General features: G+C 72.7%; 56 protein-coding genes (1 of these 56 cut by a window edge). 31 read left to right on the plus strand and 25 right to left on the minus strand.

The genetic code is table 11. The features are described 5' to 3' along the window. Positions 1–446 precede the first annotated feature (446 nt). Complete coding sequence (locus AB0J24_RS24775) at positions 447–1,097, plus strand: hypothetical protein (RefSeq protein ID WP_358685445.1); 651 nt, start codon at positions 447–449, stop codon at positions 1,095–1,097. A gap of 285 nt (positions 1,098–1,382) precedes the next feature. On the opposite strand, the gene AB0J24_RS24780 is transcribed toward AB0J24_RS24775, so the two are convergent. Next, positions 1,383–2,402 (minus strand): hypothetical protein, encoded by a 1,020-nt coding sequence (locus AB0J24_RS24780; RefSeq protein WP_358685447.1) that lies wholly within the window; start codon positions 2,400–2,402, stop codon positions 1,383–1,385. 68 nt (positions 2,403–2,470) lie between these two features. Here AB0J24_RS24780 and AB0J24_RS24785 point away from each other — a divergent pair, with 68 nt between their 5' ends. Further along, entirely contained in the window at positions 2,471–2,968 is a 498-nt protein-coding gene (locus AB0J24_RS24785; protein ID WP_358685449.1) for a hypothetical protein, read from the plus strand. A 251-nt stretch (positions 2,969–3,219) separates the two neighbouring features. Beyond that, a complete protein-coding gene (locus AB0J24_RS24790; RefSeq protein WP_358685451.1) occupies positions 3,220–3,966 on the plus strand; it encodes an aminoglycoside phosphotransferase family protein in 747 nt (248 codons plus the stop codon). A gap of 683 nt (positions 3,967–4,649) precedes the next feature. Here AB0J24_RS24790 and AB0J24_RS24795 read toward each other — a convergent pair. Then, complete coding sequence (locus AB0J24_RS24795; protein ID WP_358685453.1) at positions 4,650–4,940, minus strand: hypothetical protein; 291 nt, start codon at positions 4,938–4,940, stop codon at positions 4,650–4,652. A 296-nt stretch (positions 4,941–5,236) separates the two neighbouring features. Further along, on the minus strand, positions 5,237–5,797 hold the full coding sequence (locus AB0J24_RS24800) for a hypothetical protein (protein WP_358685455.1): 561 nt from the start codon (positions 5,795–5,797) through the stop codon (positions 5,237–5,239). A 349-nt stretch (positions 5,798–6,146) separates the two neighbouring features. On the opposite strand from AB0J24_RS24800, the gene AB0J24_RS24805 reads away from it, so the two are divergent. The 4 genes from AB0J24_RS24805 (at position 6,147) to AB0J24_RS24820 (ending at position 9,660) form a co-directional block, all read left to right on the plus strand. After that, entirely contained in the window at positions 6,147–6,539 is a 393-nt protein-coding gene (locus tag AB0J24_RS24805) for a nuclear transport factor 2 family protein (RefSeq protein ID WP_358685457.1), read from the plus strand. Positions 6,540–6,698: 159 nt separating this feature from the next. Then, positions 6,699–7,622 (plus strand): LysR substrate-binding domain-containing protein, encoded by a 924-nt coding sequence (locus tag AB0J24_RS24810; protein WP_358685459.1) that lies wholly within the window; start codon positions 6,699–6,701, stop codon positions 7,620–7,622. 193 nt (positions 7,623–7,815) lie between these two features. Beyond that, the gene (locus AB0J24_RS24815) at positions 7,816–8,247 is read left to right on the plus strand and encodes a PaaI family thioesterase (RefSeq protein WP_358685461.1); all 432 of its coding nucleotides are present in this window, start codon (positions 7,816–7,818) and stop codon (positions 8,245–8,247) included. A gap of 231 nt (positions 8,248–8,478) precedes the next feature. Further along, positions 8,479–9,660, plus strand: a complete 1,182-nt coding sequence (locus AB0J24_RS24820) for an acyltransferase (protein WP_358685464.1) — start codon at positions 8,479–8,481, stop codon at positions 9,658–9,660. Here the strand turns inward: AB0J24_RS24820 and AB0J24_RS24825 are convergent. Together AB0J24_RS24825 and AB0J24_RS24830 are read right to left on the minus strand one after the other, a co-directional pair. Beyond that, on the minus strand, positions 9,634–10,071 hold the full coding sequence (locus tag AB0J24_RS24825) for a MerR family transcriptional regulator (protein WP_358685467.1): 438 nt from the start codon (positions 10,069–10,071) through the stop codon (positions 9,634–9,636). The genes AB0J24_RS24820 and AB0J24_RS24825 overlap by 27 nt on opposite strands. A gap of 134 nt (positions 10,072–10,205) precedes the next feature. Beyond that, entirely contained in the window at positions 10,206–11,144 is a 939-nt protein-coding gene (locus tag AB0J24_RS24830; RefSeq protein WP_358685470.1) for a LysR family transcriptional regulator, read from the minus strand. Positions 11,145–11,307: 163 nt separating this feature from the next. Between AB0J24_RS24830 and AB0J24_RS24835 the strand changes: the two genes are divergently transcribed. Further along, entirely contained in the window at positions 11,308–11,907 is a 600-nt protein-coding gene (locus AB0J24_RS24835) for a hypothetical protein (RefSeq protein ID WP_358685472.1), read from the plus strand. Between the two features lie 87 nt (positions 11,908–11,994). On the opposite strand, the gene arr is transcribed toward AB0J24_RS24835, so the two are convergent. Further along, on the minus strand, positions 11,995–12,423 hold the full coding sequence (gene arr, locus AB0J24_RS24840) for an NAD(+)--rifampin ADP-ribosyltransferase (protein WP_358685474.1): 429 nt from the start codon (positions 12,421–12,423) through the stop codon (positions 11,995–11,997). A gap of 680 nt (positions 12,424–13,103) precedes the next feature. On the opposite strand from arr, the gene AB0J24_RS24845 reads away from it, so the two are divergent. The 5 genes from AB0J24_RS24845 (at position 13,104) to AB0J24_RS24865 (ending at position 16,879) form a co-directional block, all read left to right on the plus strand. Then, the gene (locus tag AB0J24_RS24845) at positions 13,104–13,724 is read left to right on the plus strand and encodes a hypothetical protein (RefSeq protein WP_358685477.1); all 621 of its coding nucleotides are present in this window, start codon (positions 13,104–13,106) and stop codon (positions 13,722–13,724) included. 93 nt (positions 13,725–13,817) lie between these two features. Beyond that, positions 13,818–14,519, plus strand: coding sequence for a TetR/AcrR family transcriptional regulator C-terminal domain-containing protein (locus AB0J24_RS24850; protein ID WP_358685479.1), 702 nt, complete (start codon positions 13,818–13,820; stop codon positions 14,517–14,519). A 259-nt stretch (positions 14,520–14,778) separates the two neighbouring features. Then, positions 14,779–15,711 (plus strand): alpha/beta hydrolase, encoded by a 933-nt coding sequence (locus tag AB0J24_RS24855; protein WP_358685482.1) that lies wholly within the window; start codon positions 14,779–14,781, stop codon positions 15,709–15,711. An 11-nt stretch (positions 15,712–15,722) separates the two neighbouring features. Further along, positions 15,723–16,313 carry a TetR/AcrR family transcriptional regulator gene (locus AB0J24_RS24860; RefSeq protein ID WP_358685484.1) on the plus strand — a complete coding sequence of 197 codons (591 nt, stop codon included), beginning with the start codon at positions 15,723–15,725 and terminating at the stop codon, positions 16,311–16,313. A gap of 83 nt (positions 16,314–16,396) precedes the next feature. Then, positions 16,397–16,879: a DoxX family membrane protein gene (locus tag AB0J24_RS24865; protein ID WP_358685487.1), complete on the plus strand. Its 483-nt coding sequence runs from the start codon at positions 16,397–16,399 to the stop codon at positions 16,877–16,879. A gap of 65 nt (positions 16,880–16,944) precedes the next feature. Here the strand turns inward: AB0J24_RS24865 and AB0J24_RS24870 are convergent, their stop codons facing one another. Continuing rightward, positions 16,945–17,523, minus strand: a complete 579-nt coding sequence (locus AB0J24_RS24870; protein ID WP_358685489.1) for an AAA family ATPase — start codon at positions 17,521–17,523, stop codon at positions 16,945–16,947. A gap of 175 nt (positions 17,524–17,698) precedes the next feature. Here AB0J24_RS24870 and AB0J24_RS24875 point away from each other — a divergent pair, with 175 nt between their 5' ends. The 6 genes from AB0J24_RS24875 (at position 17,699) to AB0J24_RS24900 (ending at position 23,720) form a co-directional block, all read left to right on the plus strand. Then, the gene (locus AB0J24_RS24875; RefSeq protein WP_358685492.1) at positions 17,699–18,679 is read left to right on the plus strand and encodes a bile acid:sodium symporter; all 981 of its coding nucleotides are present in this window, start codon (positions 17,699–17,701) and stop codon (positions 18,677–18,679) included. A 31-nt stretch (positions 18,680–18,710) separates the two neighbouring features. Then, positions 18,711–19,976 carry an alpha-hydroxy-acid oxidizing protein gene (locus tag AB0J24_RS24880; protein ID WP_358685494.1) on the plus strand — a complete coding sequence of 422 codons (1,266 nt, stop codon included), beginning with the start codon at positions 18,711–18,713 and terminating at the stop codon, positions 19,974–19,976. A gap of 133 nt (positions 19,977–20,109) precedes the next feature. After that, positions 20,110–21,276, plus strand: a complete 1,167-nt coding sequence (locus AB0J24_RS24885; RefSeq protein WP_358685497.1) for an LLM class flavin-dependent oxidoreductase — start codon at positions 20,110–20,112, stop codon at positions 21,274–21,276. Between the two features lie 96 nt (positions 21,277–21,372). After that, a complete protein-coding gene (locus tag AB0J24_RS24890) occupies positions 21,373–23,040 on the plus strand; it encodes a helix-turn-helix domain-containing protein (RefSeq protein WP_358685499.1) in 1,668 nt (555 codons plus the stop codon). A gap of 9 nt (positions 23,041–23,049) precedes the next feature. Then, positions 23,050–23,355, plus strand: a complete 306-nt coding sequence (locus AB0J24_RS24895; protein WP_358685501.1) for a hypothetical protein — start codon at positions 23,050–23,052, stop codon at positions 23,353–23,355. A 161-nt stretch (positions 23,356–23,516) separates the two neighbouring features. Then, positions 23,517–23,720: a cold-shock protein gene (locus tag AB0J24_RS24900; protein WP_344020079.1), complete on the plus strand. Its 204-nt coding sequence runs from the start codon at positions 23,517–23,519 to the stop codon at positions 23,718–23,720. 75 nt (positions 23,721–23,795) lie between these two features. Here the strand turns inward: AB0J24_RS24900 and AB0J24_RS24905 are convergent, their stop codons facing one another. The 3 genes from AB0J24_RS24905 to AB0J24_RS24915 all read right to left on the minus strand — a co-directional run bounded on the left by AB0J24_RS24905 (position 23,796) and on the right by AB0J24_RS24915 (position 26,482). Further along, positions 23,796–24,440, minus strand: coding sequence for a TetR/AcrR family transcriptional regulator (locus AB0J24_RS24905; protein WP_358685503.1), 645 nt, complete (start codon positions 24,438–24,440; stop codon positions 23,796–23,798). A gap of 154 nt (positions 24,441–24,594) precedes the next feature. Next, positions 24,595–26,208: an alpha/beta hydrolase gene (locus AB0J24_RS24910; protein WP_358685505.1), complete on the minus strand. Its 1,614-nt coding sequence runs from the start codon at positions 26,206–26,208 to the stop codon at positions 24,595–24,597. A gap of 4 nt (positions 26,209–26,212) precedes the next feature. Next, positions 26,213–26,482: a hypothetical protein gene (locus AB0J24_RS24915; RefSeq protein WP_358685507.1), complete on the minus strand. Its 270-nt coding sequence runs from the start codon at positions 26,480–26,482 to the stop codon at positions 26,213–26,215. Positions 26,483–26,728: 246 nt separating this feature from the next. On the opposite strand from AB0J24_RS24915, the gene AB0J24_RS24920 reads away from it, so the two are divergent. Then, positions 26,729–27,166 (plus strand): SRPBCC family protein, encoded by a 438-nt coding sequence (locus tag AB0J24_RS24920; protein WP_358685509.1) that lies wholly within the window; start codon positions 26,729–26,731, stop codon positions 27,164–27,166. On the opposite strand, the gene AB0J24_RS24925 is transcribed toward AB0J24_RS24920, so the two are convergent. Beyond that, positions 27,163–27,924, minus strand: coding sequence for an IclR family transcriptional regulator (locus AB0J24_RS24925; RefSeq protein WP_358685511.1), 762 nt, complete (start codon positions 27,922–27,924; stop codon positions 27,163–27,165). The genes AB0J24_RS24920 and AB0J24_RS24925 overlap by 4 nt on opposite strands. Before the next feature lie 138 nt (positions 27,925–28,062). Here AB0J24_RS24925 and AB0J24_RS24930 point away from each other — a divergent pair, with 138 nt between their 5' ends. Next, the gene (locus tag AB0J24_RS24930) at positions 28,063–29,586 is read left to right on the plus strand and encodes an aldehyde dehydrogenase family protein (protein ID WP_358685514.1); all 1,524 of its coding nucleotides are present in this window, start codon (positions 28,063–28,065) and stop codon (positions 29,584–29,586) included. Then, positions 29,583–31,154 (plus strand): GMC family oxidoreductase N-terminal domain-containing protein, encoded by a 1,572-nt coding sequence (locus tag AB0J24_RS24935; protein ID WP_358685516.1) that lies wholly within the window; start codon positions 29,583–29,585, stop codon positions 31,152–31,154. The genes AB0J24_RS24930 and AB0J24_RS24935 overlap by 4 nt, the downstream gene beginning before the upstream one ends. Before the next feature lie 109 nt (positions 31,155–31,263). Here AB0J24_RS24935 and AB0J24_RS24940 read toward each other — a convergent pair whose 3' ends face one another. Both AB0J24_RS24940 and AB0J24_RS24945 read right to left on the minus strand, forming a co-directional pair. Further along, the gene (locus AB0J24_RS24940) at positions 31,264–32,028 is read right to left on the minus strand and encodes a helical backbone metal receptor (protein ID WP_358685518.1); all 765 of its coding nucleotides are present in this window, start codon (positions 32,026–32,028) and stop codon (positions 31,264–31,266) included. A gap of 62 nt (positions 32,029–32,090) precedes the next feature. Continuing rightward, positions 32,091–32,993 carry a LysR family transcriptional regulator gene (locus AB0J24_RS24945; RefSeq protein WP_358685521.1) on the minus strand — a complete coding sequence of 301 codons (903 nt, stop codon included), beginning with the start codon at positions 32,991–32,993 and terminating at the stop codon, positions 32,091–32,093. A gap of 68 nt (positions 32,994–33,061) precedes the next feature. Between AB0J24_RS24945 and AB0J24_RS24950 the strand changes: the two genes are divergently transcribed. Both AB0J24_RS24950 and AB0J24_RS24955 read left to right on the plus strand, forming a co-directional pair. Next, entirely contained in the window at positions 33,062–34,303 is a 1,242-nt protein-coding gene (locus tag AB0J24_RS24950) for an MFS transporter (protein WP_358685524.1), read from the plus strand. Positions 34,304–34,365: 62 nt separating this feature from the next. Beyond that, entirely contained in the window at positions 34,366–35,616 is a 1,251-nt protein-coding gene (locus AB0J24_RS24955) for an alpha/beta fold hydrolase (protein ID WP_358685526.1), read from the plus strand. Positions 35,617–35,680: 64 nt separating this feature from the next. On the opposite strand, the gene AB0J24_RS24960 is transcribed toward AB0J24_RS24955, so the two are convergent. From AB0J24_RS24960 to AB0J24_RS24980, 5 genes are all read right to left on the minus strand, one after another. After that, positions 35,681–36,766: a serine/threonine-protein kinase gene (locus tag AB0J24_RS24960; protein ID WP_358685529.1), complete on the minus strand. Its 1,086-nt coding sequence runs from the start codon at positions 36,764–36,766 to the stop codon at positions 35,681–35,683. Further along, the gene (locus AB0J24_RS24965) at positions 36,763–37,347 is read right to left on the minus strand and encodes a hypothetical protein (RefSeq protein ID WP_358685531.1); all 585 of its coding nucleotides are present in this window, start codon (positions 37,345–37,347) and stop codon (positions 36,763–36,765) included. Before AB0J24_RS24965 ends, AB0J24_RS24960 begins: the two co-directional genes overlap by 4 nt. 480 nt (positions 37,348–37,827) lie before the next feature. Further along, positions 37,828–39,231 (minus strand): MFS transporter, encoded by a 1,404-nt coding sequence (locus AB0J24_RS24970; protein WP_358685533.1) that lies wholly within the window; start codon positions 39,229–39,231, stop codon positions 37,828–37,830. 248 nt (positions 39,232–39,479) lie between these two features. Continuing rightward, positions 39,480–42,755 carry a fused isobutyryl-CoA mutase/GTPase IcmF gene (icmF, locus tag AB0J24_RS24975; RefSeq protein ID WP_358685535.1) on the minus strand — a complete coding sequence of 1,092 codons (3,276 nt, stop codon included), beginning with the start codon at positions 42,753–42,755 and terminating at the stop codon, positions 39,480–39,482. 239 nt (positions 42,756–42,994) lie between these two features. Continuing rightward, positions 42,995–43,390, minus strand: a complete 396-nt coding sequence (locus AB0J24_RS24980; protein ID WP_358685537.1) for a hypothetical protein — start codon at positions 43,388–43,390, stop codon at positions 42,995–42,997. Between AB0J24_RS24980 and AB0J24_RS24985 the strand changes: the two genes are divergently transcribed. After that, positions 43,389–44,258: a maleylpyruvate isomerase family mycothiol-dependent enzyme gene (locus AB0J24_RS24985; RefSeq protein WP_358685539.1), complete on the plus strand. Its 870-nt coding sequence runs from the start codon at positions 43,389–43,391 to the stop codon at positions 44,256–44,258. The genes AB0J24_RS24980 and AB0J24_RS24985 overlap by 2 nt on opposite strands. 5 nt (positions 44,259–44,263) lie before the next feature. On the opposite strand, the gene AB0J24_RS24990 is transcribed toward AB0J24_RS24985, so the two are convergent. Both AB0J24_RS24990 and AB0J24_RS24995 read right to left on the minus strand, forming a co-directional pair. After that, positions 44,264–45,973, minus strand: coding sequence for an alkaline phosphatase D family protein (locus AB0J24_RS24990; RefSeq protein WP_358685541.1), 1,710 nt, complete (start codon positions 45,971–45,973; stop codon positions 44,264–44,266). Continuing rightward, complete coding sequence (locus AB0J24_RS24995) at positions 45,970–46,968, minus strand: ROK family protein (RefSeq protein ID WP_358685543.1); 999 nt, start codon at positions 46,966–46,968, stop codon at positions 45,970–45,972. Before AB0J24_RS24995 ends, AB0J24_RS24990 begins: the two co-directional genes overlap by 4 nt. A gap of 112 nt (positions 46,969–47,080) precedes the next feature. Here AB0J24_RS24995 and AB0J24_RS25000 point away from each other — a divergent pair, with 112 nt between their 5' ends. Then, a complete protein-coding gene (locus tag AB0J24_RS25000; RefSeq protein ID WP_358685546.1) occupies positions 47,081–48,178 on the plus strand; it encodes a DoxX family protein in 1,098 nt (365 codons plus the stop codon). A gap of 68 nt (positions 48,179–48,246) precedes the next feature. Here AB0J24_RS25000 and AB0J24_RS25005 read toward each other — a convergent pair whose 3' ends face one another. Further along, positions 48,247–49,386 (minus strand): hypothetical protein, encoded by a 1,140-nt coding sequence (locus AB0J24_RS25005; RefSeq protein WP_358685548.1) that lies wholly within the window; start codon positions 49,384–49,386, stop codon positions 48,247–48,249. A gap of 143 nt (positions 49,387–49,529) precedes the next feature. On the opposite strand from AB0J24_RS25005, the gene AB0J24_RS25010 reads away from it, so the two are divergent. Genes AB0J24_RS25010 through AB0J24_RS25020 form a run of 3 tightly spaced genes read left to right on the plus strand, consistent with a single transcriptional unit; the run spans position 49,530 to position 50,978 of the window. Further along, positions 49,530–49,766: a hypothetical protein gene (locus AB0J24_RS25010; protein WP_358685551.1), complete on the plus strand. Its 237-nt coding sequence runs from the start codon at positions 49,530–49,532 to the stop codon at positions 49,764–49,766. A 50-nt stretch (positions 49,767–49,816) separates the two neighbouring features. Next, positions 49,817–50,521 carry a hypothetical protein gene (locus AB0J24_RS25015; RefSeq protein WP_358685553.1) on the plus strand — a complete coding sequence of 235 codons (705 nt, stop codon included), beginning with the start codon at positions 49,817–49,819 and terminating at the stop codon, positions 50,519–50,521. A 22-nt stretch (positions 50,522–50,543) separates the two neighbouring features. Beyond that, a complete protein-coding gene (locus tag AB0J24_RS25020) occupies positions 50,544–50,978 on the plus strand; it encodes an SRPBCC family protein (RefSeq protein WP_358685555.1) in 435 nt (144 codons plus the stop codon). Between the two features lie 143 nt (positions 50,979–51,121). Here AB0J24_RS25020 and AB0J24_RS25025 read toward each other — a convergent pair whose 3' ends face one another. Continuing rightward, positions 51,122–52,144: an alanine racemase gene (locus tag AB0J24_RS25025; RefSeq protein ID WP_358685557.1), complete on the minus strand. Its 1,023-nt coding sequence runs from the start codon at positions 52,142–52,144 to the stop codon at positions 51,122–51,124. Continuing rightward, positions 52,126–53,424 (minus strand): D-arabinono-1,4-lactone oxidase, encoded by a 1,299-nt coding sequence (locus AB0J24_RS25030; RefSeq protein WP_358685559.1) that lies wholly within the window; start codon positions 53,422–53,424, stop codon positions 52,126–52,128. Before AB0J24_RS25030 ends, AB0J24_RS25025 begins: the two co-directional genes overlap by 19 nt. Before the next feature lie 349 nt (positions 53,425–53,773). Here AB0J24_RS25030 and AB0J24_RS25035 point away from each other — a divergent pair, with 349 nt between their 5' ends. Next, on the plus strand, positions 53,774–54,802 hold the full coding sequence (locus tag AB0J24_RS25035) for a 5-methyltetrahydropteroyltriglutamate--homocysteine methyltransferase (RefSeq protein ID WP_358685562.1): 1,029 nt from the start codon (positions 53,774–53,776) through the stop codon (positions 54,800–54,802). Between the two features lie 12 nt (positions 54,803–54,814). On the opposite strand, the gene AB0J24_RS25040 is transcribed toward AB0J24_RS25035, so the two are convergent. Together AB0J24_RS25040 and AB0J24_RS25045 are read right to left on the minus strand one after the other, a co-directional pair. Then, complete coding sequence (locus AB0J24_RS25040; RefSeq protein ID WP_358685564.1) at positions 54,815–55,039, minus strand: DUF2795 domain-containing protein; 225 nt, start codon at positions 55,037–55,039, stop codon at positions 54,815–54,817. 42 nt (positions 55,040–55,081) lie between these two features. Beyond that, positions 55,082–55,429 carry a hypothetical protein gene (locus tag AB0J24_RS25045; protein ID WP_358685566.1) on the minus strand — a complete coding sequence of 116 codons (348 nt, stop codon included), beginning with the start codon at positions 55,427–55,429 and terminating at the stop codon, positions 55,082–55,084. 165 nt (positions 55,430–55,594) lie between these two features. Between AB0J24_RS25045 and AB0J24_RS25050 the strand changes: the two genes are divergently transcribed. Further along, positions 55,595–56,026: the 5' portion of a metal-dependent hydrolase gene (locus AB0J24_RS25050; protein ID WP_358685569.1), read on the plus strand. The gene runs 105 nt beyond the window's last position; the window shows 432 of its 537 coding nt (coding positions 1–432); it begins with the start codon at positions 55,595–55,597; its stop codon lies beyond the right edge, outside the window.

Consider the following 56,026-nt stretch of genomic DNA (forward strand, 5'->3'; position numbering starts at 1 on the left):
CCTCGCCAAGCAACGCAGCAACCAGGACTGACAGACCACTCGGGGGGTCAAAATCCCCGGACCCCACGGGGGTCAATTTTCAGGATCCGTTGACACCACCTGAAGGAGGAACGACGCTGACCGTCAGCGGACGGTTACCGCTGGTCAGCGCCGTCTCAAAGCCTGTGATTAGGCAGCCTGCGTGGTTCCCAGAAGATCTCGTCGATCGCTGGATTCGTCAGCCCCTTGAGACTTGGGGGTCGTTGCGCGGCTTGATGGTATCCCACCAGCGGACCGGCACTGCGCCGCGTGCACTGGAATCAGGCTTCTCATTCGCACCAATCGTCTGCCTAGTCACTCGCACCCCACGACTTCGTGGCCGAGTCTGCACAATTGGTCAGATTGTTATCGTGCAATGTTTGGGCCGCGGAGGTCGAGCTGTCATGGCACAACAACGTAGGGTCTCCGTGGACGGCTACTACCGTCGCGACGGGACGTGGGTAAGGGGCTACACACAGAAGCGCCGGGCCGCCGCACCGGGTACGAGCTATGCACGTCACCCGGTCCCACCTCGCGCGAGGACGCGAGATCAGATCCCGGCACCGCGGGCGGCGGTCAGGCTTGACCGGCAGAGCGAGCGTATCCCTCAAAAGGTAGTTGACGCGGCGACCGAAGTACTCACGGACGGCTGGTCTAAAGTAGTCGCAAACCAGCTGAATGCCGTACTTTGGGGTGTCGTTAGGCCTAAGAAGGTTCGACGCGCATCTTGCCATTTCATTGCAGAGATCGCAGACGGCATGGAGCAGGTCAAATCAGAAGCACATAGCGCAGTCGGCGCGCTAGCGGCCGTCGCTGGTGTAAAAATTCTTGGATTCACGTCCCTGGAAGGAAAGATTGCGGGAGCCATAGCGGGCAAGATTCCCATACCGGGCGAAGAATCAATATCTCTTGGGGTTCAGAAACTTCGCATATTTGGCGTCTGGGTTTGCGTAATTGGCGGCCAGTCGGATCCCGTTGTGTCTTGTCCATGTTTTCGAGCTCTAGCGAAAGAAAGATCTGAGGAGGAAATTCAGCGGCTTCTTGAGTCTAAGTTCAACGAGCTGTCGGGGCGGAATTGAGCGGATGGCAGCTTCGTCAAGGTCTCCGGCTTGTGCTCCGGACCCGGCCGGTAGGTCGCGCACTGCTCAGGCGAACTCGCTGGCACCGACACCTGGACCGGGGACTCTCCGGACCGCGGTCCTCCTGCGCTGTCGAGCCGGAGCGAATCCGGAGCGGACGCACAGGGACTAGTCGCCACGCCGAACGACTCCGCGTTACGAACTGCCAGCTCAGTGGGTTCTGGGCATCATCAGACGACACAGACTGATCGTGCGTCGCCGCCTTCGGGACGAAAGAGTCGACCGTCACGGTTCGGCGTTGATGCGAGCCCATGCTGGGCCCTCCGGGAAGATGACACTGACCTTGGCAGCGGTGAGATACGCGATCAGGTCCTCTCGCGGTCGGGACGGTACGAGCACGGCGCGAGTTGTGGCGTCGACGAAGCGGCCGTAGTCGAAGAGCTGTCCGACGGCTTGCCGCAGGGCATCTCGAGTGACAGTCCCCTTGGCTTCCACGAGCTCGCTCGTTGTCTCGTCCCAGAGATCGCTGTACAGCGGGCGTGACTCGCCGGCCGGGACGACCCGAAGGCGGCTGACGGTGTGTCCGTCGAGTTCGAGGTGGCGGCGGTACCGCTCAACCAGGCCGGACTCCTTGCGTTCCGCCTCGTAGGGTTCACGGTTTGGTGTCACGTGCGCTCGTTCGGTGTGTCGCTCTTCGACCGGCACGTTTGCGACATCATGTTCTCGTGGGGGTGGGACAGGGAGAGATGGGAGGCTGATGGGCACCTCGGTGTTTGGGCGGAGGCGGAAGACGACGACCTGGCGCATCACGTTGACGTCGCCCGTTTCGTGCGCATCGGTGAAGTAGTAGTCAACCAGGAAGAACTCGCCCAAGTAGGTCACCGAGGTGCCCTCGGCTTGGAACCCCTCCAGGGATCGACCGTCCTCAGCGTGGTTGAGGATCGCCTTGTTGCCCTGGGTTAGCTGTTGATCGCCGCGCTGGCCTTCCCCGACATAGTGGAACAGCCCGTCAGAGCCCCAGCCGTCGTAGTAGCCGTGCTGCCGCCCGGTCGAGGGGTCGGTAAAGAACAGCACGGCGGGGGTCTGACTCGACGGACCGATCCCCCCTTGGCGTCGGCCGCCGTACCGTTCGTGTACTTCGCGGCGTCGCAGCCGGTCGCCAGGCTGTAGACCGGAGAGCATCGTGTACCTCCAAAATTTAGGGTCGATGGTCACCCTAAAAGTTAGAGGTTCCATGACTATCGGCCCGCCGTTCACGCCACTTTTCATCAGAAGTGGGGAGGATCCGTCGAGCAGAGTAACCATCGATGAGCTGTTCGCGAGACATCGGGCAGAACCCCAGTTCGTGGGGGTGTCGCGAACCGGGGGCAACGATGGGTATCGGCCGCTACGTCCTAGCAGTCGTCCTCGCCGGCGCATTGGCCACCGCGGCGTGCAGCGCTGCCTCGGGCGCGGACCGAGTCGCCCTCGATCCGGCGGCTCCGTCCACGATCGGCCAGTCCGCACCCGCCGCCGGTCTGCTGCCCCGCGTCGATGCGGGCTCATCCGAGTTGAGGGCGGCGGTGATCGAGGCGATCGCGACGACCCGGGTCCGGGTTGCAGCGGCCGAGAAGAAGGCGGCCGAGGAGAGGGCGCGGACGCGGGAGGAGGCCAGCCGTGGCGAGGGCCCGCAGTCCGCGGAGGAGGCTGAGGCCACGTCTGATGGTGGCTGCGCCCAGCGGGCGATGACAGCCGGGCAGTTCGACCCATTGTGCGACGAGTACCAGGGGTACCTGGACCCTGGTGCCGCTGCCGGCCGTGCCCCAACGAGCGGCGAGACTCAGATGCAGTACGCCTGCGAGCAGGGTTTGGTCCCCGAAAGCGACTGCTGACGAAGGTTCGTCGGAAGGCTGCTCTCGACGATGGCAGTTGCTGTCGCGGGGGAGCGCGCCCCTGGGGCACACGTGGGGCACATCCAGTCTACGACGGCGCGACACCTGCTGACACGGCGCTGCACTGGATGCACTGGTCAGAAGGACGGTCGGGGCGAACGAGCAGGTCGAGAGCGCGTTGGGTTCGCGTTAGGAGAGCGGGGGTCTGACTGAGGGGATCTCTAGTGCGTGGCCCGCTATTGTCGAGAGCAATGACCACCCGGGACCGCGTCGACGTTGTAGCCGCCCACCACGAACGGGTGACAGTGCGAGCTGGCGACGTCTTTCTGAAGATCGATATTGACCAGGAGCGCAGTAACACCGAAGTAGCCGCGCTGAACGCAGCGCCGATTCCAACGCCGAACATACTGTGGCGCGCGCCGCCCGTGCTCGCGCTCGCTGCTCTTCCCGGGCGGCCTCTCGCTCGGCTCGGCGAACCATCAACCGCCTCGCAACAGGCATGGGCCTCTGCCGGTTCCGTCGTGCGCGTCCTGCACGACGCTCCGTTACCGACGTGGTCTTGCCGAGATCATCACGACATCTCGTCGGAACTCGACGTCACATGCGAGTGGATCATTGCGAACGAAGTTCTGCCCGCCGATTTGGTCCGCCGCAACCGCCGGATCGCTGAGGCCGCGTTGCGACCCTGGGCTCCGGCCTTCACCCATGGCGACCTGCAGGCTGAGCATGTGTTCGTCGACGGTGACGACGTGACGGGCGTGATCGACTGGTCAGAGGCGAGCGCAGGCGACGCCATGTACGACCTCGCCACGATGACGATCGGCCACCAGGATCATCTGGAGGCCGTCGTCACGGGCTACGGGCTCGATGTCGATCGTGAGGTGATTCGCGCATGGTGGTCGCTGCGCAGTCTGCGGGGCGTCCGCTGGCTGGTCGAGCACGGGCTCGATCCGTTTCGTTCCGGCTGCGAAGTGGATGTGTTGAAAGCTCAACTGTGAGCCGCATGCGTTGAGGTGCTGCCGGACTGCCATCGAGAGGTCGGCGGATGCCCCAGCAAACTCCCAGAAAACAACAGCGAATGACGCGCCCCGTCGCCGACCGACGGACGCGACGTCTCCCGATCGCCGCAGCGCAGGAGAGCCGACGGTAGATGTCGGACACTGACTGCTACTGTGGATCTTGGTTCGGGCGGTTATTGGTTCGAGTCCAATCGGAGGAGCATTTCCCGCAGGTAGAGCGAGCGCGGGTCGACCACCTCAGCGATCTACGTCGTACTTTGTACGACGACTCGGTCGCCGCTTCCGCACCTCCGCCAGCGTCGACACCGCCCTGATCCATCACCGTCGCCGCGGTCGTCCTCACGATGCGGGTGTGAGGGGTTTCCAGGCCGTTGTCGCCGATCCCACCGGTCCCGAGCACGCCGAGCGCCTCGAGTGGCGAGCGGGCCGCCCGGTCCGCACCGTCTCGAGTCCGGCGACGCCGAGCGGGCCCTGGAGTGGCTGGCTTGCGACCGCTGGCCTCGATGTAGCGCGTCGGATTCGAACATCGACTGAGTAGGCGTGACTCACCCAGCCCGTCCGGGCCCGTACGGCCCACAACCGATGGCGCAGTCCACGCAGCCGTGGAGCCCCGTTGCGTCGTGCAGTGAATCCCGCTCGATGCGGACCCTCCGGGTCATCGCCTACGTGACGACCAGCATCGCCTCCATCACGTTCCTCATCGTCATCATCTGGGCGACGGTCAAGATCAACCAGGTCCAGGCGGCGATCGAGGAAAGCCCCTTCGGGCAGCTCTCCTCTCTCCTCGCCCCCACCGCTCCCAGCGGGTCGAGCCAGCTCGAGCAGTTCTGCTTCATGTACCCGAACGCAACAGGCTGCTGACGTGAACCTGCTCCGCCGTCGGTCGAGACCGTCGTCGACGAGCTGATCGCCAACCCGCCCCACGCCGAGGACGCGCTGATCTCGATCGCCATCCGTTCCGGACCTCGACGGCCGGGTGGCCGCCTCCTGCCGTCGTTGCCGCCTTCCGGGGCGTTCCCCCGAGGAAAGCGGACCTCCGCTACGTCGTCGGCCTTGCGGCGACGCCCCGATCCCGACTCGCCTCGATCCACGTGCGTCGACGCGACGTTCCGACGCACGCTCACGGCCTGCTGCTCGACGAGCAGGAGTACCGGGTCGCGCCGGATCCTGGTGGCGTCTGGCCGGCTCCCGCAACGGACATGCCGCGACCAGGAGGCGCTCCGGAGCGGATCCGGAGCGTGCTCGGGTCTCAGTTCGCGTTACCGGCGGCCGCGTCGGCCCGGCACTCGCCGGTCGTCATCCCGGTCTGCTCCCGGCAGGCCTGCAGTGCCGCTTCGCCCGGGTCGGTCCAGTACTCGTACTGCACCTGCCCCGACGGGCACGGTGTCCCGTCCAGCTTCATGCCGGTGGAGGGGTCGCAGTAGTCGGGGCCGACGGCGCTGTCGCCGATCGAGAGTTGCTCGGCGTACTCGCGCTGCGCCCGTTCCCTGGCTGCGTGCAGGTCGGGGCAGTCCTTGTTCACGATGATCCCGTCGACGACGCGGGCATCCGCGGTGGGCTCACAGGTGTAACGCGTTTCGGCCGCTGCGACCCGGGCGGTCTCCACCGCGGCCCGAGCACCGACGACGGCGTCAACCGCGGACACCGCCGGCAGGTTCATCGCCGCACGCTCCGCCGGTGCGACCGGGGCGGTCACCGGAGCCGCGGTCGCCGGGACGGAGGCCGTGGTCACGGCCAGGGCCGCACCACCACCGGCGGCGAGAAGGGCCGCGGCGAGTCCGGCCAGGATCGCTCGGTAGACGGAGCTCATGACAGTGTCCCTCGAACTGGTGGGAGGTGATCGCGATGACGTCACCCGTATCGGCCCCCCTCCGGCGCGGTGTTACCGAACCTGACCAGCGTCGACAGAATTGGGGATAGCCGCTCCTGAAATCCCGCACGACCCCGCCCGGCACGCGTGGGCCTGCTGCAGACGGCGGGCCAGGATGACGAGCTGCGCGACGTGCTCGACCACCTGCGTGGGGGCCCGGTTCCGCCGGATACTGCGACCCGGAACCTGCCCGGGCTCCGCGCGGGCCGGGTCGGACGCCCGGCGGATCGGTCCGGCGTCGGCCGCGCGGTCGTACCCGGTCAGGACCGATCCGGCACGATCTGCGTCCATGGTGACCACTCCCACCGCTCCGACCGAGGTGTTCCAGGCTCTCTCCCGCGCCCTCGCCGCCCACGACTGGGACGCCGCCGCGGCGCTCTACGCGGAGGACGTCCGGGTCGTCGATCGGTTCGCTCCGGTGGCGCCGGTGGTGCGGACCGGCCGCGAGTCGGTGCGTGAGTTCTTCACCGGTCTCGGCGGCAGGCTCGACAGCCTGACCGTCGAGCAGGCGGTGGTCATCCCGGCGGCCGACCCCGAGGTCGTCACCGTCGAGTTCTCCTTCGCCGCCTCCGCAGGCGGGGGAGCCGGCCGGTTCGTCCTCCCGGCGATCTTCGTGTTGCGCGTTCGCGGTGGCGAGATCGTCGAGTCCCATGACTACCTCGGGCCTCGGCAGGGGGCGTAGCGGCAGCTCGGAGCGCGCTCTCCAGCGGCGATCCGCCGCAAGGCCCGGCTGGTGAGAAGCCGCCGCCGTCCACCCACCGTTCTCCTGCCGCACGCTCGTCGGTCGTCCGGAGACGACCGACGGGGCTTACCGTCACCTCCGCGAGGGGAGGGAGCGCACGTGGAGTTCCGGTACCTGCGCGCCTTCCTGGCGATCGCCGAGGAGCTGCACTTCGGTCGTGCGGCCCGGCGGCTGCATCTCGCGCAGCCCTCGCTGTCCCAGCAGCTGCAACGACTGGAACGTGACGTCGGTGTCCAGCTGGTGCGGCGCACCTCCCACGAGGTCCGGCTGACTCCCGCGGGTGAGGCGTTCCGCGCGGAGGCTCGGATGCTCCTGGAACAGGCGGACCGGGCGGTCGCCGCAGCGCGCGCCGTGGCATCGGGGCGGGCCGGCACGATCTGCATCGGCTTCAACTTCCCGGCGGGCCAGGACGTTCTTCCCGCCGTGCTGGCGACGCTCGAGGCGGAACACCCCCGCGTGCAGACCCAGCTGTGGGAACGACGGACCGGGCCCCAGCTGGAGGGTGTGCTGTCGGGGGAGCTGGACGTCGCCTTCGTCTACGGCAGACCGCTCAGCCCGGAGCTGTCCTCGACGGAGCTGATGACCGTCCCGCTCGTCGCCGTGGTGGGGGAGTGTCACCCCTGGGCGGACCGCGACGAGCTGCCGATCCGGATGCTGGACCGCCAGCCGTGCCTGCTGTTCCACCGGGAGCAGAGCCCGGCGATGCACGACGCGATCACCGGGGCCGCCGCCCGGGCCGGCGTCACGCTCGGAGTCGCCGCCGAGGTCGACGACCCGGTGGCGGCCGGGGTGCTGGTGTCCGCCCGTCGATTGATCGGATTCACCTCGGCCTCCCGGGCGGAGCGGGCTCCGGCGCAGGGACTGGTCGCGCTGCCGTTGACGGCGCCGTCACCGACGCTCACCCTGCACGCCGTATGGCGGACCGCGGGACGGACGCCGCTGGTCGAGGCGCTGCTCGGCGCGCTGGAGGCGGCGGGCCCGTTCACCCGGCGGGTGCGGCAGTCGTCGGACCCGGCGCGATAGGGCCGGCCGATCGACCGATCGGCACCTGCGGCTTGCCCGTCCCGACCTGTCTGGCCACGGTGAGGCCACGGGCCCGACTGGTCGGCGGTTCGAGCCCGGCCGCAGGTCGGCGCACGCACCCGCAACCCGGTCACGGGTCCGACACCGGCATGCGTTCCGGCGTGACGGTGGGACCCGACGTCGAAGGAGACTGATGGAGACCCCCGATTCCGAGTTCGGCGCAGCCGTCCGGCGGGCCCTGCGCACCATGCCGGCCGCGGCACACCTGGGACTGCGCGTGGGCGCGCTGACCCCCGGCGCGGCCGAACTGGTGCTCGCCGTGCGGCCCGAGCACACCCAGCACGACGGCCACGTCGCCGGGAGCGTGCTGGGCGCCCTGGCCGATTTCGCGGGTGGATCGGCCGCGGGCACCCTCCTGCCGCCCGGCTGGACGTCGATGACCATGGACTACACGGTGAAGCTGCTCGCGCCGGCGAGGGGCGACACGGTCCTCGCCCGTGGCCGTGTGGTGAGGGCCGGTCGTTCCACGTCGGTCGCGGCGGCAGACGTGGTCGTACTGGACTCCGGCACGGAGACGATGAGCGCGACGGCGCTGATCACGATGCGCAACCTCGAGGTCGGGTAACGCTGCGAGGCGAGCCGCTCTCGGTCGCTCAATTTGCAGGCGTGTGAGATTTCGCTGAGAGCTGGTTCTGCCGCAACGGGGGTTGCTGCAGCCTGAAAGGTGCTCTGAACTGCAATGTCGCCGGAATCGGGTCGCTCGGGGCGGTCCCCAGACTCTCCTCTAACGTAAGGGTAATGTTTCGATACGTCCGTCGGTGGCGGACGCGTGCAGAGCCGCGTTCAGGGGGCGTTCGTGGGGACACTGGCAGGCAGCTTCGATCCGCGCCGGAACGCGTTCGACGTCCTGCGCCTGATCTTCGCGGTGACCGTGGCGGTGACCCACGGCATGGACATCCACACCGGAGCGCAGCCCGTCATCGGGAACACCTCCGTCGGGGACCTCGCCCTGGACGGGTTCTTCATCCTCAGCGGCTACCTGGTGACGCGGAGTTTCCTGCGGCTCGACTCACCGCTGCGCTACCTCTGGCACCGGTTCCTGCGGATCATGCCGGGCTTCTGGGTCTGCCTGCTCGTGATCGCGTTCGTCGTGGCTCCGGCCGCGGCCGCGCTGCACGGGATGCCGGCGACGACGGCCTTCACCGAGGCTCCGTCGGCGATGCGGTTCGTGATGGTCAACGCGGGCCTGCTGATGGTCCAGTACGAGATCGGCGGGATCCTCGACCCGGCCGTGGCGGACGGCAGCTTCAACGGCGCGCTGTGGACCCTGTTCTTCGAGGCGGCGTGCTACGCGCTGGTGCTCGGCCTCGGGGTGCTCGGACTGCTCCGGCGGCACCGGTGGAGCGTCCTGGTGGTGACCGGGGCCTTCGCCGCACTGACCGTGGCGCAGGAGGCGGGCGCCGAGACGATGGTCAACGACCGCGTCCTGCGGCTCGGGTTCGTGTTCCTGCTCGGGGTGGTGGCCTACCGGTTCGGTGACCGCATCCCGGCCCACGGTGCGCTCGCGGGCCCGGCCGTCGTGGTGTTCGGTCTCGGCGTGGCCCTGTTCGAGGACTACCGGGTGCTGGGTGCTGCCCCGCTGGCCTACGTCTTCCTCTGGCTGGGCGCCCGCCGCCGGCTGTCCTGGTCGATGCGGCACGACGTGTCCTACGGGATGTACATCTACCACTGGCCGGTGCAGCAGGTCCTGAACCTGACGGTGCTCTCCGTGCTCCCGACGGCGCTGTTCGTCGGTGTCGGGTTGCTGGCGACGCTTCCGCTCGCCGTGGCGTCCTGGTTCCTGGTCGAACGACGGGCGATGGGATGGAAGAATGTGGCGGTGCCGGAACTGCGCCGCAGACCCGGCGGCGGTGTCCCGGCCGGCGCCGCGAAGGTTCCCGGGAGAGCCGCACAGCCCGTGGACCGGCCCTCGGGCCGGGGTGCCGACCTCGCCACGGAGCGGCTGCCCGTGTCAGGGAGCCTGCGACGCTCCCTGTGACCGGGCGTCGGCGTCGAGGGTCTTCAGGTCGCGGGACAACGACTCCAGGCTGTCGACCTGGTGCCGCAGGGTCTCCAGGCGGCTGTCGGTGGCTGCCCGGAACATGGCGAGGCGACCGAGCAGGTCCTCGACCCGCTCGGGGTCGAGCCCACTCCGCCCGCGGAGCCCGTCGACCGTGGCCATCAGTTCCTTGATCTGGTCGAGGCTGAAGTCGAGCGGCTTGAGCCGCTTGATGAACGCGAGCCGGTCGACATCGCTCTCGGTGTAGAGGCGGAACCCGCCGGCCGACCGGGCCGAGGGAGTCACCAGGCCCACGTCGTCCCAGTGGCGGATGGTCCGCAGCGACAGGCCGATGCGGGTCGCCACCTGACCGATCTGCATCAGCTCGTCGCCCATCCGACTCTGGTCCACCTCTCGCCACGGTCCGGTGAAGCGTTCGTCGGTCGAGGATAACGGGCTGCGGGCCCACGCAGATCCCGGCGCACCGGTGGCCGGCCCGGCTGCCCGGCCGACCTCGGCGTCGCCGCGGCGCGGGCGGCCGGCGGTCAGGTCGGTCCGCTCCCCGCACGGGGCCGGAGCGGACCGTCGGCCGCGGTCTCCTGCCGTACCGCACGCACCGCCCGCCGCAGCGCCGTGATCAGGGATGAGCGCGTGTCGTCGCGGGTGCAGAGCGAGATCGGGCAGGGGGCGACATCGGCCACCGGCACGAAGACGACCTCGGGGTGCCGGTAGCTGTCGACCACCGAACTACCGGTGATCGCGATCGCCTCACCCCCCGCGACGACCTCGAGCAGCTCGTCCATGGTGTGCACGGCAGGCCCGTAGCGCACCGGCACGCCGCTGGGGCGTGGGTCGCAGGCCCACCAGCGCACCCACTGCTCGTCGCTCCGGTCGTCGGTGGCGTGCGGTTCACCGTCCAGATCGGCGAGCACGACCGAGGACCGGGTGGCCAGCCGATGATCCGCCGGCAGCGCCACGACACGGTGTTCCTCGCGCACCACGTCCAGCTGCAGCCCGGACGGGTCGGCGATCGGCGGCCGTACGAGCGCGGCGTCGACACCGCGGTCGCGCACCGCGCTCGCCTGTTCGTGCCAGGGCAGCTGCACGAGCTGCACGGTGACACCGGTGCCGGCGCGTTCCAGGTGGTCGAGGATCCGCCGGGTGTGCGTACCGGTGGCGGCGCTCATGAACCCGAGACGCAGGGTCCCCTGCGCGTCGCGGCGGTAGGCCTCGACGGCGGCGACGGCCCGCTCGGCGGCCACCAGGGCGTCGCGCGCCTCCTGCAGGAACCGCCGGCCCGCCTCGGTGGGGACGACCGGACGGGCGCTGCGGTCGAGCAGCTCCACGCCGAGCTTGCGCTCGAGTGTGCGGATCTGCTTGCTCAGCGCCGGGCCGCTGACGAACAACGAGGCGGCGGCGCGCCCGAAGTGGCCTTCGTCCACGACCGTCACGAGATAGCGCACGAGGTGCAGGTTGAGGTCCACGTCGACACCTCCCGCCGGCCAGTGTCGCACCCCATGGCCGGCCCGGGTGGATACACCTGCGGTGATAACCGCATGGTTCACGGCCCGGCCGGAACGTGTCCTGGACCGGCCACATCCCGCGGGCGAGCCTCTCGATCACCACCAACGACGGAGGGACCACCACATGAGCCGCTACGAGCACGAGTTCGTGACCATGTTCGCCGGGCTGGAGAAGCAGCTCGAGAACATCGACAACCCGCGCCACCGGGCGATCCTGAAGAACTACCGACGGCACGGGCTGCTGGAGGTCTCGGGGCGGTACCAGGAGCTGCTGGCACCGGACATGACCGTCGAGCACCCGCAGTACCGGCTGCACGAGGGCGGCCAGTCGATCGTGCTCGACGGGATGGCTGAGGTGACCGCGTTCTACGAGTCGCTCGTCGCGGCCAACGCGCTGGTCATGTGGGTCGCCGACCAGGACATCGCGGTCAACGACAACGGATTCTCCGGTGAGGTCGTGTTCAACGCGTTCGTCCCGGCCCCCATGCTCGGGGAGAGCGCCTTCGGCAACGTGCAGGCGGGTGACGACCCGTCGGAGATCTACCTGCTCCGCCGGACGCTCGCCTTCGTCTGGCCCTACGACGAGCGCTGCCGGCTGATCGGGGAGCACGTCTACGAGGACGCCGCCTCCCGCGAGATCACCCGGCCGGATCCGGCCGACGTCATCACCGCCGAACGCGCCGCCGAGCTGCTCGCCCCGGAGATCGACAAGGTGCTGCCGTGAGCGGTACCCCCGCCACCGGCGCGCGGTGAACCCGGCCGGCCCCGCACACCGCTCGTCCGGCGGTGTGCGGGGCCGGCCGGGCGCAGGTCAATCGTGGATGACGGCGAGGCCGCGCCGGCGCAGATCGGCGAGGGTGTCCCGCATCGACCGCAGCTGTTCGGGAGTGTGCCCGGTCCAGTCCTCGATCTCGCCGACGATGCGGACGGGTTCGCCGGTCCGGTAGGAACGCGTCGGATTACCCGGGAGCCGCTTGTCGGTGACGTTCGGGTCGTCGGTGAGCGGTCCGGTGGGCTCCACCCGGTAGATGCGTGGTCGTGCCGCACCGGGCGCCAGTTCGGCGGCCCACGCGGCGGCGTCGAGCGTCTCGCTCACGTAGACGTGGTTCATGATCCGCCCCTGCTCGTAGTTCGAGGGGCGGCCAGGGAGCAGGAGGTCGCCGACCGCGAGGTCGGCCCTGGTCCCGTGCAGGAACGTGCCCGCCTCGTACACCGCGAACGGCTCCGGAGCCGTCGTCATGGTCGATCCCCCGCATTCTGTCGATCCGCGTTCCCGGGCGGGAACGGCGTCGATCCTGGGGGACGGGGGAGGTCTTGCCGCAAGCCCCGCCGCGCGATATACGTTGATCCCGGCGGACGGAGCGACCCGGTCCATGGCGGCAGCGCGCTGGCCGGCGGTGCCGGGGCCGCTGCGGCGATCGCCGCCGGTTCACGGGAGGTTCGGTGCCCGCGAGTGCACGCGGTGCAGTCGACCGGGCTGCTCGGGAACGGCCCCGGCGGCACCGACCGGAGCTTCCCCGGCAGTCCACCCGCTCCCGCCGCAGCAGCGCTCCGCTCCGTACCGGCGGGTGGATGCGTCCCGGCTCCGGGTGACCGCGCGCGCAGGTGGCGGGAGCGGCTGATCCACGTTCCACGTGGCGGGTGCGGCGAGTCGAGGAGCGGCTCTGGAGCCGTTCGGGCGACGGTCCTGGGACGAGGTCGCCGGGGCTGACCCGAGCGGGAGCGCGACCGTTCCGCGCAACGTCACGGACCGGCACGGATCGAGGTGACCGCGAGCCCGGTCCGACACGTCGGCGCTTGACGTGGTGTACGCCGTACACCACGATCGAGGTGTACGGCGTACACCTGCGTCGACGACCGAGAGGGACCTTCATGCACATCACCAGAGCGGGTCTGACGGACTCGGCTGCGATCGCGGCCGTGACCACCGGGGTGCTGTTCGCCGGAATCCAGTTCGTCCATCCGTCCGAGGAACTCGCGAGCGTCTCGACCGGGCGCTGGTCGGTGGTCGGCGCGCTCACGTTCGCGATGGCGGTCGCCGGTCTCGTCGGCATCACCGGTCTGTACCTGGTGCAGGTCGAACGCAGCGGTGTTCCCGGTCTCGTCGGCTATCTGCTGCTCGCCGGCTTCCATCTGCTCACGGCGTCCTACACGTTCACCGAGGCCGTCGTGCTCCCGCCGCTCGTCGGGATAGCGCCCCTGTTCGTCACCGACGTCATCGGCATCCCGAGCGGTGGCGAACCGGTGGGTGATGTCGGTGCGCTCGGCATCTTCGGCCCGATCTCCGGTGTTCTCTTCACCGGTGGCGGAGTGCTGTTCGGGTTCGGTCTGTGGCGCGGGCGGGTCGTCCCGCGCCCGGCGGCGATCCTGCTGGTCGCCGGCTCGCTCGCCCCGCTGCTCGCGGCGTTGCTCCCGGAGGAGTGCCTTCGGTGCGCTGCACTTCCGGTCGCCCTCGCGCTGGTCGTCCTGGGCGGGTCGCTGTGGCGACACCGCCGCACCGAGGTCGCCGTGCCCGGCGGTGCGCGCGCCACCGTAGGCTGACCACGGCCGGGACGGGGACGTGCGCGCCTCCCGTTGTCGGCCGGTCCGGGAGGTCCTCGTGGCTCCGCCGGCGGTAGGGAGCGGAGGTGACCGGTGGCCGACGACCAGGATCGACCGCCGCTCACCCGCGCCCGGGCCGTCCGCGAGGCGACCGTGCTCGCCGACGCCGAGGGTGTCCGGGCGGTGAGCATGCGCAACCTCGCGGCTCGCCTCGGCGTGGTTCCGATGGCGCTCTACAAGCACGTCGCCAACAAGGAGGACCTGCTCGACGGCATGGTCGACCTGTTCGTCGCCGAGCTGCCTGTCCCCGACCGCCGGGAGCACTGGCGGACGGCCGTGCGGGACACCGTGCTCGCCGCACGCCGCGCCGTGGTCGCCCGTCCCTGGCTGCGCTCGGTGATCCAGACGCGCACCCGGCGGACGCCCGCGGTGCTCGGCCACATGGATGCCGTGGCCGGGGCGTTCCTGGCCGGCGGGTTCTCCGCCGATCTCACCCACCACGCCATGCACGCGCTCGGGCATCGACTCTGGGGCTTCAGCCCGGAGGCGTTCGACGCCCCCGACGTCCCGGACGACGCCACGGTGCCCGCTGACCCGGACGAGGTCGAGGCGATCGTGGCGCGGATGAGCGAGGCCTATCCGAGCATCGCCGCCGTCGCGCTGGCCGCGGTCGACGGCGACCTCGGGCGTCTCGGCGGGGGCTGCGACGAGCAGTTCGAGTTCGAGTTCGGTCTCGACCTGTTGCTCGACGGATTCGAGCGACTGTGTGCGGTGAACTGGTGCTCACGGCCCTGAGCCGCCGACGGCCCGCACTCCTGCGAGGTCGACGTCGGTTGCCCGTCGCCCGGCAGGGGGTGGGCGGCGCGTCGGCGGTCCGCCGGCCATGGGGTCGGTCCCGCGGGCTCCCGGGTCGCGGTCGGCCCCGCGGACGGGCGCAGGACCGCGGACGGAGGATCGCGACGAGATCGGACACTGCGCTACTTACCATTCGGTTAGACTTCCAACCATCGTTCAGTCAGCGGCGCGTCGGCGACGGCTCCTGATCGTCGTGCTGGTGGCCGCGGTGTTGCTGGTGGCGGGGGCGTTCGCGCTCCGGCAACCGTCCCCGGTCGGTCACTTCACCTCGGCCGAGGCGGCCGACGACTACCGGGCCGCGTACGCGCGGGCGATGGCCGACCTGCCCGACCCGGCCGGGACGCTCGACGTCCGCACCGGCTTCGGTGTGGTGCGCGCCTACCGGTTCGCCGGTGCGCGACCCGACGCCGACCCGTTGCTGCTGGTGCCGGGGACCAGCTCGGGTGCACCCGTGTTCGCCGACAACCTGCCCTCCCTGCTGGCCCTGCGCGACGTGTGGGTGCTCGATCTGCTCGGCGAGCCCGGTTACAGCGTCCAGGACCGGCCGATCACCACCCAGGCCGAGCAGGCCGCGTGGTTCGACCAGGCGCTGCGTGCCCTTCCGCCGCAGCGGTTCCATGTGGTCGGGCTGTCGATCGGCGGATGGACGGCGGTCAACCTGGCCGTGCACCACCCGGAGGCACCGCTGGCCAGTCTCACCCTGCTCGATCCGGTGCACGTGTACGGCGCCATCCCGATCGGGACCGTCCTGCGCTCGCTCCCGGCGGCGTTCCCCTCGTTGCCGCGCAGCTGGCGCGACTCGTTCAACTCCTACACCGCAGGTGGCGCACCGGTGGAGGACGTGCCGGTCGCCGACATGATCGAGTCGGGGATGCGCGGGTACACCGTGCGGAAACCACAGCCGAGCACCATCGACGAGGACCGGCTCCGGGGGATCGACGTCCCGATGCTCGCGATCGTGGCCGGACGCTCGGTGATGCACGACCCCGCGGCCGCGGTCGAGGTCGCCGAGCGCGCGTTCGGGGCGGAGAACGTCCGTGTCTACCCCGAGGCGAGTCACGCGCTGACCGGGGAGGAACCGGACCGGATCGCCGCCGACGTCGCGGAGCTCCTGGCCCGCACGACCTCCTAGGATCGGACACGATGCCGCCCCGCGCCCGTACCTTCACCGAACGGCTCCGCAGGGAGCACTTGATCGGCGTCACCGTGGACCTGGTCGCCGAGCACGGCTACCGCGGGGTGTCGCTGCAGCGGATCGCGACCGCCGCGGGCATCTCGAAGGCCGCAGTGCTCTACCACTTCCCCACGAAGGACGCCGTGATCGCGGCGGCCTACGAGCACGTGCTCGGCGAGCTGGTGGCGCACGTGGCGAGCGCGGTCGAGGCGGCCCCCGATCCCTGGACGGCCATCGAGGTCGATCTCGACGCCCTGCTGGCGCACCTGGAGGAGCGCCCTGCACGCGCCCGCCTCGTCGCCGAGGCGCTGCCCGAGGAGCGTGGGCTGACCGAGGACGACCAGCGCAGCCCTCGGCGCTGGGAGGCCCTGGCCGGTCTGATCGAGCAGGCCCGGCGGGCCGGCCGGGCCGGTGGGGACGTCGACCCGCGCACTGCCTCGATCATGCTCAACGGCGCGGTGGACGCGCTGGTCGGCGCCGCGCTCCGGGACCCACGGATCCGGATCTCCGATGCCCGGCCCGCCGTCCGCGACCTGGCCGGGCGGCTGCTCGCACCCTGACGACCCCGGATTCCCCGCCCTCTTGACGTCGAGCCGGGTGAGCGGCAGTCTAGCGCCGACAAAACGGATAGGAGGACTATCTAATGGCGCCCTTGGTCATGCTCCTGGCGGTGACCGCCGCGGCGATGGTGTACGGCATGGTCGGTGACCCTCGCTTCCGCAGTCCTGCCGAGGCGCTGCGGATCGGGCTGGCGGCGATGTTCGCGATGACCGGCATCGCGCACTTCGTCGGCATGCGCGAGGAGCTGGTGGCGATGGTGCCGCCGGGGCTGCCCGCCCCGGAGCTGCTGGTCACGGTGACCGGTGTGCTGGAGCTGGTCGGGGCGGTGGCGCTGCTGGACCGGCGGACCGCGCGCTGGTCGGCGGCGGCGCTGGGCGCGCTGCTCGTCGTGATGTTCCCGGCCAACGTCCACCTGGCGCTGACCGGGACCGATGTGGGCTGGACGCAGGAACTCGTGCCCCGGACGGTGCTGCAGATCGTCTTCCTCGCCGCGACCGTCGTCGTCGCCCGGGGAGTGCGCTCGCGCCCGGCGCCGGGAGCCGACACGCGGTCGCGCGTTGCCTGACCGAGGGTCCCGCCGGGCACCGGTGCGGTGAACTCCGCCGCGTCCCCGGGGCCGGGCAGCAGTGCTCAGTGCCTGCTGCGCCGTACCGACTCGACCAGCGGGCCCTCGATCCAGCGGGTGACCTCGCTGCGCGACCGCAGCCGCACCACGGTCGGCCCGTCGACGCTCCGGTGCGCCTCGGGGACCAGGGTGCGGAACTTGTGTCGCGTCGACACCGCCCAGCGCAGGATGTGCTGCCGGTCGGTGAGGACCCGGTGCAACGGCGGCTCGACGTTGCCGTTCCACAGGACCTCCCGAGCTGCTCTGCGGCGCACCGTCCGCCGCAGGACCTGCGGGAACGTCACCCGCCAGAACGGCAGGTCCAGCCACACCAACAGGTCGGCCCGCCGCGCGATCAGCGGCCGGGCCGTCGCGTACTGCCATTCGACGACCCAGGACCCACCGGCCACCAGCTCGCCGACCTCGTCGAGGAAGGACGGTCGCGGGGTCCACCCCGGACCGTGGAACAGCGCGTCGATCTCGGTGTGCGGGGCACCGAGCACCCCGGCGATCCGCGCGGCCGCCGTCGTCTTCCCCACCCCTGCCACGCCCGCGACGGCGACCCGTCGTGGCCGGGCCGGCAGCGGGTGGTCGACGCCGAGCACCGCGCGAGGGTACTACCGGCGCGGCGCACCCACGGCACCACCGCCGGTGGCGGTTATCCTGGCGGCGATCGTGCTGCCGGCCCGGCCGCCCGCAGGAGGCGCCGGGCGGGAGCGGCTCCGCACCGGCGCGGCCCGACGTCCCGGCAGCGACCGCGCCGCCCGGGGAGGACCGCCGATGAGCCTTGCCGAACGGCTGCAGAGCGTTCTGGTCACGGTCGCCGCGCTGGTCGGGCTCGGCGCCGGCCTGCTGCTCCCGGTGGGGGAGACCGCGGCCCTGCTCGTCCTGCCCGCGCTGCTGGTGATGGTGACCGCCGTCGTCCTCCAGATGGACGCCCGGCAGGTCGGTGAGGTGCGGGGGGCGGGCCGGCTCGTCGCGGCGAGCCTGGTGCTGAACTTCGTGGTCACCCCGCTGCTGGCCTGGGCGCTCGGTGCCGGCCTGCTCGGCGGGCAACCGGACCTGCGGATCGGTCTCCTGCTGCTGCTGGTGACCCCGTGCACCGACTGGTACCTGGTGTTCACCGCGATCGCGCGGGGACACACCGGGATCGCCGCAGCCCTGTTGCCGGTCAACCTGGTGCTGCAGCTGGCGTTGCTGCCGGTGTACGTGCTGCTGCTCGGTGGCCGGTCGGCGATGGTCGACGCCGGCACGCTCGTCGAGTCGGTGCTGCTGGTGCTGGTCGTGCCGCTGGTGGTCGCGACGACACTGCGGGCGCTCGCCACCCGATGGCGGGGGAGCGGGTGGCGGGACCGGCGGATCGTCGCCCCGGCGTCGCGCCTGGTGTTGCCGATGCTCTACCTGGCGGTGGGCGCGATGTTCGCCTCGCAGGCCCGCACCGTGCTCGCGCACGCCGCGGACCTGCTCGCGCTGCTCCCGCCGCTGCTGATCTTCTTCGTGGTCGCGCCGCTGCTCGCGACGGCGGCCGCCCGGCTGCTGGCGCTGCCCGCCGACCACCGGGTGACGCTGACGATGGTCAGCACCGCGCGGAACTCCCCGATCGCGCTGGCCATCGCGGTCGCCGCGTTCCCCGACCGGCCGCTGATCGCGGTCGCGCTCGTCGTCGGGCCGCTGCTGGAGCTGCCGGTGCTTGCCCTGATCGCGCAGCTCGTCCGGGTGCGCGCGGCCGAGGGCTCCGCACCGGAGACCGGTCGCCCGTAACGTGAGCGTCCGGACGAGCGGAGGAGGCCACGTGGGGGAGCCGGCACCGGGGCGGGCGCGGCAGGAGCAGATCTTCCGGCAGGGCGCGGCCGGCACCCGGCCGCGTGTCCCCACCGGGCCCGACGAGCTGGAGCGGCGCGCCCGACGGGTGATGAGCCGCCGCGCCGACGCCTACGTCAGCGGGGGAGCCGGAGCGGGTGCCACGATGCGGGCGAACCGGGAGGCGTTCGGCCGCTGGGAGATCGTGCCGCGGTTGCTGCGCGAGGTCGGTGACCGCGACCTGTCCGTGGAGCTGTTCGGCCGGTGGCTGCCGGCACCGCTGCTGCTCGCCCCGATCGGCGCGGCCGACCTGGTCCGGCGGGGAGCCGACCGGGCGGTCGCCGCGGCGGCGGCCGCCGCCGGGATCCCGATGGTGATCAGCAACCAGGCCGGTGTGCCGGTCGAGGAGGTCACCGGCGGCGGTGGGCCGACCTGGTTCCAGCTGTACTGGTCGACCTCCGACGAGCTCGTCGACAGCTTCCTCGCGCGCGCCGAGGCCGCCGGGTGCGACGCGGTCGTGGTCACCCTGGACACCACGATGCTGGGCTGGCGGCCCCACGACCTCGACCTCGGGCACCTGCCGTTCGCCCGCGGGATCGGCATCGCCCAGTACACCTCGGACCCGGTGTTCCGGGGACTCGTCGAGCAGCGGCTGGCCGGGCCGCGCTCCGGACCGGCCCCGAAGGTCACCGCGCAGGCGCTCCGGACCCTGGCCGAGATCACCCGCAACGTGCCCGGCCGGTTCCTCGACAACCTCCGCTCACCCCTCCCGCGGGCAGCGGTCGAGACGTTCCTGCAGGTCTACTCCCGGCCCGGGTTGTCCTGGGCGGACCTGGCCGGGCTGCGCGGGCGTACCCGGCTGCCACTGCTGGTGAAGGGTGTCCTGCATCCCGACGACGCCCGGCGCGCGATGGACTCGGGTGCCGACGGCGTGATCGTGTCCAACCACGGCGGACGCCAGGTCGACCACGCGGTCGCCGCGCTGGACGCGCTGCCGGGCGTCGCCGAGGCGGTGGGCGAGCAGGCACCGGTGCTGCTCGACAGCGGTGTGCGGACCGGCGCGGACGTGGCGATCGCGGTCCGGCTCGGTGCCCGCGCGGTGCTGCTCGGGCGCCCGTTCGTGCACGGGCTGGCCCTCGACGGGGCCCGCGGGGTCGCCCAGGTCCTCGCGAACGTGGTCGCCGAGCTGGACCTGGTGTGCGGGCTGGCGGGTGCGACGGCGCCCACCGGGATCGAGCTCCGCGAGCGCGGCAGGTGACACCGGGCTCGCCTGCCGTCGGTCGACTGTCAACTTTCCGCACACCTCGGCGGGAGTGACCGGCGTCATCCTGAGGACTCCGGACAGCGCGGTCGGGATCACGGCCGCATCCGACAACCCCCTGGAGGCCCCCGTGACCCGACTCCGCTTCGGCACTTTCCTCGCGCCGTTCCACAAGCCCGGCCAGAACCCCACGCTGGCCCTGCAGCGCGATCTCGAGCTGGTCGAGCACCTCGACCGCCTCGGCTACGACGAGGCGTGGTTCGGTGAGCACCACTCGGCGGGCTCGGAGATCATCGCCTCGCCGGAGATCTTCATCGCCGCCGCAGCGGAGCGGACCCGCAACATCAAGCTGGGCACCGGTGTCACCTCGATCTCGTACCACAACCCGCTGTGGGTGGCCGACCGGATGGTGATGCTCGATCACCTCACCCGCGGCCGGTCGATGCTCGGTTGCGGTCCGGGCTCGCTGCCGACCGACTCGGCGATGATCGGGCTCGACCCGACCGACACCCGCGAGCTGCTCGAGGTGAACCTCGACATCATCATGCGGCTGCTGCGCGGCGAGGTGGTGAACGCCGAGACCCGCACGCACACGCTGATCGACGCCCAGCTGCAGCTCGCCCCCTACACCGACCCGTGTTTCGACGTCGCGGTCGCCGCGGTGGCCTCGCCGACCGGGCCGCGGATGGCCGGCCAGCACGGTGTCGGTCTGCTCTCGATCGGCGCCACCCTCACTCAGGACGGGTTCGACGCGCTCGCCCACCACTGGAGCGTCGTGGAGGAGCGCGCCGCCCACTTCGGACAGCCGACCCCGGACCGGTCGAAGTGGCGCCTGGTCGGGTTGATGCACATCGCCGAGACCCGGGAGCAGGCCTACCGCGAGGTCGAGTACGGGATCGAGCACTGGTTCCGGTACTTCCAGAAGGTCGCGGCGTTCCCGCAGATGGCGGTGGAGGGCGGTGACATCAAGGAGATGATCGACTTCATCAACGAAGCCGGGATCGGTGCGATCGGCACCGTCGAGGACGCGAAGGCGCAGGTCCAGAAGCTCGCGGACCAGTCGGGTGGATTCGGGGCGTTCCTGCTGCTGGGGCACGAGTGGGCGAACCCGCAGGCCACGAGGCGGTCCTACGAGCTGATCGCCCAGCACGTGATGCCGGAGTTCCAGGGCCAGGCCGCGGGCACCCTCGCGGCGAAGGACCGGGCCACCTCGACCCGCGATCGGCACGCCAAGACCCAGCTCGACGCCGTCGCGGAGATGACCAAGCGCTACGAGCAGGAGAAGGCCGGGGGCTGAGGTCCTCCTGCCGGGGCCGGGCCCTCCCGCCGAGGGGCCCGGCCCTGGCGTCCCGGCGCCGTACGGGTGAGGATCACCCACCGAGGGGAGGGGTCGATGTCGAGCAGGAGCGTCTGGGAGCTGTTCCAGTCCGGCGAGGAGCCCGAGGACCTGCGGGGCGACGTCCTCACCTCGTGGCGGCGTTCCCGGTTCAGCGGTGTCGATCCCGAGTACGTCGACGTCCCGTACGTCGAGACCGATGCCGACTCGTCGTTCGCCCGCGTCGCCATACCGATCATGACGGGGATGGCCGGGCTGCTGGTCGGTGACCGGTCCTGTCTCGCGCTCTCCGACGAGCACGGCAGTGTGATCTGGCGTTGGGTCTCCGAACCGATGCTGCGCGGCACCCTGGACGAGCTGTCGGTGGTCGAGGGCTTCTGTTTCGGCGAGGAGTACGTCGGCACCAACGGTCTCGGCACGGCGCTGGAGACCGGCACCCTCGCCGTCGTGCACGGCACGGAGCACTACGTGCAGCGCTTCCACGACGTCACCTGTGTGGCGGCGCCGGTCCGGCACCCGATCACCCGCCGCACCGTCGGCGCCGTCAACGTGACCTGTCGCGCCGGTGACGCGAACCAGCTGCTCTCGGTCGTGGTGCGCAAGCTCGTGGAGGAGATCCGGACCGCCCTGCTCGATCGGGCGAGCGTGCGCGAACGGCACCTGCTCGACGCGTTCCTCGCCGAACAGCGGACGCGGAGCGGGCCGGTGGCCGTGATCGGGGACGGTGTGCTGATCACCAACTCCGAGGCCGCCGACATCGGCCTGGACCGGCTCGACATCTGGGACGAGCTGCGCTCGCCACGCAACGACATCGTGGACGGGGTGTCGATCGACCTGCCGGCCGACCTCACCGCGCGGGTGCGGCTGGTGCGGGCCGGCGGCATCACGGCGGGCGCACTGCTGACCGTGTCCGGGCCGGAGCAGCCGGTCACGCCCGCCGTCCCGCGCCGCCGTCCCGCCCCGGACCCCGACCCGTGGTCGGCGGCCGCGGACCGGGTGGCCCGGCTGGTCGGCGCCGGGCCGGTCGCGGTCCGCGGTGAGAGCGGGACGGGGAAGGCGACCCTGCTCGGATCCGTCCTCGGGCCGCACACCGCGCTGGACGCCGCGACGCACGCCGTCGACGGTCCCGGCGCCTGGGTCGGGCGGCTGCGGGCGGTGCCGGCGGGCACCGCCGTCGTCCTGCGGCACGTCGAGATGCTCGATCCGGCCACGGCCAGAGCGGTCGCCGCGGTGCTCGGCGCCCGCGCGTCGGTCGGGCTGACCGTGACCGTCGCCGACGGCGAGTCACCGGCACCGTCGGCCGCACTGCTGCTCGACGCGCTCGGTGCGGGCACCGTGACCCTGCCGTCGCTGCGCAGCCGGCCCGACGACGTCGCCGCGTTCGCCCGGACGTTGTTGCGCCGCCACGGCACCGGCCTGTCGTTCGCCCCGGACGCGCTCGCCGCGTTGCGCCGCCACGACTGGCCCGGCAACCTCGCCGAGCTCGCCAGGGCGGTCCGGGACGCCGTCGCCGAGGATCCCGGCCCGGTACTGCCCGCGGCCGCGCTGCCGGACGGGATCCGGGCGGCGGCGACCCGGCGCGCGCTCACCCCGCTGGAGCGCGCCGAGGCACAGGTGATCCGCACCGTGCTCGGTGCCCATGGCGGCAACAAGTCCACCGCGGCCCGCGAGCTGGGAATATCGCGGACCGCGCTGTACACCAAGATTCGCAGCTACCGTCTGTAGAGGAGTCCCGTGTTCGTAGAAGTCACCGGGTCCGGCGTCCGCCTGGCCGAGCCGGAGGTGTTCACCGCCTTCCACGTCGTCCGCCCGGCCGCCATGACGCCGGACGATCTCGCCGCGGCGCTGTCCACGCACGAGATCGGGCAGCTCGACGGCGACGACGTGCTGGTGCGGGTCACCGCGGTGCGCCGGCTCGCCGAGGGCCGGGTCGGTGACGACTGGGAGGACGGCTTCACCGCGATGCTGGCCTACGCCGAGCGGAAGGGGTGGCTCACCGACGACGGCGCGATGGTGCGCGCCCACGTCGAGCTCGCCTGACCGCCCGGACGCACCGGACGACTCAGGAGGGAAAGATCGGGACGAAGCGGACATCAGTCCGCGACGCGCCCGACATTGATGCCGCCGCCCGGTCCCCCTCGGGCGTGTTGACGGCTAGGGTCCACCACGTAGGTACCGGCAAGACGCGAGGAGACATCCGGATGCCACAGGGAACCGTCAAGTGGTTCAACGCGGAGAAGGGGTACGGGTTCATCACGCCGGACGGAGGCGGGCAGGACCTGTTCGTCCACTTCAGCGCGATCCAGTCCTCCGGGTACCGCACCCTCGACGAGGGGCAGGCCGTGACCTTCGAGGTCACGCAGGGGCAGAAGGGTCCGCAGGCGGACCAGGTCGTGCCCACCTGAGCGGGAGAACCTCCCACCGACGGCAACGCCCGGGGCGCATCGAGCGCCCCGGGCGTTCCCGTGTCGGGGGGTCGGTCAGTCGGCGAGCCGGGTCTCCAACCCGGCGATGAACAGCTCCGTCCGGCGCAGCGTCCAGCTGCGGGGCGGGTCGTCGATCCCATCGCGGAACACCGCGCGGACCTGCGGGTCGAACGGCTGCGGCGACTCCAGCACCTGGTCGCGGCGGCGCAGGTCGCCCACGCCGTGCCCGTTCGCACAGAGCCAGGGGTGCATGGCCATCTGGAGCGTGGTGCTCGCGGCGAGCACCGAGTCCTCGGCGCTGAGCCCCGAGGCGAGCAACCGGTCGGTGAGGCGCTGCAGCACCGACATCAGGGCCTCCGGCGCTTCGGGCAGCCGGACCAGCGCCGGCGCGAGGCCGGGATGGGCGGCCATCACGTCGAACGTCGCCGCGGCGAAGGCGAGGAGCTGCTCCTGCCACCGGCCCTCGGACTCGGGGAAGACGTCCTCGGTCACCACGTCGTCCACCAGCGCGGCCACCAGCGATTCCAGGCTGGGGAAGTGCCGGTAGAACGTCGAGTACTTGACGCCGACCCGGGCGGTCACCGCGCCGACCGTCAGGTCGGAGAAACCGAGCTCTCGGGCGGCTGCGAGCAGCGTGGCCCGGTCGGTCAACGGGGGGCGTCCGGTGCGCCGCGCCGGTCTGCTCTCGGTCTCGGTCACGACCGCATGCTACTGCCCGTGCCCGGCCCGGTGGGAGGGTAGTCGCCGTCTATGTGACGACTATCTGTGACCTGCGCCATCGCTGGTTCATTGAGCGGCCGCTCATTCCGCCGGACGGACGGTTCCGGGTCCCGGTGAGCGTCCCGGCGGTCACTCAGCGTAACCCCCCTGTCGTCCCGGCGACGATTCGCCCGATGGTGTCGAGTCCGGGTGTGCCCGGATCCCAGTAGGAGCTGTGCGCGGACATCCATTCCGACTCGTCGGTCGGTGTCGTGGGGTCGTCGGCCAGGGCGCGCCCCAGCGGACCCGGTGCCGAGTCGAACACCGCGGCGCCGAACCCGGCCCGGGACGGGTCGGGTCCGTGGATCAGGCCCGCCGGGCCGAACCCGCGCGAGGTGCTGAACACCTCGGAGCCTGCGGCCAGCCGGATCGGGTCGTTGGCGGCGGTCGTCGCCCAGACCCGGTCGACGGGCACCCCGAGCTCGGACGCGTGTCCCACCCCGACCCCGGGGCTGCCGACGAACACCACGTCGTCCGCCGCGATCCCGGGCCCGGCGGCCCGGCCGAGCACCAGCGAACCGTAGGAGTGCCCGACCGTCGTCAGGTGCACCGGCCCGTCGTGCCCGGTGCGCAGCGCGTCCTGGAAGCGGCGCAGGTCGACCGCGGCGCGGTCCGCCCCGCGGTCGTCGATGGCGTCCGAGAGATCGGCGGGGGCGTCGTAACCGGTCCACAGCACCGCGGCCACCTCACCGTCGGGTGCCGCGCCCCGGGCGGCGTCCCGGGTCGCATCGACACGGCGCAGGTCCTCTGCCGCCGACGCCCAGCCCGCCCCGGTCCCCGGGACGTGGGTGACCACGTGGGCGGCCCGTTCCGGATCACCGACGGCCAGTACCACCTGTCCGTTGCCGGAGCCGCGGGTCAGGTGCAGGAGCAGCGCATCCGTGGCGGCCAGCCTGCCGTGCACCGCGTCCAACCCGGCGAGATCGGCCTCGGCCCGCTCGGCGCCGCCCTCGTCACCGGCCATCCGCAGCTGGTCGGCGAGCGCCCGGAGCCTGCTGCGCTCGGCGTCGAGCCGGCTCCGGTTGGCCCGGTCGCGGTCGGACGGCGGGATCCCGTCGGTGCCTCCGACCAGGTCCGGCCGGGTGCGGGTCAGGCGGTCCCGTTCGTCGTCGGGCAGATCGCTCCACCAGGCACGGGCGGCCGCCGCCCCGGCCGGTGCCACCACTGATCCGCTGCCGGCTGCGGAGGGACGCAGGGCCCGCAGCGCCGCGGTGGCCGCGGCGTCCGACCGGGCCGCGTCGGCCAGTGCGGAACGGACGGCCGCACCGAACCGCAGGCTCTCGGCCGCGAGCAGGCCGGTGAGGGCGGGGCCGCCGAACGGGAGCACGGCGGCCGCGACCCCACGCACCGTGGCCGGGACCGAGACCGTGCCGGTGGTGAGATCCACGTCGAGCAGCGGGTTGACCCCGAGCGCGGCCTGCACGATCCGGCGTTGTGCGGTGAGCACCTCACCGGCGTGCGTGCCGAGCACGTCACCGGCCCGGGCGGCGAGCGCGGCGTCGGTCACCAGCCGGGAGCGCAGCGCCTCGTTCCCCTCGCGGGCCCGATCCGCGTCCGCGCCGGCCCAGCGCTCCGGCAGTGCGGCGATGCCGGAACGGTCGAGGTCGTCGACCCGGGACGTGAGGCGGTGCGACAGGGCGTCCCAGGCGCGGGCCCGGCGCAACCAGGCGCCGGGGTCGGCTGCCAGCAGGTCATGCAGCGACAGCACGCGATCAGCCGGCGAACGAGGCGGCGGCGGTCTCGTCTGCCTCGCGCCAGTCCACGGCAGCGGCGCGGACCGCGACGGCGGTGCCTCGGAGCCGCTCGGCGTGCCCGCGGACCGCGTCGAGCAGGTCCGCCTCGAGATCCGCGGCGGCGGCGCCCGAGCCGAATCCGGGCTCCGGCGGCAGCGGCGGCACCGAGGTGGCATCGGAGTGCAATGCCTCGGCGACCTCGACCAGCCGTCCCGAGCAGGTCAGGAGCAGGTCGGGTTCGACCAACACGGTCCCCGGGGTGCTGGGCTCGGACGCGTTCGTCGGTACCACCGGTCGGCCTCCCGGGCACGGTGCGGGCGTCGGGTACGACCCGCCGAGGTTCCGCAGTCTGCGCCGGACGGCCCCGCCTGCGCGGCGGAACGCCGGAACCGGGTCGCGGCCGTGACCACCGCGCGGGCGAGCGGCGGCGCTCTCGATCAAGGTTCGCCGACGTGAGACCATCTTCGCCGTCCGAGTCGGGGTGAGAGGAGCGACGTGGTCGGCTTCCAGCGGGTGATGACGGTGTCCACCCCTGCCGCTGCCGTGCTCGGCTATCTGGCCGATCTCGGGCACAGCGAGGACTGGAACCCCGGGACGAAGTCGTGCACCCGGTCGGACGACGGTGGCCCCATCGACGTCGGCTCCACCTGGCACGCCGTCGCGGTGTACAACGGCCGGGAGACCGAGCTCGGCTACACCCTCGTCGGACGTACGGACTCGCGGCTGGAGTTCGTCGGGGAGAACAGCACGGTCACCGCGACCGTGGAGATCCTCGCCGATCCCGCTCCCGAGGGTGGAAGCGTCGTCACCTATCAGGCCGACCTGCGGTTCAAGGGGCTGTTGAAGCTGGCCGTGCCGTTCCTGCGCCGGGAGTTCGAGCGACTCGGCGACGAGATCGAGCGCAACCTGCCCACGGTGCTCGAGAAGCTCTAGTCCGGCTCCCAGAACCCCATCCGGCGGCTGATCTCGCGGCCGGCAGCGACCACGTCCGGGGTGATCTGTTCGATCCGCTCGACGGGGAGCCGGTAGGAGGGCCCGGAGACCGACAGCGCCGCCACGACGGATCCGCTGTGGTCGCGCACCGGCGCGGCGACCGCGTTCAGCCCGGTCTCCAGCTCCTCGAGCGACCAGGCGTACCCCACGGCGGCGACCCGGGCGAGCTCGGCGGACAGGGCCGCCCGGTCGGTGGGCCGGATCTCCTCCGGCAGCGCCGTGGGATCGTCGGCGAGGGCGGCGGCGAGCAGCACCTTGCCGCTGGAGGTGTTGTGCATCGGGGTGATCCGGCCCAGCCAGTTGTAGGTCGTGACCATGGCGGGCCCGCGGGCCTGGTCGACGTTGACCGCGAAGCCGCGGTCCGGGATCGCGATGTTCACGGTCTCGCCGAGCCGGGCGGCCAGCTCGTCGCACACCGGGCGGCCCTGGGTGGTGACCTCCAACCGCTCGGCGACCCGGCCGGCGAGCGGGATGAGACCGAACCCGAGGCGGTACTTGCCCCGGTCCCCGATCTGCTCGACCAGCCCGTGCTCCTCGAGTGCCCCGAGCAGCCGGAAGGCCGTGGACTTGTGCACCTCGAGTGCAGCGGCGAGTTCACTGACCCCGGCCTCGCCGAGCCCGGCGATGAGCTCCAGGACGGTGATCGCGCGATCGACGGACTGCACCCCGGACTCGCGACTCCGCACCGGGTTGCCCATGACGCAACCCTAACTCCGCGGTCTCCTCGACGCCCGCCAGGTGCGGCGGGAAAGCGTGACCCTCACCCGTTGGTGTCGAACCCCGTCCGGGTCCGACCACGGCTTGCGTTCGTTCATCCGCAGGTGAACGCTGCCCCGGTGCCGAGCCTCTACATTGACGGAACCTGGACCGGCGGCTCCGCCGGGACCGCTCCGGTGATCAACCCGTACGACGCGTCCATCGTGACCGAGGTCGACCAGGCCGGACCGGACGACGTCGACCGTGCGGTCGCCGCCGCCCGCCGCGCGTTCGACGGCGGACCGTGGCGCGCGACGTCCACCGCCGAGCGCGGTGCGATCCTCGCCACGGTCGCGGACCTCCTGGTCCGCGACCGGGAGGAGATCGCCCGGACCGAGACGCTGGACACCGGCAAGACCATCGCCGAAGGGCGGCAGGACGTCGACGACGTCACCGCGGTCTTCCGCTACTACGCCGGGCTGGCCGACAAGGACGCCGGGAGGATCGTGGACACCGGCAACGACGCCGTGGTGTCCCGGATCGTGCACGAGCCGATCGGGGTCTGCGCGTTGATCACGCCGTGGAACTACCCGCTGCTGCAGCTGTCCTGGAAGGTCGCCCCGGCGATCGCCGCCGGCAACACGATGGTGATCAAGCCCAGCGAGGTGACCCCGCTGACGTCGCTCAAGCTGGTGGAGCTGTGCGCCGAGGCCGGGATCCCGCCCGGCGTGGTCAACATCGTGCTCGGCGACGGTCCGTCGGTGGGCGCACCGCTGACCGAGCACGACGACGTCGACATGGTCTCGTTCACCGGCGGGCTGAACACCGGTCGCGCGATCATCCGCGCCTCGGCGGAGACGGTGAAGCGCACCGCCGTCGAGCTCGGCGGGAAGAACCCGAACATCGTCTTCGCCGACACCGACTTCGAGCTGGCCGTGGACTACGCGATGCTCGCCGTGTTCCTGCACTCCGGGCAGGTCTGCTCGGCGGGCGCGCGGCTGATCATCGAGGACTCGATCGCCGACGCCGTGGTCGACGAGATCGTCCGCCGGGCGCAGCGGATCCGGCTCGGCAACGGTCTGGCCGACGGCGTCGAGGTCGGCCCGCTGGTGTCCGCCGCCCACCTGGCCAAGATCGAGGACTTCGTCGCCGCCGCCCGCGCGGAGGGCGCGACGATCCGCTGCGGAGGCGCCCGGCCGGACGATCCGGAGCTGCGCGGGGGCTACTTCTACCTGCCGACGGTGATCACCGATCTGGCCCCGGGCTCCCGGTTGGTCCGCGAGGAGACCTTCGGCCCGCTGCTGACGGTGGAGCGGTTCAGCTCCGAGTCCGAGGCGATCCGGCTCGGCAACGACACCGAGTACGGCCTGGCCGGTGCCGTGTTCACCCAGGACATGGGGCGGGCCAACCGGGTCGCGAACGCGCTGCGCCACGGCACCGTCTGGATCAACGACTTCCACCCGTACTTCCCGGGCGCGGAGTGGGGCGGCATGGGCCGCTCGGGCAACGGCCGTGAGCTCGGCCCGACCGGGCTGGCCGAGTACCAGGAGATCAAGCACATCTGGCACAACACCGCACCCGAGCCGCAGCGCTGGTTCGCCGGGAGCACCGAAGCCGCAGCGAGCACAGCAGGTACGGCGGACAGGGCAGGGGAGCAGAAGTGAGCGACCGGTTCGACTACATCGTGGTGGGGGGCGGGTCCGCGGGCTGCGCGGTCGCCGCGCGGCTGTCCGAGGACCCCTCGACCCGGGTCCTGCTGCTGGAGGCGGGCCCGTCCGACGTCGGTGATCCCGCGATCCTGCGGCTCGCCGACTGGATGAACCTGCTCGACTCCGGCTACGACTGGGACTACCCGGTCGAACCGCAGGAGCGCGGCAACTCGCACATGCGGCACGCCCGCGCGAAGGTGCTCGGCGGCTGCTCCTCGCACAACTCCTGCATCGCGTTCTGGACGCCGCGCGAGGACCTGGACGAGTGGGCCGCCTCCGGGCTCACCGGCTGGTCCGCCGACGACTGCTGGCCGTTGATCGCGCGCCTGGAGACCAACGACGGGGAGTGGCGCGGTCCCGCCCACCACGGGCACGGCCGCTCCGGCCCGGTCAACCTCATGCAGATCCCGCCGCACGACCCCTGCGGCAACGCCGTGCTGGAGGCGGCGGCCGCGGTCGGGATGCCCACGGTGCGGTTCAACGAGGGCGTCACCGTCACCGACGGCGCCGGCTACTTCCAGATCAACGCGCTGCCCGACGGGACGAGGTCGTCGGCGTCGGTGGCCTACCTGCACCCGATCCTGGACTCGCGGCCGAACCTGGAGGTCCGGACGGACTGCTGGGCCTCCCAGGTGCTGTTCGACGGCCACCGGGCGACCGGCGTCGAGTACCAGCGCGGGATCGGCCCGGGTCGCGAGACGGCGCACGCCGACCGTGAGGTGATCCTCTCGGCCGGTGCGATCGACACCCCGAAGCTGCTCATGCTGTCGGGCATCGGCCCGGCCGCTCACCTGCGCGAGTTCGGCATCGACGTGCTGGTGGACGCGCCGGGCGTGGGATCCGACCTGGACGACCACGTGGAGGGCCTGGTCTTCTTCGACGCGGCGCGGCCGATGGTCACCGAGTCGACCCAGTGGTGGGAGATCGGCCTGTTCCACCGGACCGATCCGCGGCTCGACCGGCCTGACCTGATGATGCACTACGGCTCGGTGCCGTTCGACATGAACACGCTGCGCTGGGGCTACCCGACCACCGACAACGGGTTCTGCCTGACCCCGAACGTCACCCGCGGCCGGTCCCGCGGCACGGTGCGGCTGCGGACCCGCGACTTCCGGGACCGGGCACGCGTCGACCCGCGGTACTTCACCGACCCCGACGGGCACGACATGCGGATCATGACCGAGGGCATCCGGCTGGCCCGCCGGATCGCCGAGCAGCCCGTGCTGAGGGAGTGGATCGCCGCGGAGCTGGCGCCCGGCCCGGACGCCGTCACCGACGACGAGCTGGCCGACTACATCTCCAAGACCCACAACACCGTCTACCACCCGGCGTGCACGGCGAAGATGGGCACCGACGGCGACCCGGCGGCCGTCCTCGATCCGCAGCTGCGCGTGCGCGGCGTGACCAACCTTCGGGTCGCGGACGCCTCGGCGATGCCGTTCCTGCCGGCGATCAACCCGAACATCACCACCATGATGATCGGCGAGAAGTGCGCCGACCTGGTGCGGGCGGAGCAGGGCTGATCGTGACGGGTCGGCCCGTGCCCGTCCGGTCGCGGGCCGACCCGTGCTCGTCCGATGTGGTCACCGGACCACGGTGACCCGGAGGATCCGGCGCCGGCGCGGTGGCCCGTCAGGTGCGCGCCGAGGACCGGAGTGCGTCGGGGAGCTCGCGCGCCGCCTCGAGGAGGCTGGGCCCGTACCAGGTCAGCAACCGCCCGCTGACCAGGGCGGACGGGGCGTCGAACGCCTCCGGCCCGTCGTCGGCGGTGAACAGGTACGGCTCGTCGGGCAGCACCACGAGATCGTGCGGTGGCAGATCGGCCGGGTCGATGCGGGGATAGCGTTCGGGCGAGTCCGCGAGCACGTTGTCGAACCCGAGCCGGTCCAGCACGGCACCGGTGAAGGTGTCCGAGCCGACCGCCATCCAGGGCCTGCGCCAGATCGGGACGACGACCCGGCGCCGCGGGGAGGCGGGGCGCACCCCGGCCCACAGCTCGCGGGCCTCGCGCAGCCACGCCGGCTCGGCGAGCCGGCAGGCGGCCAGCATCCGGCCGAGCGAGGCGAGCCCGCCGTCGACGTCGCGGATGTCGGTCACGTACACGGCGGCGCCGGCGTCGCGCAGCGCGTCCAGATCGGGGAGCCGGTTCTCCTCCTGGTTGGCGAGCACGAGATCCGGGGCGAGCGCGAGGACCCGCTCGACGTCCGGGTTCTTGGTGCCGCGCACCCGTTCGGCAGCGAGCCCCTCCGGATGGGTGCACCAGTCGGTGGCGCCCACCACGAGCCCGGGTGCGGTCGCCTCGACCGCCTCGGTCAGGGAGGGCACCAGGGAGACCACCCGCCGCACCTGTGCGGGCACCGGAACGGTGCGGCCCTCGTCGTCGATCACCGGCGTCATGGCTCGACGGTAGCCCGTTGATCCCGGCGGAGCAGTCCGTGCGACGCCGCGGCTCGTGGCCGTCACGGCTCGGCGGCCTGCAGCAGTCCGGGACCGTGCTCGGTGACGAAGTCGCACAGGTCCCGGACGGGAGCGGTCCGCCGGCCACCGGCGGCGTGCACCATTCCGAGTGTCCGGACGGTGTGCGGTGCCCGGACCGGCAGCTGGACGACACCGGGGACGTCCGGTCCGCGCGGCAGCAGCGCCACCCCGAGGCCCGCACCGACCAGACCGCGCAGGGTCGCCGTCTCACCGCCCTCGAACGCGACGCGCGGGCGGAAACCGGCCTGCTCGCACCAGGCGCGGACGATGCCGTGCAGCCCGTACCCGCGGGCGAACTGCAGGAACGGCTCGCCCGCCACCTCGACGAGATCGGCGGTCTTCCCACGGGCGAGCCGGTGCCCGGCCGGCACCGCGAGCCGCAGCTCCTCGTCGGCCAGCGCGGTCGCGACCAGGCCCGGTTCGTCGGGCATCGGTGAGGTCAGGGCCAGGTCGACGGTGCCGTCGCGGACCCGGTCGAGCAGGGCGGCGTGCCGGGTCTGGACGAGGTCGATCCGGATCCCCGGGTGCGCGTCGCGGAATCCGCGCAGGATCCGGGGGACCACCTCGGGGCCGAGCGTGCCGAGGAAGCCGAAGGTGACCAGGCCGGTCGTGGGGTCCGCGTCACCGGCCAGCTCCGCCGCGGCCGCGGCCAGCTCGGCCAGCGCCACCTCCGCCCGTGCCTGCAGGGTGCGACCGGCCGGGGTGAGCCGTAGGCCGCGGCCGACCCGGCGGAAGAGCGCGACACCCAGCTCGTCCTCCAGGCGGGCGATCGAGCGGGACAGCGTCGGCTGCGGCACACCGATCCGCTCGGCCGCCCGGGTGAGGTGCCCGTCCTGTGCGACGGCGACGAAGCGGTGCAGCGCAGGAGCCAACAACTCATGCATTCTTGCATAGTACAGCTCCGATACATGCATTGGACGCATTCCCCGGGACGCGCCTACCGTCCTGGGCGATGACGACGACCGACCGGTGCGCCACGCTCGCCGCCCCGCCCCACGAGCGCGGCTCGCCCGGCTACCGGCGCCTCGGCGTCGCACTCTGGCTGTCCGGGGTGGCGACGTTCGTGCTGGTCTACGGCGTGCAGGGGCTGATGCCCGCGCTGTCTGCGGAGTTCGGGGTCGGATCGTCGACGGCCAGCCTCGTGCTGTCCGCGACGACCGGGACGCTGGCCCTCGCCGTGCTCCCGCTCTCGGCGGTGACCGAGGCGTGGGGCCGGGCCCGGGTGATGACGTGGGCGCTCGCGGTGTCGGTGCTGCTGGCCCTGCTGACCCCGCTCGCACCGACCTTCGAGGCCCTCGTCGCGGTCCGGGCGCTGCAGGGGGTCTCGCTCGCGGCGCTCCCCGCGCTGTCCATGGCGCACCTGACCCACGAGGTCACCGGCCGCCACCTCGGCGGGGCGGTCGGGCTGCTGATCGCGGGCAACACGCTCGGCGGGCTCTCCGGGCGCCTTCTCGCCTCCTGGGTGGCGGAGCTGGGCGGTTGGCGGGCCGGGCTCGCCGCCGTCGGCGGGCTGTCGGTGCTGGCGACCGTCGCGTTCCGGTTGCTGTTGCCGCCACCGACCGCTGGCACCCCGCCGCGGACCCGGCTGCGCGACCTCGGCGGCCCGCTGCGCCGCCACCTCACCGACCCGGGTCTGCTGTGCCTGTTCGGTATGGCGTTCCTGCTGATGGGCGCGTTCGTGACGGTCTACAACTACCTCGGGTTCCGGCTGCTCGCCGCGCCGTTCTCGCTGCCCGGCACGCAGGTCGGCCTGGTGTTCCTCGGCTACCTGGCGGGCAGCTGGGCCTCCACCCGGGCGGGCCGGCTGGGCGACCGGTTCGGGCGGCGGCCGGTGCTGTGGTCGGCCACCCTGCTCGCGCTGGCCGGGGTCTGGGTGACCGTGCCGGACGTGCTGGGCTCCGTGCTCGCCGGGCTGCTGATGATCACGGTCGGCTTCTTCGGTGCGCACTCGGTGGCCAGCAGCTGGGTCGGCCGTCGTTCCCGGCTGCTCCCCGGTGCGGTGCCGGCCCAGGCGGCGTCGCTCTATCTGGTCGGCTACTACGCAGGGTCCAGCATCGGTGGTGCGGTCGGCGGGATCGCTTTCGACCACGGTGGCTGGCCGGCCCTGGCCGGTTACGTCAGCGGCCTGCTGCTCGCCGCGCTCGCGCTGGCACTGGTGCTGCGCCGGGTCGGCGCCGCGGCGGATCACAGCTGAGCCGGGAACCCGGAGGGACACTCGTTCGTGGATCACCCGGCCGGACGACGAGGGGAGCGACGATGGGGGACCCGACGGCGGCATGGGCGTCGATGGGCCGGACCGAGGTGCTGCGGTCCGGTGGGTGGGTGGCGCGCCCGCTGACGGACGGCCGCGAGCTGCCACTGGCCCGGGTGCGGGCCGGGCCGGGGGAGCGGACGCCCGTGCTGGCCATCCCGGGCGGCCCCGGACTGGCCTCGGTGCTGCCCTACCGGGGACTGCGCCGGGCCGCCGCCCGTCGCGGTCTGGACGTGATCATGATGGAGCACCGCGGCGTCGGGTTCTCCCGCCGCGACTCGGCCGGGACGGACCTGACCGTCGACGACGTCACCAGCACCGCCGCCGCCGACGACCTGGCCGCGGTGCTGGACGCCGCGGGCGTGCAGCAGGCGGTCGTCTACGGCACCTCCTACGGCAGCTACCTGGCGCAGCTGTTCGGGATCCGGCACCCGGACCGGGTCGCGGCGATGGTGCTCGACGCGCCGGGACTCGACGCCGGGGACATGGCAGAGGTCCGGGCCCACCTGCGGGCACTGTTCTGGGACGGGCTCCATCCGGCGACGGCCCGGTGCGCGGCGCTGGTCAGGGAGCTCGCCGCCGCGGGGGAGGAGCCCCTGGACCTGTCCTGCGTGGTCCAGCACGTGTACGAGTTCGCGGGCACCGAGCCGCTGGAACGGCTGCTGGAGGCGCGCCTGCGGGGGCGGGCCGGGCGCAGCTGGGCGCGGATCGCCCGGCTCGGCCGGGCCGAGGTCGAGTCCCCGACCGGGCAGCCGCTGGTGTTCGAGCCCGACCTCGTGCGGCCCATCGGGCAGGGCGAACTGGGCTTCGACACCCCGCCGGACGGGCACGTGCTCGACCCGCAGCGGCTGTTCGCACTCGCCCCGGCCTCGCAGCCGCGCACCCCGCCCTACGACATCGCGGCCGAGCTGGAGCGCTTCACCTGGCCGGTGGCGGTGGTGTCCGGCGACCGGGACCTGCGCTCACCCCGACCCGTCGCCGAACGGGTGGTCGCACTGCTGCCGGACGCGGTGCTGGTCCCGCTCGTGGGGCACGGCCACAGCGCGCTGGACACCCACCGGCTGGCCGCGCTGAACGTCGCGCACGTGGTGGAGGCCGGCGCGCACCGGGCGCTGCCGGCGCTCGCCGCGCGGCTCTCCGCGCTCCCGAGGCGCGGCGCCTCCGCCCTGCTCGGCCCGCTCCTGCGTGCCGGCATCGCGGTCGACACCCGGCTGCCCGCCGGCTCACACCCACGGGCTGCAGATCACACCCCATGACCCCACCGCATACCTGTCACGACGGGTGTGTACCGGGGCCCAGGGTGTGACGACGTCTGTCCGGTCACAGGAGCAGGGCCGCGGCCAGCACCCCCAGCACGAGCAGCGCGGCCAGCACGATCAGCGCCAGGCCGATCCGGCGCCGCCGGTCCGCGGCGGCCGCGTCGTCGTGCTCGACGTCGCCGAGTGTGTCGTCGAGGGCGCTGTGCAGCGCGTGCGGCGCCGCGCCGGTGGCGTGGCCCCCGCCGGGCAGCTGACGGGTCGAGCCGGGACCGTGACGCGGCGGCGGCACCGGGGCCGTCCGGCCGCTGCCCGAGGCCAGGGCCGCGGCCAGCGTGGCCGCGTCCGGCGGGCGCCGGTCCGGGTCCTTCGCCAGCGCCCACAGCAACGTCTCCTCCAGCGCGGGCGGGATCCCCGCGCGCAGTGACGACGGCCGCGGCGGGGCGTCGCGCAGGTGCGCGAGCACCACGGTGAACGCGTCCGGGTCGGTGAACGGCGGCCGGCCGGTGAGCGCGGTGAACAGGCAGCAGGCCAGCGCGTAGAGATCGGCGCGGCCGTCCACCCGGCCGGCGGCGCGGCCCTGCTCGGGGGCCATGTGCAGCGGGGTGCCGACCACGTACCCGGTACGGGTGCGCCCGGCGCCCTCGCCGAGCCGCGCGATGCCGAAGTCGGTGACGGTCACCCGGCCGTCCGGACCGAGGACGATGTTGCCGGGGGTCACGTCGCGGTGCACCACCCCGGCCCGGTGCGCGGCACCCAGCGCGTCGCACACCGCGACGCCGATCCGCACCACCTCGGCCGGGTCGAGCGGCCCGTCGCGCTGCACCCGCCGGGCGAGCGTCTCGCCCTCGACGAGCGACATGACCAGGTAGACGCCCTCGCCTGCGGTGCCGACGTCGAACACCTGGACGACACCCGGGTGGTCGACCGCAGCGGCGGCCCGGGCCTCGTCACCGATCCTGGCGACGTCGTCGGGGTCCGCGGAGTGCAGCAGCTTGACCGCCACCGGCCGGTCCAGGTCCCGGTCGTGGCCGAGGTGCACGCGCGACATCCCGCCCTCGCCGAGCACCTCGCGCAGCTCGTAGCGGCCGCCGAGCAGGTCCCCCTCGACGGCCGGGACCCGTGTGGTCGGGTCACCCGGTCCGGTCACGACGCCCGCAGGTCGCGGTGCGTGCTCTCCGGATGGCCGGCGCCGATGAGCTCGTCGAACAGGTAGCGGTAGTCGACCATCGCCTGCCGCAGCTGCTCGGTGTCGGCCTCCTCCTGGCTGTCGGCGACGGCGATCGCGTGCGCGGCGCGGTAGTGCCCGACCAGGTCGGGGTGGTCCACCGACACCATCGCCTCGCGCTCGGAGAAGTGCTCGACCGGGAAACCGCGGCTGCGCATCACCTGCTGCACCAGCAGGTCGGTGTCGCGCAGACCGGTGCGCGGGGTCTCGACGAAGGAGTTCTGCGCCTGCTGGAACTGCGCCGCGAACTGTTCGCGCTCGTCGGCGTCGAGTTCGCGTACGTCGAGCTCGCGGCGCCGGGACAGCCTGCGTTGCAGCTCGGCCTCGCCCTGGGCGCGGCCACCGGAGAGATCGACCACGTGGTCGTACTCCGGGCCGAAGTGCCTGCGCAATGCGGCCGTGCGGCGCCTGCCCCGCAACCGCGAACCCATCACCAGGACGGCGCCCAGCACGAGCAGCACGACCGCCGCGATCACGACCCACATCAGTACGTCCGGTGTCACCTGGCCCCCTCGGTCCGTCCGTGCCCGGCGGCGATCCACGCATCACTCCACCGGGTGACCCGCGGGGAGTACCACCGCCGGGCGCGGGCCACACACGGCTCGTGTCACCCGGGCGCCGGGTGCCGGCGTCGGACCCCTCGCCTGCGCTGCTCCGGACGGCGGGCACCGGCCGGACACGCCGCAGCCGGGCGCGGCAGCCGGGTGATGTGCTTCCGCTCCGGAAGCGACCGGCGGACCGGCATCACCGGGATGGAGCAATGCCCCCTCGCGAAGTCCGGTCCGCGCCTCTGGGACGGTGAGCGCGGCTCCCGAGCAGTTCTGGAGAACCCGTACCGAACCCTGTGGAGGACATGCGATGAAGAAGGCCCGTCGAAAGCTCTCCAAGGCTGCCGAGTCGTTCGTCGAGGCCATCGGCATCCTGGGCGGCTGGAACCGCGGTCGGCGCGGGAACCGGGCGCGCTCCCGGCGCTGACCGAGCGGTCACCACCGTCCCCGGTGGTTCGGGATGCGCGCCGCGAACACGATGACGCAGGCCAGCAGCGCGGCCAGCACGGCGATCGCGACGGCACCCGCCGTGCCGGGGTCCTCCGCCGCCGCGATGGCCGCGGTGGTCGCCGAGATCGCGGTGATCCCTCCGACCTGGCGGAACATGATCCGCAGCCCGGTGACCGCCGTGACGTCGCCGGGGACCAGGTGCATCCCGGCGTTGTTCGCCGCCGGCCCGGTCAGGCCCATCCCGAGCCCGAGCACGACCGAGGCGATCAGCAGCCACAGCTCGGGTGCCGGTCCGGGTGACGGGGCGGCGGCCAGCAGCAGGCCGAGCACGATGAGGCCCAGTCCGGCGATCAGCAGCGGGCGGTGCCCGGTGCGGCGCAGGAGCACCACCGAGACCCAGGACACGGCGATGGTGCCCAGGGCCCGTCCGGTCAGCAGCGCGCCTGCGGCGAGCGGGGCGAGCCCGTACCGCACCTGGGCGTAGAGCGGCAACGTCGCCGAGAAGCCGATCACGGCGGCCCCGAACAACACGTTCGTCGCGTTCATCAGGCCGAGCCCGCGCCCGGCGATGAGCCGCCACGGGACGACGGCGTCGGCCCGCGACCGGGAGTGCCGGGCGAAGGCGAACCCGCCCACCACGGTGACGACGAGTGCGGTGGCACCGGCCACGGTGGCCGCGGTGTCTCCGCTGGAGGCGCCCAGCGTGGTGATCGCGACCATCGCCGACACCAGGGTGAGCACGAGCAGGGCGATCCCGCGGACGTCGACGCGCACCGGCTCGCCGCGCGGTGTCTCGCGCACGACCAGCGCGCCGACCACCAACGCCGCCACCCCGAGCGGGACGTTGACCAGGAAGATCGCGTGCCATGACCAGACGGTCAGCACGAGCCCCCCGACGACCGGGCCGAGGATCGACCCGATCGGGAAGATGCTGGTGAACAGGGCCAGCGCCCGGTCGCGGTCGCGCCCGTAGTGATGGGCGACGATCCCGCTGGCGGCCGGCATCATGATCCCGCCGGCCACGCCCTGCAGGAACCGCAGCGCGATGAGCTGGCCGATGCCGGTCGCCACCGCACACAGCAGGGCGAGCACGGTGAACGCGGCCACCGAGGTGAGGAAGGCGCGGCGGCGGCCGAACCGGTCGGCGACCTGGCCACCGAGCGGCAGAGTGAGGATCTGCCCGATCGCGAAGGCGGTGACGATCCAGCCGGCCCAGGCGAGATCGGTACCGAGGTCGGCGCTGACCGTGGTGAGCGCGGTCGCGATGGCGGTCTGGTCCTGCGCGAACATCAGCAGGGTGAGCGCGACGACGGTGAAGGCGAGGTGCCGGCGGGGGAGCGGCTCGGCACCGCGCGTCTCGACTGGCCTCCCGCGGATGGTCTCGGACACGAGTGGTGACCCCTTCCTGCTGGGACCACAGAATAATTGCTTGTAGTAAAGCAAATCAAACGGGGTCGGCGTCCTGCGGACGGCGGGCAGGCCCGGGACCAGGGGTGCGCGGCGGCGGTCGGTCGCCCGCCCCGCAGGGCAGGCCGGCCCGCCGGACGGACGAAGGGCGCCGGCCGGTCGGTCCGGTTCGGACCGACCGACCGGCGCCCTGGGAGGTCACCGGCGCGCCCCCGCGAGGGGCGCCGTCGTCACATGTTGCGCCGGTACTGCCCGCCGACCTCGAAGAACGCGTTCGTCAGCTGCCCCAGCGAGCAGACCCGCGCGGCCTTCATCAGCTCGTCGAACACGTTGCCGTCACCGGTCGCCACGTCCTGGAGCCTGCGCAGCGCCTGCTCGGCCTCGGTGCGGTGCCGGGACTGGAAGTCCGCCAGCCGCTCGAGCTGCGAGCGCTTCTCCTCCTCGGTGGCGCGGGCCAGCTCGATCTCCTGCGGCTCGTCGTCGCTGCCGTCGGGCTTGAGGAAGGTGTTCACGCCGACGATGGGCAGCTCGCCCGAGTGCTTGCGGTGCTCGTAGAGCATCGACTCGTCCTGGATCTTGCCGCGCTGATAACCGGTCTCCATGGCGCCCAGCACGCCGCCGCGCTCGGCGATCGACTCGAACTCCTGGAGCACGGCCTCCTCGACCAGGTCGGTCAGCTCGTCGACGACGAACGAACCCTGCAGCGGGTTCTCGTTCATCGACAGACCCCACTCCTTGGTGATGATCATCTGGATGGCCATCGCGCGGCGCACCGACTCCTGGGTAGGCGTGGTGATCGCCTCGTCGTAGGCGTTGGTGTGCAGCGAGTTCGCGTTGTCGTAGAGCGCGCACAGCGCCTGCAGCGTGGTCCGGATGTCGTTGAAGTTCATCTCCTGCGCGTGCAACGACCGGCCGGAGGTCTGGACGTGGTACTTCAGCTTCTGCGACCGCTCGTTCGCGCCGTAGCGCTCCTTCATGGCGATCGCCCAGATCCGGCGGGCGACCCGGCCGATCACGGTGTACTCGGCGTCCATGCCGTTGGAGAAGAAGAACGACAGGTTCGGCGCGAAGTCGTCGATGTCCATCCCGCGGGCCAGGTAGCTCTCGACGAAGGTGAACCCGTTGGCGAGCGTGAAGGCCAGCTGCGAGATGGGGTTCGCCCCGGCCTCGGCGATGTGGTAGCCGGAGATCGAGACCGAGTAGAAGTTGCGCACGTGGTGCGCGATGAACCACTCCTGGATGTCGGCCATCATCCGCAGCGAGAACTCGGTGGAGAAGATGCAGGTGTTCTGGCCCTGGTCCTCCTTGAGGATGTCGGCCTGCACCGTGCCGCGCACGTTCGCCAGCGCGTAGGCCGTCAGCTCTTCGTGCTCGGCGGCGTCGGGCTCACGGCCCTGCTCCTCGCGGAACTTGTCGACCTGCTGGTCGATCGCGGTGTTGAGGAAGTAGGCCAGGATCGTCGGTGCCGGGCCGTTGATCGTCATCGACACCGACGTCGTCGGTGAGCAGAGGTCGAAGCCGTCGTAGAGCGCCTTCAGATCGTCCAGCGTGGCGATCGAGACGCCCGAGGTGCCGACCTTGCCGTAGATGTCGGGACGGGTGTCCGGGTCGTGGCCGTAGAGGGTGACCGAGTCGAACGCGGTCGACAACCGCTTGGCCTCGGAGTCCTGCGAGAGGTACTTGAACCGGCGGTTGGTGCGGAACGGGTCGCCCTCGCCGGCGAACATCCGGGCCGGGTCCTCGCCCTCCCGCTTGAACGGGAAGACCCCGGCGGTGAAGGGGAAACGCCCGGGCAGGTTCTCCCGGCGCAGGAAACGCAGCAGCTGCGCATCGTCGTCGTAGCGGGGGAGCGCGACCCGGCGGACCTTGTTGCCGGCCAGGGTCTCGCGGGTCAGCTTCGTGCGGAACTCCTTGTCCCGCACGGTGTAGACGTACTCGTCGCCGGAGTAGTCCTCGACCACCGACGGCCAGCTCCCCAGCAGCTCGGCGGCCTCGGCGGGCAGCTGCCGCTCGGCCTTCTCGAGCGCGCCGGTGAGTTCGCCGATCTCGCCGCCGACGAGCTCGCGGGCGGTGCGCAGGTGCTGCGCGGTCCGGGCCGCGATCGCGTGGGCCTCGGTGTCGGCGTGGTAGCCGCGCACCGTCTCGGCGATCTCGGCGAGATAGCGGACCCGCTCGGGCGGGATGACCGCGGCGTGGTGGCTGGAGGTCTTCGTCTCCACCCGGGGCAGCCTGCCCTCGCCGACAGTCAGGCCGTCGGCGGCGAGCAGGTCGCGCAGGTACTGGTAGAGGGCGGTGACCCCGTCGTCGTTGAAGGTGGCGGCCGAGGTGCCGAAGACCGGCATGTCCTCCCAGCTCGCGCCGAACTCCTCGCGGTTGCGGACGAGCTGGCGGCCGACGTCGCGCCGGGCGTCCTCGGCGCCGCGGCGCTCGAACTTGTTGATCGCGACGACGTCGGCGAAGTCCAGCATGTCGATCTTCTCGAGCTGGGACGCGGCGCCGAACTCGGGCGTCATTACATACAGCGAGTGGTCGACGAACCCGACGATGCCGGCGTCGCCCTGGCCGATACCGGGGGTCTCGACGATCACCAGGTCGAAGCCGGCGGCCTTGAGCACCGCGATCGTGTCACCGAGCCGCTCGGGCAGCGCACCGCCGTCGTTGCCGCGGGTGGCGAGCGACCGGAAGAACACCCGGTCCCCGGAGAGCGCGTTCATCCGGATCCGGTCGCCGAGCAGCGCGCCGCCGCCCCGCCGGCGGGTGGGGTCGACCGCGAGGACGGCGATCCGCAGCTTGTCCTCCTGGTCGAGCCGGAACCGGCGGACCAGCTCGTCGGTCAGCGAGGACTTGCCGGAGCCACCGGTGCCGGTGATGCCGAGGACCGGCACCGCTCGCTCGGCGGAGGTGATGCGCTGGTGGAGCTCGGCGGGCAGACGTCCGGTCTCGGCGAGGGTGAGCGCGCGGGCCAGCGCGGCGGTCTCACCGGAGAGGACGCCGTCGGAGAACGCGGAGCTCTCGTAGCCGCCCGCGGCCGGGGCCAGCGCGGCCAGATCGGTGTCGCACTCCCGGATCATGATGTTGATCATTCCGGGGAGGCCGAGGCGCTGGCCGTCCTCCGGGGAGAAGATCCGGGCGACGCCGCGCGAGTGCAGCAGCTCGATCTCCTCGGGCACGATCACGCCGCCGCCCCCGCCGTAGACCCTGATGTGGCCTGCGCCGCGCTCGCGCAGCAGCTCCACCAGGTAGGAGAAGTACTCGACGTGCCCGCCCTGGTAGGACGAGATCGCGACGCCCTGGACGTCCTCCTGGATCGCCGCGGTGACGACCTCGTCGACGGAGCGGTTGTGCCCCAGGTGGATCACCTCGGCACCCTGCTTCTGCAGGATCCGCCGCATGATGTTGATCGCTGCGTCGTGCCCGTCGAACAGGCTCGCCGCGGTGACGAACCGGACGGGGTGGGTGGGGACGTGCAGCTCGCTGTCGGTGCTCGCTCCGCGGCTGTCGGCCATGACCCGCTCCTCCCGCCGGGTGTGCGGACGACGACCCCGGCCCGTTTAGTTTGACATCCTAGTATTGGACGTACAAGAAACGGGGTGCGGCTCACACCGGGGCGACGCGGCACGCCGTCGGTGCCCCGTCGACTCGCCGTCGACTCGCCGTCGACTCGCCGTCGACTCGCCGTCGACACGGCACTGACCCCGTCGCGCGCCCGTTGTGCCGGGCCCGCGACGGGGTCAGTGGTGGATGCTCAGGCCGCGCTCGGTTGCGCGGGCTCCTCGGCGACCGGGGCCGGGCGCGCGGTGGCCGGGGCGTGGTGCTGCCGCGGGCGCCGGGCGTGTCGCCCGGTGGGCCATGCCGTCGCGCAGGGGGCCGGCCGGGCCGTCGGGTCGCCGTCGGGAGCGTCGGCCGCACGCGGGTCGGCCAGCTCGGCGACCATCCGCCGTGCCTTCGCGAGTCGCCTCGCGCGCCACCGCTTCCCGGCGAAACTGCCGACGAGGCCGAGGATCAGCAGGGCGAACCCGGATACCATGACGAGCGGCACCGCGGCGGCGGGGAAGGCCGCGACCAGCAGGAAGGCCACCAGCGGCCAGTACAGCAGCGCGCGCCCGACTCCCCGTCGCGTCCAGTCGCGGTGCGGAGGCATGATCTATGCCTACCCGACCGGCAAGATCGTCATGCGCGACTCGCCGGAACGACGTCGACAGTTTCGTGAGCGGAGGCCCGAGTTCATGCCGGGGACATCCCAGGGAAGCACGATCGACCCCTACGCCGGACTCCTGATCCGTGAGAACGATCGGCTCGCCGACCTGCTGCAGACGGCCGATCTCTCCCTCCCGGTGCCGACCTGCCCGGGATGGAGCCTGCTCCAACTGGAACGGCACGTCGGGCGCGGCCACCGCTGGGCGGCCCAGATGATCGCCGCGGGCGCCACCGAGGGCCTGGACCCGCGTGCCGTCGTCGGCGGCAAGCCGGCCGAGGAGGGCCCCGAAGCGGGAGCACGGTGGTTGCGCGAGGGCGTCACCGAACTGCTCGACGCGGTGGCGGTCGCCGGCCGCGCGGCACCGGTCTGGACCTTCACCGGCCCGAAGCCCGCGTCCTGGTGGATCCGGCGCAGGCTGCACGAGGCGACCGTGCACCGGGCCGATGCGGCGATCGCGCTCGGCGCCACGTTCGAGATCGCACCGGAGGTCGCCGCCGACGGTGTCTCCGAGTGGCTCGACCTGCTGGCTGCCCGACCGGCGGGTGCCGAGCCGCCGCTGCCCGAGGGCGCGACCCTGCACCTGCACGCGGTGGACGACGGTCTGGGTGCCGCGGGCGAGTGGATGATCACGACGTCCGGCGGGCGGGTCGTGTGGGAGAACGGGCACGGAAAGGGGGCGGCAGCCGTCCGCGGCACCGCGGCCGACCTGCTCCAGGGCGTGCTGCGCCGGATCCCCGCCGACGACGCCCGGCTCCAGGTGCACGGCGACTCGTCGATCTGGACGACCTGGCTGTCCCGCACCGATTTCTGACCGCGTTACCGCCCGGCGACCGACGTGACCTCCGCCGGGGAGGGCTCCGGCGGGGTCCGCGATGTCAGCTCCACCTCGGCGGCCAGGTCCAGTGTGGACGCCGTCCGCGGGCGCTCGAAACGAACCGTGGCCCGCCGCCCGTCGAGGGCCAGGGTGGCGATCAGGTTGCCGAACAGCGGGCCCGCCGTGCGCTGCCAGCTGACCCCGGCCCGGTTCGTGTCGTGGTCGCGGGCCCACCGGTTGCTGGCCCGCGCGATCAGCTGCGACCAGGTGACACGGAACAGCACCCGCATGAACCCGGGCACGACATTGTGCACCGGGGAGCAGGTCAGCTGGTGCACCCGGGTGTCACCGCCCCGGCCGCCCGGCGCGCCGGCGTGCACGTCGGCGACCGCCGCATAGGAGTGGTGCACGTCCCCGGACAGCACCGACACGGTCGCCGGCGGCGGGTCCCCGCCGCGCGGCAGGCAGGCGGCCCGCACGAGATCGGCCAGCTTCGCGAACGAGTGCCCGAACGCGGGCCAGTGCTCCACGTCGGCCTCCTGGCGGAGGAACTCGGCCGCCCGCCCGATCCGCCCCGGCCGGTTCGCGCCCTTCTCCACCCCTGCCTGCAGGTCGGAGATGACCTGCGGCAGCAGCCACGGGATCGACGACCCCAGCACGAGGTGGTCGACCGGCCCCGGCGCGAGCGCGCGCCCGCGGATCCAGTCGAACTCGGCGTCGGAGACCATCTTGCGGGGCAGCGACTCGACGATCCGGCCGTTCCGGGAGTCGATCACGATCAGCCGGGTGCCGCCGAGCTCCCAGCAGAAGGAGAACCGCTCGTCCTTGTGCCGGTCGTCGTCGTCACCGACCTCGAGGTCCCACCGGTCGGCCCGCTCGGCGAGCAGCGGCCACACGTCGCCGTCGCAGGCCTGCACGGCCTGCCAGTCGGGATCGGCGGCGAGCTCGGCCGGGGTGAGGTTGCCCAGGTGCTGGTGCACCCAGTACGACGCCAGGCCCGCCCGGATCCGCTCCCGCCACCAGGGCAGCTCCGCCATCTGCGCCCGCCAGGCGCCGGAGGTGTTCCAGTCGTCCCGGACGTCGTGGTCGTCGAAGATCATCGCGGTGGGGACGGTGGAGAGCATCCACCGGACCTCCGGATCCGACCAGGTGTCGCGGTAGAGCCCGGAGTACTCCTCGAACGAGACGATCTCGTCCTCCGGCCAGTCGGGGTGGCGTTCCCCGCGCCCGGCGATCCGGCGGCGGGTCTGCGGGGTGAGCTCGTCGGCGTACACCTGGTCGCCCAGCATCAGCAGGACGCTCGGCCACTCCTGGGGCGGCAGGCCCGACATCCGGGCGGCGTAGACGTCGAGCGCGTCCAGGCCGTAGGCGCGGGCCGTCCGCGGGTCCGAGAGCTTGACGTACCGGCAGGACCCGAACACGATCCGCTGACGCCGCTCGGTGCCGGGGCCCCGGGTCGGGATCACGCTCGGCGGGAACGGGGAGTGCGGCGGCGGCCACGCCCGCGTCCCGTCCAGGTGCACCTCGTAGGGGTGCCGGGTGTCGGGCTCCAGGCCGGTCACGACGACGACGGCGTAGTGCAGGCCGGCGACCTCGAAGGTGCGTGCCTCGGCGCCGAGCACCTCCACCCGGCAGGCCCGGTCGGTCTGCACCCACACCAGGGCGGAGGTCTCGTCGACGTGCCGCAGTACCGGCCCGAGCAGGAGGGTCACCCGATCGAGGGTAGCCCCGCGCGATCCGGGCCGGCGCTCTCCTCCAGCGCGAGCAGCCCCGCGCCGATCTTGCCCGCGTCGCCCTTGTAGGTGGCGGGCAGCACCTGCGGGATCGGGCGGACGTCCGGCGGGCCGTAGTGGAACTCGCGCGCGGCGCGCCGGGCGGGTTCGAGGAGCAGCTCGCCGGCGTCGACCAGACCGCCACCGATCAACACGACCTCGAACTCGAAGATCGCGTTGATACTCGCGATGCCGGTGCCCAGCGCGCGGCCGAGTCGCTGGAACAGCGACTGAGCTGTCGGGTCGCCCGCCATCGCCGCGGCCGTCACGTGCTTGCCGGTGAGCTCGCCACCGTCGTCGGCGGCGAGCCGGGCGAGCATGCCGTCCGGGTCGTGCGCGGCCGCGGTGCGCGCCATCCGGGTGAGTGCGGTGCCGGAGGCGACCGACTCCAGGCAGCCGAAGTTGCCGCACCCGCACTGCGGGCCCTCCGGGTTGACGTTCATGTGCCCGACCTCGGCGCCGAGGCCGTGCGTGCCCCGGTAGATCCGGCCGTCGAGCACGATCCCGGCGCCCACCCCGGTGCCGACGGTCAGCAGGATCATGTCGTCGTAGCGGCGCTCGCCGAGCCGGGCCTCGGCGAGGCCCGCGACGTTGCCGTCGTTGTCGACGACGGTCGGTAGCCCGGTCATCCGTTCCAGGTCGCCGCGCACGTCCCAGTTCTCGTAGTTGTTGTTGGGCGCCCAGCGGATCCGGCCGGTCGGCCACTCGACCGTTCCGGCCGCGCCGACGCCGATGGCGCACACGCCCCCGCCCGCCGCGCCGGTGCGCAGCTCCGCGACCATCTGCGCCAGGAGGTCGTTCATCGTCGCGGCGTCGGACGTGTCCGGGGTGTTGCGCCGTAGTTCGGCGTGGACCGTGCCATCCTCGCCCACGATCGCTCCGGCGACCTTCGTTCCTCCGATGTCGAGCCCGATAGCCCGCCGTCCGTTCGTCACCCGGGCATGATTGCGGCACAGCCGCTGTGATGCCAGCGCACCCCGGGGTTTGCGGACGCGGTGAACCGGGGAAAGGTGACCCATGCCAGTCTTGCGACGAGTTGCCCGGCCGATGCTCGCGGCCGTTTTCATCTACGGCGGCGTGACCGCGCTCCGCCAGCCCGAGGGCCACGCGCAAGCCGCCAAGCCCGTGCTGGACCAGGCCGCACCGGCGATCGACAAGGTCGTCGAGAACGCGCCGATCGACCGCCGTCCCGACAACGAGACCCTGGTGAAGATCGACGCGGGGGTGAAGATCGCCGCCGGTTCGCTTCTCGCGCTGGGCAGGTTCCCGCGGCTGGCGTCCACCGCCCTCGCCGCCACCGTGATCCCCACCACGCTCGCCGGGCACCGGTTCTGGGAGGAGACCGACCAGCAGCGCCGGACCGAGCAGCAGATCCACTTCCTGAAGAACGTCGGCCTGCTGGGTGGACTGCTGATCGCGGCGTCCGACACCCACGGCAAGCCGTCGAACGCCTACCGCGCCCGCCAGGCCGCGGCGAAGGCCCAGGCCCGGCTCTCGTCCGACTCCGGCAGCGGGGCGCAGCTCGCCGCCGGGCTGGCCGGCGCGGGCACCTCGATCGCCGCCGCGGCCGCGGGCACCCGGGAGAAGCTGCACGACGCCGCCGAGGAGTACGGCCCGGTCGTCCGCGAGCGGGCGACCGAGTGGAGCGGCAAGGCGTCCGAGCAGGTCGCGCACCTCGGTGAGGTCGCCTCCGAGCGGGCCTCCACCTGGTCCGAGCAGCTGTCGGCGGCGGCCCAGCGGGCCGCGAAGAAGGCCGAGAAGCGGGCCGAGGCCGCCGAGAAGAAGGGCGCCAAGCTCGCCAAGGCGGCCGCGAAGCACGGGAACAAGCTGGAGAAGGCCGTCGACAAGCGGGGCGCCCAGTACCGCAAGGCGGCCGGGAAGACCGGCGACCGGTGGCTCAAGGAGGCGGAGAAGCGGCGCGCCCGCTGGGAGAAGCAGGCACAGAAGGCGCTCGCCCGCGCCGAGAAGCGCGCCCCCGAGTACGCCGACCGGCTGAGCACGCTGGTGGGTCAGGCCCAGGCCCAGGCGGCCCGCTTCGGCTCGGACCTCGCCGACCGGGCGTCCAGCGTCGGTGCCGACGCCGCCAAGCAGGCCAAGGGCGCCGCCGAGGACGCGCGGAAGCGCGCGAAGGCCGCCGCCCGCTGAACCGCTGCGGTCGTGGACGGACCTCCGTGGCACCACCGCCACGGAAGTCCGTTCCCCGGGCGGGACGGTCAGGCCGGACGCAGGACCTGCAGCTCGCCGGTCGGCAGTGCCCGCACCTCCACCGCGATCCGGCCGCACCACGACGGCGGGTGCAGCGCGTTCGCCATCCGGGTGAACAGCGCCTGGGTGCGCGCGTTCGTCGCCGCCTGGTCGGCGATCAGGTTCGGCAGCATCCCGCCCGAGCGCTTGCGCACGGTCAGCGGCAGGACCGACAGGGCGGTCAGCATCCGGTGCAACCGTCCGATGTCGGCCGCGCGCCCGGCCAGGTCGGGCTCGATCAGCGGCCGCAGCGCCGTCAGCGGCCTGCTCGGTGAGCGCAGCAGTTGTTCGGCGGCCACGAGCAGGATCCGCCGCGCGTCGAGGATCAGCGCCTGGTAGGCGCCGTGCACGGCGGCCGGGAACGCGTCCCAACCGAGCTTGCCGATCTCGCCGAGCTGTTCGCGCAGCGCGATCCCGACGGTGCCCGACGGGGCGGCGGCGGCCGCGACCCGCTCCCATCCCGACAGCCGGGCGTGCGTCTGGTGCCGCAGCACGGACAGGTTCGCCACCGCGGTGTCCAAGCCGGTGTCCGGGCCGATCGCGCCACGCTCGAGCAGGTCGGTCTGGGCCGCGCGCAGCGCTTCCTCGGCGGCCCGCAGCCGGGAGTCCGGGCCGGTCACGCCGGCAGGTGCCAGATCTGCCGCGGCCGAGGTGATCGCCTCCAGCACCCGGTGCTGGGTACCGGTGGCGGCGATCTCCACGGCGATCGCGAGGACCAGCACCCCCAGTGTCGTGCCCGGTGCGGCGCCGGAACCGGGCGCCCCGACCGGCAGCAGCGTCGAGGGGCCGGGCCGGGCCGGCTGTGAATCGGCCCCGACCAGTCGTAGCAACGGTTCCGCGCCGAACGCCTCGGGCAGCGCGAGCCGCACCGCGAGCCCGGTCCGTGGGGCGCGCGGGCGGGCCAGGTGACGGGCCAGCTCGCTGGCGGGGGTGAGCCGGTCGCCCCAGCCGCGGGCGTCGTCGGCGTCGTCGGCGGGCTCCCAGCTGAGCAACAGGGCGGGCCCGGGCCGGGGGCCGCCGTTGCGTTCCGGGTGCCCGGGTGCGGGAGCGCCGGGCCGCCCGTCGAGCGGGAGCACGATGCCGTGGTGGCCGTCCGGTTGACCGTGCATGTCACTCCAACGACATCGGGGGCCGCGAGGTCACGAGCCCGGCTTCCTGGGGCACCGCGCCCATACTGCCCGGTGCCGTTCCGGTCTCGGCTCTCGCCCCGGCAGGTGGATAGCGGTAGAACTCGGGTGTGCGGAGCGCGTATGTGATCGGGACTCGTGCCACCGGGGATGTCGAGATCGACTTCGTGGCGGATCGGGTGATCGCCGCCGGGGCCGGGACATGCCGGAGCGACGTGCCCACCGAACCCGGCCCGGCGCCGTCCGGCGGTGACGTGCGGGCCGCCGGGGCGGTGCCCGAGGCGTCCTCGGTCGAGCGGCTGCTGACCGAGGGACCGCGGACCGCGCCGACCCGCGCCTTCCAGAACGCGCTGGAACCGTGACGGCCCGGCAACGGCCGGCGCCGCCACCGGGCGGTGACTGGCGGCGTCGGATGCGGGTGCGGGGGCGCTGGCCGCAGCACGCGCTGGCCCGGTTCGGATCGCTGATCGTGGGCGGGATCGCCGCCCTCGGGTTCGGCGTGCTCGGCCTGATCGGTATGGCCGTGACGGATGAGCCCAGCAGCCTCGACGGCCTGCCCGGTGCGCTGGCGATCCTCATTGTGACCGTGCTGTTCGTGGGCATCCCGTTCGGGTTGCTGGTCGGCCTGCCCGTGCAGCTCGCGACCCGTGCCTGGCTGCGGTCGCCCAGCCCGCAGGAGCGAGCGGCGATGCAGGCGGCGCAGGGCCAGGCGCGTCCGGTGCTGCCGCCGGGTCTGCGTCCCGGCAGCTGGTGGGCCGGTGCCTACGAGGACTGCGTGCGCGCCGTGACGGCGTACCACGCGGTCGTGCGGACCACCCCGGACGGCCCGGCGCGCAGCTGGTTCACCGACGTCGGGCGCCAACTGGACCAGCAGCTCGACGAGGCACTGCGGTTGGCCGTGCTCGGCGAGAGCCTGGACGCCGGGCAGGCTCCCGGCGGCCCCACCGCCGTCGTGATCGCCGACCGGCTCGAGCAGGCCCGCGCCGCGTTCGGCCAGACCACCGAGCAGGCGGCGTCGATCGCCCTCGACCTGCGCTCGGACACCGGGTTCGCCGAGGTCCGCGCCCAGCTCGACACCCTCGCCGCCCAGGCGCCGCACCTGCGCACCGAGACCTGACAGCTCCCGAGGAGGAGACGCCGTGCCCCGTCCCTATTCCAGCGCCGTGATCACCGCACCACTGGCCGAGGTCTGGCCGCACGTGCGCGACTTCGGCGGCCTGCACCGCTGGCATCCGGCGATCGAGGGCTGCGAGCTGATCCGCGGCGCGTCCGGCACCGAGATCGGGGCGCAGCGCAGGCTCGTGCTGGGTGACGGCGGTGTCGTCGTCGAGGAGCTGCTGGCCCTCGACGAGCGCGGCCACGCCGTGACCTACGAGATCCTCGAGTCGCCGTTCCCGGTGCGCCGTTACGTCTCCACCCTGCGGCTGGCTCCGGTCACCGCGGTCGGGCACACCTTCGGCGAGTGGTGGACCGAGTTCGACGCCGACGCAGCCGCCGAGGGCGACCTGGTCGAGCTGTTCGCGAACGGGGTGTTCGCCACCGGCCTGGCCGCGCTGGCGCAGCGGTACGCCTGATCCCGGGCCCGCCGGCCCCACCCACCCGGCCCGGCTGCCCTGCCGGACCACGTCGTCGAAGGCGCACGGGACCGGTGCGTTCGAGCCGGGGTGCAGCGACCACCGTCGGTGCGGCTCGGTGCGGCCCCGTCGAGCCGCGCCGTTCACCAGCCGCGCAGGTCGACCGGCCAGGTGTCGAGCACCTCGGCGTCCGGGCCGTCGCCGTCCACCAGGTACATCCGCTCGTGCAGGGCGACCGTCGGGTCGACGTGCGCCGGGACGACCCGCACCCGGTCACCGGGGCGCGGCAACGGGTCGGTGGCGAACGTCAGGTGCTCGTCGGCGACGAACCACACCTGCCCGCCGGGGACCTCGGGGTTGCCGTGGTCCATGCCGAAGGCCTTGAGCCCGGCGTCGAGCACGGCCCAGCCCGGCATGTCCCCGGCCGGACCGGTCGCCGAGATGACGGTGGCCAGCACGGTCAGCGACTGCCGGAAGCCCAGCCCGGCGGCGGTGTAGGCGGTGTCCATCAGGGCGTACGAGCCGGCCTGGATCTCGGTGCAGACGGTGTTCATCGCGTGCGTCCCCGTCCCGCCGCCGGAGATCACCTCCCCGCCGACGTCGGCGTGCGCGGCGCGCAACCGGTCGGTGCACTCGGTGGTGAGCCGGGCCCGTTCGGCCTGGTCGGGGAGCATCTGCAGGTGTCCCTCGTAGCCCATCACGCCGCGTACCGTCAGCCCCGCGGCGCGGGCGGCGTCAGCGAGCGCACCGGCCCGCTCCGGCGCGATCCCGCAGCGCGGGAGCCCGACGTTGACGTCGACGAGGACCTCCCGCACCCCGCCGTCGACCGCTGCCCGCAGGGTCTCCGGCGAGTCGATCGCCACTGTCACCCGGGCACCGGCGTCGACGACGGCGCCCAGCCGGCGGGCGTCGAGCACCTCGTTGGCGAGCAGCAGGTCCGTACCCAGGCCGGCCGCCGCCATGCCCTCCACCTCACGCACGGTGGCGCAGGTGAAGCCGTGGTGGCCGTGCGCCGCCTGCCGGGCGGCGAGAGCGGTCGTCTTGTGCGCCTTGACGTGCGGGCGCAGCCGCGACCCGGGCAGCGCCGCGGCCATGGCGGCGAGGTTCGCCTCCAGCGCGCCCCTCTCGACGAGCAGCGCGGGGGTGGTCAGGTCGGCGACGCGCACGGCACTCCCAGGACCCGGTCCAGGTAGGGGTTGCGGAACCGGCCCTCCGGGTCGAGCCGGTCGCGGACGGCGACGACGTCGTCGTACGCCGGGTAGCGGGACCGCAGTGCCTCCGCGGTCATGGTGTGCAGCTTGCCCCAGTGCGGGCGGCCGTCCAGCGCGGACAGCACCGGTTCGACGGCGCCGAAGTAGGCCTCGAACGGCCGTCCGGCCCGTACGTGCACGGCCAGGTAGGCGGTGTCGCGGCCGTACGCGGTGGACAGCGGGACGTCGTCGGCACCGAGCACCCGCACCTCGACCGGGAACGTGACGCCGTGGCCGTGCCGGGCGGCGGCGGTGCGCAACCCGGCGAACGCCTCCGGCAGTGCCGCCCGCGGGACGGCGTACTCCATCTCCACGAACCGCACCCGGCGCGGGCTGCAGAACACCTCGTAGGACCGGCCCACGTAGCTGCCGGCGGGCATCCGGTGGGCCAGGAACCCGTTCAGCCGGGGCACCAGCGACCCGGCGAGCTCCCCGGCCCGGCAGGCGAGGCCGAACCCGGCGTTGCCGAGCAGCTCGTCACCGATCCAGGCCGCCGCCCGGCCGCGCCCGCGGGTGTCGTCGCCGGCGCGGTCGTTCACCTTCAGCACGGCGAGCTCGGTGTGCGGGAACCAGTAGAACTCGACGTGGTCGTGCGCGGCCGTGAGCGCGTCGAGCCCGTCGAGCACCTCCGCCAGCGGCCGCACCGTCTCGGTCGCGCGCAGCCGGAACGCGGGCACGGTCCGCAGGCTCACCTCGGTCAGCACACCGAGCGCGCCCAGCCCGATCCGGGCGGCGGCGAGTTCGGTCCCGGAGGGACGGTGCGCGCTGCCGTCGGCGAGCACCAGCTCCACGCCCTCGACCTGGGCCGCGATACCGCGGTACCCGGCGCCGGTGCCGTGGGTGCCGGTGGAGATCGCACCGGCGACGGTCTGCGCCTCGATGTCGCCGAGATTGGGCAGTGCCCGGCCGAGCTCCCAGAGCCGCCGGTTCAACGCGTGCAGGGTGACCCCGGCCGGGACGTGAGCGGTGGGGCCGTCCAGCCGGATCCGGGCCGGGTCCGACGGGGCCGCGATCGCGACCCCGTCGGGGACACCGACGCCGGTGAACGAGTGGCCGCTACCGATCGCCTTGACCCGCAGGCCGTCCTCGGCGGCGGCGCGAACGCCTGCGGCGACCTCGTCGGTGTCGCGGGCGCGCACCGTGCGGACCGGCCGGGTGCGCTGGTTGCCTGCCCAGTTCCGCCAGGTGCCGTCCACGGCCCCATCCTGCGGGGGAGAGGCCGTGGTGGCCAACCCCCGGGCTCTCGCACCGGGCGGGAGCCGCTGCGGCCGGTCCAGCAGCGCGGCGCGGGCCGCGAGCCGATCCGGACGGGCATGCTTCCCCGGCAGGCCGGGTGCGGGGTGCGGTCGGGCCCCGGCACGTGCCCGCAGGAGAGCGGACGCATGTCCGTTCCAGTCATTCCCTGTTCGGTCCGTCGCGCGCCGGACTCGATGGGGCCGGCGATCGGTGGGTTGACCGGCCCGCGACGGTGCCAGAGGATCGGACATGTGTCCGTCATGCGGCGAGGGTGTGTCTCGCCGCGGCCCACGATGCGAAGGAGTGCCTGTGCCGCTGCCCGTGCTGCCCACGTCGCTGGTCGGGAGCTACGCCCAGCCGGAATGGCTGATCGACCGGGCCCGGCTGGCCGACCGGTTCCCGCCGCGGGTGCGGGCCAAGGAGCTCTGGCGCCCCGCGCCCGAGCACCTGGCCGAGGCGCAGGACGACGCGACCCGGCTGGCGATCCGCGCTCAGGAGGTCGCCGGGCTCGACATCGTCACCGACGGGGAGATCCGGCGGGAGAGCTACTCCAACCACTTCGCGACGGCACTGGAGGGGGTGGACGTGGACAACCCGGGCACGGCGCTGGACCGCAGCGGGCACCCGAACCCGGTGCCGCGGATCACCGGGCCGATCCGGCGCCCGGCGCCGGTGCAGGTGGCGGACGCCCGGTTCCTGCGGGCGCACACCGACCGCACGGTGAAGATCACCGTGCCGGGCCCGTTCACGATGAGCCAGCAGGCGCAGAACGACTACTACCCCGACGCCGAGGCCGCCGCGATGGACTACGCGGCCGCGGTGAACGCCGAGATCAAGGATCTCCACGCGGCGGGCGCCGACGTCGTGCAGATCGACGAGCCGTACATGCAGGCGCGCCCGGACGCCGCGCGGGCGTACGGACTGGCGGCGTTGAACGCGGCCCTGGACGGCGTGTCGGGGACGACGGCGGTGCACATCTGCTTCGGGTACGCGGCGATCATCCACGAGCGGCCGGAGGGGTACTCCTTCCTGCCGGAGCTGGCCGACTGCCCGGTGGACCAGGTGTCGATCGAGACCGCGCAGTCCGGGCTGGACCTGGGGGTGCTGGCCGACCTGCCCGGCAAGACGATCATCCTGGGGGTGATCGACCTGTCCGATCCACAGGTGGAGACCGCCGACGTCGTCGCGGCCCGGGTGCGGCGCGCGTTCGGGCACGTCACCCCGGACCGGATCGTGCCCTCGACCGACTGCGGGATGAAGTACCTCCCGCGGGCGACGGCGGAGGGCAAGATGCGGGCGCTCGCGCAGGGCGCCGCGCAGGTGCGCGCGGAACTCTGAACCGGCGGCCGCTCAGCGGGCGGAACCGCCCGGCAGATCGCCCTCGGGTTCCTGCGGCACGGCACGCACCACCTGCTCACCGTTGTCGTAGGTGCCCTCCGGGAGCGCCCGCATCGCCTCCAGGGTCTTCTCGTCGGCGCCGCGGTCCCGGGCGTAGTCGAGCACCTGCTGGCGGGTGCGGGGGAAGTCGGCGCCCTGCAGGGCCTTGTCGACGCGTAGATCGTCGCGGTAGGTCATGGACACTCCTCGGGTCGGCGCGCACGGTGGCGCGACGGTCGTTCAGCGGATCGGACGGTTCGGCGTCTGCTCGGCGACGCCGTGCCGCAGCGGCTGGTTGTTCTGCTGCTGCCCGGCGTCCCCGGTGCCCTGGGCGGGGGAGCCACGGTCCGGTGCGGAGCCGACCTCGGGTTGCGCGCCCGCCGGATCACCGCCGGTGGGCTCCGCGGCACCCGAGCGCAGGTCGTCGAGCCGCTTCTCCAGCATCATGACGACCTGGATCCGGTCGGCGTGCTCGCGTTCGTGGGTGAGCAGGGTGGCGACGCCGTCGGCGTCGAGCGTGCGGATCCGGTTCGCCAGGCCGCTCTCCGGAAGCTGGTCGTAACCGGGGATCGGGAGCTCGTCGGTCATGCCCCGCGGGTACCTCGCCGTCGGCGAGATCAATCCTGCTGTCGCTCGTGCGTGTCGAGGACCGGGGGCGGGCCCGGGCGCTCGATAGGATCGGAGCCGGCCCGGTCGTCCCCGGGACCGTTGATCGACGACCCCCGGGGAGCGCGACGCCGTGATGACCAGGTGATGGGCCGAACCCACGCGCTGTCCGGTGCGGTGCTCGGACTCGCCGTCTGCGCCGCGGTGCCGCCGCCACCGATGCTCGCCCCGGTCGTCGTGCTGGTGTGCGCGCTCGCGGCGTTCGCACCCGACCTCGATCACCCGAACAGCACCGCGACGCGGGCGCTCCCCCCGGTGACCTGGTTGCTCTGCCGGCTCATCCGGTGGCTGTCCCGGCTGCTCACCGGCGTCTCGCACCGCGGGTTCTCGCACTCGCCGGTGTTCGCCGCCGGGATCGGCCTGCTCGCCTGGTGGGCGACCGGCCACCTGCTGCCCGGCGACACCGCCGTGTGGACCGGGATCGCGGCGGGCGCCGGGTGCTGGATCGGGGCGATCGGCGACGAGCTGACCTCGGCGGGCAACCGGTTCGCGTTCTGGCCGGTGGCCCGGATCCGCTGG

It is taken from the genome of Pseudonocardia sp. NPDC049635, from assembly GCF_040659795.1.
GTDB lineage: Bacteria > Actinomycetota > Actinomycetes > Mycobacteriales > Pseudonocardiaceae > Pseudonocardia.

Excerpts from the sequence above, each read along its gene's own strand:
- AB0J24_RS24790 (WP_358685451.1), top strand. The coding sequence starts at position 3,220 with ATGACCACCCGGGACCGCGTCGACGTTGTAGCCGCCCACCACGAACGG.
- AB0J24_RS24780 (WP_358685447.1), bottom strand. The coding sequence starts at position 2,402 with ATGGTTACTCTGCTCGACGGATCCTCCCCACTTCTGATGAAAAGTGGC.
- AB0J24_RS24890 (WP_358685499.1), top strand. The coding sequence starts at position 21,373 with ATGTCGAGCAGGAGCGTCTGGGAGCTGTTCCAGTCCGGCGAGGAGCCC.
- arr (WP_358685474.1), bottom strand. The coding sequence starts at position 12,423 with ATGACGACGGCTCCGGAGCCGTTCGCGGTGTACGAGGCGGGCACGTTC.
- AB0J24_RS24785 (WP_358685449.1), top strand. The coding sequence starts at position 2,471 with ATGGGTATCGGCCGCTACGTCCTAGCAGTCGTCCTCGCCGGCGCATTG.
- AB0J24_RS24805 (WP_358685457.1), top strand. The coding sequence starts at position 6,147 with ATGGTGACCACTCCCACCGCTCCGACCGAGGTGTTCCAGGCTCTCTCC.
- AB0J24_RS25045 (WP_358685566.1), bottom strand. The coding sequence starts at position 55,429 with ATGACCGACGAGCTCCCGATCCCCGGTTACGACCAGCTTCCGGAGAGC.
- AB0J24_RS24925 (WP_358685511.1), bottom strand. The coding sequence starts at position 27,924 with ATGGGCAACCCGGTGCGGAGTCGCGAGTCCGGGGTGCAGTCCGTCGAT.
- AB0J24_RS24800 (WP_358685455.1), bottom strand. The coding sequence starts at position 5,797 with ATGAGCTCCGTCTACCGAGCGATCCTGGCCGGACTCGCCGCGGCCCTT.
- AB0J24_RS24950 (WP_358685524.1), top strand. The coding sequence starts at position 33,062 with ATGACGACGACCGACCGGTGCGCCACGCTCGCCGCCCCGCCCCACGAG.
- AB0J24_RS24875 (WP_358685492.1), top strand. The coding sequence starts at position 17,699 with ATGAGCCTTGCCGAACGGCTGCAGAGCGTTCTGGTCACGGTCGCCGCG.
- AB0J24_RS24945 (WP_358685521.1), bottom strand. The coding sequence starts at position 32,993 with ATGCATGAGTTGTTGGCTCCTGCGCTGCACCGCTTCGTCGCCGTCGCA.
- AB0J24_RS25005 (WP_358685548.1), bottom strand. The coding sequence starts at position 49,386 with ATGCACGGTCAACCGGACGGCCACCACGGCATCGTGCTCCCGCTCGAC.
- AB0J24_RS24980 (WP_358685537.1), bottom strand. The coding sequence starts at position 43,390 with ATGCCTCCGCACCGCGACTGGACGCGACGGGGAGTCGGGCGCGCGCTG.
- AB0J24_RS24955 (WP_358685526.1), top strand. The coding sequence starts at position 34,366 with ATGGGGGACCCGACGGCGGCATGGGCGTCGATGGGCCGGACCGAGGTG.
- AB0J24_RS24985 (WP_358685539.1), top strand. The coding sequence starts at position 43,389 with ATGATCTATGCCTACCCGACCGGCAAGATCGTCATGCGCGACTCGCCG.
- AB0J24_RS24795 (WP_358685453.1), bottom strand. The coding sequence starts at position 4,940 with ATGGCGATCGAGATCAGCGCGTCCTCGGCGTGGGGCGGGTTGGCGATC.
- AB0J24_RS24940 (WP_358685518.1), bottom strand. The coding sequence starts at position 32,028 with ATGACGCCGGTGATCGACGACGAGGGCCGCACCGTTCCGGTGCCCGCA.
- AB0J24_RS24835 (WP_358685472.1), top strand. The coding sequence starts at position 11,308 with ATGAGCCGCTACGAGCACGAGTTCGTGACCATGTTCGCCGGGCTGGAG.
- AB0J24_RS24865 (WP_358685487.1), top strand. The coding sequence starts at position 16,397 with ATGGCGCCCTTGGTCATGCTCCTGGCGGTGACCGCCGCGGCGATGGTG.
- AB0J24_RS24860 (WP_358685484.1), top strand. The coding sequence starts at position 15,723 with ATGCCGCCCCGCGCCCGTACCTTCACCGAACGGCTCCGCAGGGAGCAC.
- AB0J24_RS25000 (WP_358685546.1), top strand. The coding sequence starts at position 47,081 with ATGCTCGCGGCCGTTTTCATCTACGGCGGCGTGACCGCGCTCCGCCAG.
- AB0J24_RS24900 (WP_344020079.1), top strand. The coding sequence starts at position 23,517 with ATGCCACAGGGAACCGTCAAGTGGTTCAACGCGGAGAAGGGGTACGGG.
- AB0J24_RS25015 (WP_358685553.1), top strand. The coding sequence starts at position 49,817 with ATGCGGGTGCGGGGGCGCTGGCCGCAGCACGCGCTGGCCCGGTTCGGA.
- AB0J24_RS24815 (WP_358685461.1), top strand. The coding sequence starts at position 7,816 with ATGGAGACCCCCGATTCCGAGTTCGGCGCAGCCGTCCGGCGGGCCCTG.
- icmF (WP_358685535.1), bottom strand. The coding sequence starts at position 42,755 with ATGGCCGACAGCCGCGGAGCGAGCACCGACAGCGAGCTGCACGTCCCC.
- AB0J24_RS25040 (WP_358685564.1), bottom strand. The coding sequence starts at position 55,039 with ATGACCTACCGCGACGATCTACGCGTCGACAAGGCCCTGCAGGGCGCC.